Annotated in this window: 58 protein-coding genes and 2 pseudogenes (1 of these 60 running past the window's edge); 45 read left to right on the forward strand and 15 right to left on the reverse strand. The window is 37.4% G+C overall.

The genetic code is table 11. The features are described 5' to 3' along the window. Positions 1 to 353, forward strand: a 353-nt coding sequence (locus F4V44_RS19120; protein WP_317978346.1) for a DapH/DapD/GlmU-related protein, incomplete at its 5' end; no start/stop codon positions are given. A gap of 298 nt (positions 354 to 651) precedes the next feature. On the opposite strand, the gene F4V44_RS19125 is transcribed toward F4V44_RS19120, so the two are convergent. After that, positions 652 to 1,170 (reverse strand): GNAT family N-acetyltransferase, encoded by a 519-nt coding sequence (locus F4V44_RS19125; protein WP_150441625.1) that lies wholly within the window; start codon positions 1,168 to 1,170, stop codon positions 652 to 654. Between the two features lie 16 nt (positions 1,171 to 1,186). Continuing rightward, on the reverse strand, positions 1,187 to 1,639 hold the full coding sequence (locus F4V44_RS19130; RefSeq protein WP_150441626.1) for a MarR family winged helix-turn-helix transcriptional regulator: 453 nt from the start codon (positions 1,637 to 1,639) through the stop codon (positions 1,187 to 1,189). 130 nt (positions 1,640 to 1,769) lie between these two features. Between F4V44_RS19130 and F4V44_RS19135 the strand changes: the two genes are divergently transcribed. The 4 genes from F4V44_RS19135 (at position 1,770) to F4V44_RS19150 (ending at position 5,108) form a co-directional block, all read left to right on the forward strand. Continuing rightward, the gene (locus F4V44_RS19135) at positions 1,770 to 2,213 is read left to right on the forward strand and encodes a GNAT family N-acetyltransferase (protein WP_150441627.1); all 444 of its coding nucleotides are present in this window, start codon (positions 1,770 to 1,772) and stop codon (positions 2,211 to 2,213) included. A 1-nt stretch (position 2,214) separates the two neighbouring features. Beyond that, complete coding sequence (locus tag F4V44_RS19140) at positions 2,215 to 2,853, forward strand: YczE/YyaS/YitT family protein (RefSeq protein WP_150441628.1); 639 nt, start codon at positions 2,215 to 2,217, stop codon at positions 2,851 to 2,853. Between the two features lie 260 nt (positions 2,854 to 3,113). Then, positions 3,114 to 4,448: an NfeD family protein gene (locus F4V44_RS19145; protein ID WP_223881969.1), complete on the forward strand. Its 1,335-nt coding sequence runs from the start codon at positions 3,114 to 3,116 to the stop codon at positions 4,446 to 4,448. A gap of 213 nt (positions 4,449 to 4,661) precedes the next feature. Next, on the forward strand, positions 4,662 to 5,108 hold the full coding sequence (locus tag F4V44_RS19150) for a CBO0543 family protein (RefSeq protein WP_150441629.1): 447 nt from the start codon (positions 4,662 to 4,664) through the stop codon (positions 5,106 to 5,108). Positions 5,109 to 5,193: 85 nt separating this feature from the next. On the opposite strand, the pseudogene F4V44_RS27965 reads toward F4V44_RS19150, so the two are convergent. Further along, positions 5,194 to 5,307: pseudogene (locus F4V44_RS27965) on the reverse strand (integrase); the annotation flags it as partial. 168 nt (positions 5,308 to 5,475) lie between these two features. Here F4V44_RS27965 and F4V44_RS19160 point away from each other — a divergent pair. The 19 genes from F4V44_RS19160 (at position 5,476) to F4V44_RS19250 (ending at position 25,939) form a co-directional block, all read left to right on the forward strand. Then, positions 5,476 to 6,456 carry an ABC transporter ATP-binding protein gene (locus tag F4V44_RS19160; RefSeq protein ID WP_150441630.1) on the forward strand — a complete coding sequence of 327 codons (981 nt, stop codon included), beginning with the start codon at positions 5,476 to 5,478 and terminating at the stop codon, positions 6,454 to 6,456. Then, positions 6,446 to 7,219, forward strand: a complete 774-nt coding sequence (locus tag F4V44_RS19165) for an ABC transporter permease (RefSeq protein WP_150441631.1) — start codon at positions 6,446 to 6,448, stop codon at positions 7,217 to 7,219. Before F4V44_RS19160 ends, F4V44_RS19165 begins: the two co-directional genes overlap by 11 nt. A 1-nt stretch (position 7,220) precedes the next feature. Then, a complete protein-coding gene (locus F4V44_RS19170; RefSeq protein WP_150441632.1) occupies positions 7,221 to 8,009 on the forward strand; it encodes an ABC transporter permease in 789 nt (262 codons plus the stop codon). A 198-nt stretch (positions 8,010 to 8,207) separates the two neighbouring features. Next, entirely contained in the window at positions 8,208 to 9,179 is a 972-nt protein-coding gene (locus F4V44_RS19175) for an NAD(P)-dependent alcohol dehydrogenase (protein WP_150441633.1), read from the forward strand. A gap of 391 nt (positions 9,180 to 9,570) precedes the next feature. After that, positions 9,571 to 11,910, forward strand: coding sequence for an RNA polymerase recycling motor HelD (gene helD / locus F4V44_RS19180; RefSeq protein ID WP_150441634.1), 2,340 nt, complete (start codon positions 9,571 to 9,573; stop codon positions 11,908 to 11,910). 181 nt (positions 11,911 to 12,091) lie between these two features. Continuing rightward, positions 12,092 to 12,229 carry a hypothetical protein gene (locus tag F4V44_RS27525; protein WP_191090776.1) on the forward strand — a complete coding sequence of 46 codons (138 nt, stop codon included), beginning with the start codon at positions 12,092 to 12,094 and terminating at the stop codon, positions 12,227 to 12,229. Positions 12,230 to 12,324: 95 nt separating this feature from the next. Next, entirely contained in the window at positions 12,325 to 12,561 is a 237-nt protein-coding gene (locus F4V44_RS28435; RefSeq protein WP_150441711.1) for a GyrI-like domain-containing protein, read from the forward strand. A 643-nt stretch (positions 12,562 to 13,204) separates the two neighbouring features. Continuing rightward, on the forward strand, positions 13,205 to 13,564 hold the full coding sequence (locus tag F4V44_RS19195; protein WP_150441635.1) for a hypothetical protein: 360 nt from the start codon (positions 13,205 to 13,207) through the stop codon (positions 13,562 to 13,564). 239 nt (positions 13,565 to 13,803) lie between these two features. After that, complete coding sequence (locus F4V44_RS19200) at positions 13,804 to 14,181, forward strand: GntR family transcriptional regulator (protein ID WP_150441636.1); 378 nt, start codon at positions 13,804 to 13,806, stop codon at positions 14,179 to 14,181. Continuing rightward, positions 14,178 to 15,080: an ATP-binding cassette domain-containing protein gene (locus F4V44_RS19205; RefSeq protein WP_150441637.1), complete on the forward strand. Its 903-nt coding sequence runs from the start codon at positions 14,178 to 14,180 to the stop codon at positions 15,078 to 15,080. The genes F4V44_RS19200 and F4V44_RS19205 overlap by 4 nt, the downstream gene beginning before the upstream one ends. Continuing rightward, the gene (locus F4V44_RS19210) at positions 15,061 to 15,810 is read left to right on the forward strand and encodes a hypothetical protein (RefSeq protein ID WP_150441638.1); all 750 of its coding nucleotides are present in this window, start codon (positions 15,061 to 15,063) and stop codon (positions 15,808 to 15,810) included. Before F4V44_RS19205 ends, F4V44_RS19210 begins: the two co-directional genes overlap by 20 nt. Next, a complete protein-coding gene (locus F4V44_RS19215) occupies positions 15,807 to 16,502 on the forward strand; it encodes a hypothetical protein (RefSeq protein WP_150441639.1) in 696 nt (231 codons plus the stop codon). Before F4V44_RS19210 ends, F4V44_RS19215 begins: the two co-directional genes overlap by 4 nt. Positions 16,503 to 16,786: 284 nt before the next feature. Continuing rightward, complete coding sequence (locus F4V44_RS19220; RefSeq protein ID WP_150441640.1) at positions 16,787 to 17,503, forward strand: MOSC domain-containing protein; 717 nt, start codon at positions 16,787 to 16,789, stop codon at positions 17,501 to 17,503. Positions 17,504 to 17,737: 234 nt separating this feature from the next. Next, a complete protein-coding gene (locus tag F4V44_RS19225; RefSeq protein ID WP_223881976.1) occupies positions 17,738 to 20,239 on the forward strand; it encodes an EAL domain-containing protein in 2,502 nt (833 codons plus the stop codon). Between the two features lie 193 nt (positions 20,240 to 20,432). Next, a complete protein-coding gene (locus tag F4V44_RS19230) occupies positions 20,433 to 21,698 on the forward strand; it encodes an MFS transporter (protein ID WP_150441642.1) in 1,266 nt (421 codons plus the stop codon). A 61-nt stretch (positions 21,699 to 21,759) separates the two neighbouring features. After that, the gene (locus F4V44_RS19235; RefSeq protein WP_150441643.1) at positions 21,760 to 22,485 is read left to right on the forward strand and encodes a 3-ketoacyl-ACP reductase; all 726 of its coding nucleotides are present in this window, start codon (positions 21,760 to 21,762) and stop codon (positions 22,483 to 22,485) included. 205 nt (positions 22,486 to 22,690) lie between these two features. Next, positions 22,691 to 24,046 (forward strand): sugar phosphate nucleotidyltransferase, encoded by a 1,356-nt coding sequence (locus F4V44_RS19240; RefSeq protein ID WP_150441644.1) that lies wholly within the window; start codon positions 22,691 to 22,693, stop codon positions 24,044 to 24,046. Positions 24,047 to 24,059: 13 nt separating this feature from the next. Continuing rightward, positions 24,060 to 24,764, forward strand: coding sequence for a glycosyltransferase (locus F4V44_RS19245; RefSeq protein ID WP_191090777.1), 705 nt, complete (start codon positions 24,060 to 24,062; stop codon positions 24,762 to 24,764). Positions 24,765 to 24,775: 11 nt separating this feature from the next. Continuing rightward, on the forward strand, positions 24,776 to 25,939 hold the full coding sequence (locus F4V44_RS19250; RefSeq protein WP_150441646.1) for a glycosyltransferase: 1,164 nt from the start codon (positions 24,776 to 24,778) through the stop codon (positions 25,937 to 25,939). Here F4V44_RS19250 and F4V44_RS19255 read toward each other — a convergent pair. Both F4V44_RS19255 and F4V44_RS19260 read right to left on the reverse strand, forming a co-directional pair. Next, complete coding sequence (locus tag F4V44_RS19255; RefSeq protein ID WP_150441647.1) at positions 25,920 to 27,077, reverse strand: glycosyltransferase family 4 protein; 1,158 nt, start codon at positions 27,075 to 27,077, stop codon at positions 25,920 to 25,922. The genes F4V44_RS19250 and F4V44_RS19255 overlap by 20 nt on opposite strands. Then, positions 27,074 to 28,198, reverse strand: a complete 1,125-nt coding sequence (locus F4V44_RS19260; RefSeq protein WP_150441648.1) for a glycosyltransferase family 4 protein — start codon at positions 28,196 to 28,198, stop codon at positions 27,074 to 27,076. Before F4V44_RS19260 ends, F4V44_RS19255 begins: the two co-directional genes overlap by 4 nt. A gap of 157 nt (positions 28,199 to 28,355) precedes the next feature. Here F4V44_RS19260 and F4V44_RS19265 point away from each other — a divergent pair, with 157 nt between their 5' ends. Next, positions 28,356 to 28,937: a hypothetical protein gene (locus F4V44_RS19265; RefSeq protein WP_150441649.1), complete on the forward strand. Its 582-nt coding sequence runs from the start codon at positions 28,356 to 28,358 to the stop codon at positions 28,935 to 28,937. A gap of 131 nt (positions 28,938 to 29,068) precedes the next feature. Here the strand turns inward: F4V44_RS19265 and F4V44_RS19270 are convergent, their stop codons facing one another. Next, positions 29,069 to 29,773 carry a glycosyltransferase family 2 protein gene (locus F4V44_RS19270; protein ID WP_150441650.1) on the reverse strand — a complete coding sequence of 235 codons (705 nt, stop codon included), beginning with the start codon at positions 29,771 to 29,773 and terminating at the stop codon, positions 29,069 to 29,071. 164 nt (positions 29,774 to 29,937) lie between these two features. Between F4V44_RS19270 and F4V44_RS19275 the strand changes: the two genes are divergently transcribed. Both F4V44_RS19275 and F4V44_RS19280 read left to right on the forward strand, forming a co-directional pair. Next, positions 29,938 to 30,633 carry a galactosyltransferase-related protein gene (locus tag F4V44_RS19275; protein WP_150441651.1) on the forward strand — a complete coding sequence of 232 codons (696 nt, stop codon included), beginning with the start codon at positions 29,938 to 29,940 and terminating at the stop codon, positions 30,631 to 30,633. Between the two features lie 11 nt (positions 30,634 to 30,644). Then, positions 30,645 to 30,740 (forward strand): annotated as a pseudogene (locus F4V44_RS19280) (hemin ABC transporter ATP-binding protein); the annotation flags it as partial. Between the two features lie 297 nt (positions 30,741 to 31,037). Here F4V44_RS19280 and F4V44_RS19285 read toward each other — a convergent pair. Further along, positions 31,038 to 32,963 carry a TRAP transporter permease gene (locus tag F4V44_RS19285; RefSeq protein ID WP_150441652.1) on the reverse strand — a complete coding sequence of 642 codons (1,926 nt, stop codon included), beginning with the start codon at positions 32,961 to 32,963 and terminating at the stop codon, positions 31,038 to 31,040. Positions 32,964 to 33,025: 62 nt separating this feature from the next. Next, positions 33,026 to 34,033: a TAXI family TRAP transporter solute-binding subunit gene (locus F4V44_RS19290; RefSeq protein ID WP_191090778.1), complete on the reverse strand. Its 1,008-nt coding sequence runs from the start codon at positions 34,031 to 34,033 to the stop codon at positions 33,026 to 33,028. Between the two features lie 282 nt (positions 34,034 to 34,315). Between F4V44_RS19290 and F4V44_RS19295 the strand changes: the two genes are divergently transcribed. The 18 genes from F4V44_RS19295 (at position 34,316) to F4V44_RS19375 (ending at position 51,274) form a co-directional block, all read left to right on the forward strand. Continuing rightward, positions 34,316 to 34,864, forward strand: coding sequence for a transcription repressor NadR (locus F4V44_RS19295; protein WP_150441654.1), 549 nt, complete (start codon positions 34,316 to 34,318; stop codon positions 34,862 to 34,864). A gap of 274 nt (positions 34,865 to 35,138) precedes the next feature. After that, positions 35,139 to 36,065: an AEC family transporter gene (locus F4V44_RS19300; RefSeq protein ID WP_150441655.1), complete on the forward strand. Its 927-nt coding sequence runs from the start codon at positions 35,139 to 35,141 to the stop codon at positions 36,063 to 36,065. A 217-nt stretch (positions 36,066 to 36,282) separates the two neighbouring features. After that, positions 36,283 to 37,593: a CitMHS family transporter gene (locus F4V44_RS19305; protein WP_150441656.1), complete on the forward strand. Its 1,311-nt coding sequence runs from the start codon at positions 36,283 to 36,285 to the stop codon at positions 37,591 to 37,593. A gap of 226 nt (positions 37,594 to 37,819) precedes the next feature. Beyond that, positions 37,820 to 39,433: a sensor histidine kinase gene (locus F4V44_RS19310; RefSeq protein WP_150441657.1), complete on the forward strand. Its 1,614-nt coding sequence runs from the start codon at positions 37,820 to 37,822 to the stop codon at positions 39,431 to 39,433. Then, a complete protein-coding gene (locus tag F4V44_RS19315; protein WP_150441658.1) occupies positions 39,427 to 40,113 on the forward strand; it encodes a response regulator in 687 nt (228 codons plus the stop codon). Before F4V44_RS19310 ends, F4V44_RS19315 begins: the two co-directional genes overlap by 7 nt. A 17-nt stretch (positions 40,114 to 40,130) precedes the next feature. Continuing rightward, on the forward strand, positions 40,131 to 41,102 hold the full coding sequence (locus F4V44_RS19320) for a tripartite tricarboxylate transporter substrate binding protein (RefSeq protein WP_150441713.1): 972 nt from the start codon (positions 40,131 to 40,133) through the stop codon (positions 41,100 to 41,102). 164 nt (positions 41,103 to 41,266) lie between these two features. Further along, positions 41,267 to 41,425: a hypothetical protein gene (locus F4V44_RS27530; protein WP_191090779.1), complete on the forward strand. Its 159-nt coding sequence runs from the start codon at positions 41,267 to 41,269 to the stop codon at positions 41,423 to 41,425. Positions 41,426 to 41,862: 437 nt separating this feature from the next. Beyond that, positions 41,863 to 42,237: a GntR family transcriptional regulator gene (locus F4V44_RS19325; RefSeq protein ID WP_150441659.1), complete on the forward strand. Its 375-nt coding sequence runs from the start codon at positions 41,863 to 41,865 to the stop codon at positions 42,235 to 42,237. A gap of 11 nt (positions 42,238 to 42,248) precedes the next feature. Next, entirely contained in the window at positions 42,249 to 42,938 is a 690-nt protein-coding gene (locus tag F4V44_RS19330) for an ABC transporter ATP-binding protein (protein WP_150441660.1), read from the forward strand. Next, entirely contained in the window at positions 42,935 to 43,765 is an 831-nt protein-coding gene (locus F4V44_RS19335) for a hypothetical protein (RefSeq protein ID WP_150441661.1), read from the forward strand. Before F4V44_RS19330 ends, F4V44_RS19335 begins: the two co-directional genes overlap by 4 nt. Positions 43,766 to 43,780: 15 nt before the next feature. Then, positions 43,781 to 45,007 (forward strand): hypothetical protein, encoded by a 1,227-nt coding sequence (locus F4V44_RS19340; protein WP_150441662.1) that lies wholly within the window; start codon positions 43,781 to 43,783, stop codon positions 45,005 to 45,007. A gap of 166 nt (positions 45,008 to 45,173) precedes the next feature. Beyond that, the gene (locus F4V44_RS19345) at positions 45,174 to 45,758 is read left to right on the forward strand and encodes a nucleotidyltransferase family protein (RefSeq protein WP_150441663.1); all 585 of its coding nucleotides are present in this window, start codon (positions 45,174 to 45,176) and stop codon (positions 45,756 to 45,758) included. Between the two features lie 135 nt (positions 45,759 to 45,893). Beyond that, positions 45,894 to 48,053, forward strand: coding sequence for a xanthine dehydrogenase family protein molybdopterin-binding subunit (locus F4V44_RS19350; protein ID WP_150441664.1), 2,160 nt, complete (start codon positions 45,894 to 45,896; stop codon positions 48,051 to 48,053). Then, positions 48,050 to 48,526: a (2Fe-2S)-binding protein gene (locus F4V44_RS19355; RefSeq protein WP_150441665.1), complete on the forward strand. Its 477-nt coding sequence runs from the start codon at positions 48,050 to 48,052 to the stop codon at positions 48,524 to 48,526. The genes F4V44_RS19350 and F4V44_RS19355 overlap by 4 nt, the downstream gene beginning before the upstream one ends. Beyond that, positions 48,511 to 49,380 carry an FAD binding domain-containing protein gene (locus F4V44_RS19360; protein WP_150441666.1) on the forward strand — a complete coding sequence of 290 codons (870 nt, stop codon included), beginning with the start codon at positions 48,511 to 48,513 and terminating at the stop codon, positions 49,378 to 49,380. The genes F4V44_RS19355 and F4V44_RS19360 overlap by 16 nt, the downstream gene beginning before the upstream one ends. A gap of 27 nt (positions 49,381 to 49,407) precedes the next feature. Then, positions 49,408 to 50,235 (forward strand): XdhC family protein, encoded by an 828-nt coding sequence (locus tag F4V44_RS19365; RefSeq protein ID WP_150441667.1) that lies wholly within the window; start codon positions 49,408 to 49,410, stop codon positions 50,233 to 50,235. 429 nt (positions 50,236 to 50,664) lie between these two features. Continuing rightward, the gene (locus F4V44_RS19370) at positions 50,665 to 51,120 is read left to right on the forward strand and encodes an RrF2 family transcriptional regulator (protein ID WP_150441668.1); all 456 of its coding nucleotides are present in this window, start codon (positions 50,665 to 50,667) and stop codon (positions 51,118 to 51,120) included. Beyond that, positions 51,098 to 51,274 carry a YezD family protein gene (locus F4V44_RS19375; RefSeq protein ID WP_150441669.1) on the forward strand — a complete coding sequence of 59 codons (177 nt, stop codon included), beginning with the start codon at positions 51,098 to 51,100 and terminating at the stop codon, positions 51,272 to 51,274. Before F4V44_RS19370 ends, F4V44_RS19375 begins: the two co-directional genes overlap by 23 nt. 209 nt (positions 51,275 to 51,483) lie before the next feature. Here the strand turns inward: F4V44_RS19375 and F4V44_RS19380 are convergent, their stop codons facing one another. The 7 genes from F4V44_RS19380 to F4V44_RS19410 form a co-directional block, all read right to left on the reverse strand. Next, entirely contained in the window at positions 51,484 to 52,203 is a 720-nt protein-coding gene (locus F4V44_RS19380; protein ID WP_150441670.1) for a TerC family protein, read from the reverse strand. Between the two features lie 331 nt (positions 52,204 to 52,534). Continuing rightward, positions 52,535 to 52,729: an H-type small acid-soluble spore protein gene (locus F4V44_RS19385; protein ID WP_150441671.1), complete on the reverse strand. Its 195-nt coding sequence runs from the start codon at positions 52,727 to 52,729 to the stop codon at positions 52,535 to 52,537. Positions 52,730 to 52,967: 238 nt separating this feature from the next. Beyond that, positions 52,968 to 54,464, reverse strand: coding sequence for an aldehyde dehydrogenase family protein (locus F4V44_RS19390; protein ID WP_223881970.1), 1,497 nt, complete (start codon positions 54,462 to 54,464; stop codon positions 52,968 to 52,970). 71 nt (positions 54,465 to 54,535) lie between these two features. Further along, a complete protein-coding gene (locus F4V44_RS19395; RefSeq protein WP_150441672.1) occupies positions 54,536 to 55,510 on the reverse strand; it encodes a PDR/VanB family oxidoreductase in 975 nt (324 codons plus the stop codon). Between the two features lie 58 nt (positions 55,511 to 55,568). After that, positions 55,569 to 56,087 carry a dimethylamine monooxygenase subunit DmmA family protein gene (locus F4V44_RS19400; RefSeq protein WP_150441673.1) on the reverse strand — a complete coding sequence of 173 codons (519 nt, stop codon included), beginning with the start codon at positions 56,085 to 56,087 and terminating at the stop codon, positions 55,569 to 55,571. 19 nt (positions 56,088 to 56,106) lie between these two features. Continuing rightward, positions 56,107 to 57,093, reverse strand: a complete 987-nt coding sequence (locus F4V44_RS19405) for a heme-dependent oxidative N-demethylase family protein (RefSeq protein ID WP_150441674.1) — start codon at positions 57,091 to 57,093, stop codon at positions 56,107 to 56,109. A gap of 146 nt (positions 57,094 to 57,239) precedes the next feature. Next, a protein-coding gene (locus F4V44_RS19410) for a purine-cytosine permease family protein (protein ID WP_150441675.1) crosses the window boundary here: on the reverse strand, positions 57,240 to 57,671 show its 3' end. 999 nt of this gene lie beyond the right edge of the window; the window shows 432 of its 1,431 coding nt (coding positions 1,000-1,431); its start codon lies beyond the right edge, outside the window; its stop codon occupies positions 57,240 to 57,242.

Consider the following 57,671-nt stretch of genomic DNA (forward strand, 5'->3'; position numbering starts at 1 on the left):
AAGAAACCCCCTCCTCAAACCGAATGGTTAGGTGGGGGAGGTTCATCACAGGTTGTTCATTTCAAGATCGAGGTGGAATTACGATCGGAGACGGTACAATGATTGGGATGAATGTTACAATAGCAACACTTAATCATGGGTTATCCATCAAAACAAGAAACACCACATATCCCTCTCCAGTTATAATCAGAGAAAATGTATGGATTGGGTCAAACGCAACCATATTACCTGGCGCGACGATTGGGGACAATTCTGTTGTTGCCGCAGGGGCAGTTGTCACTAAGGATGTCCCAGAGAATACGGTTGTTGCAGGAGTGCTAGCAAAAGTTGTAAAAGAAATTAGTAATAATTAAGAGTAATTTTAGTCTTTTTGGTTAAAAAAACAAGTAGTCGAGGAGAGACAAGCGATTTAACAATGGTACCATTTTTTCGGGTAACAAAGGGACGGGTCAGTCCTTCCTCTTTTAAAGAAATTACGTGGACTTCTGTTGAGAAACAAGAATCCGATTATCTACATATAGTAGGCTGTCGGATTCTTTTTACTTTCAATGGGCTTTTTCTCCGGTCCATAAATGAAGAATGAGCTCTAATAAAAAGAAACAGCAGATCAGTCTCCGTATATATCGTGCCATAGTTCAAAAAAAGTAAAAGTTATAGGAGAGTTTTGGTCATAATAAAATCTATTTGTTCTTCATCACCCATATAAAAAGAGTGGGCTCCGGTTTGGATAAATCCCATTTTCTCATAAAAAGCAATTGCGTTATCATTCTTTTCCCAAACACCTAGCCAGATTTTCTTTTTCTTACGTTCCATCGCAATTTCTATCGCTTTATTGAGCAGATATCTACCAAGCCCGTGTTTTTGGAAGGGGTTCTTTATATAAATCCTTTCAATTTCAAGTGATTCATTCCCAAATTCTTCGGACTGAGCATCATTGGTATTAAGCTTTAAGTAGCCAGCGATTTCATGATGAAAATAAACAAAATAGAATTCAGAAGAAATAGTGGATAATTCTTTTTCTAATTGTTTTAAGTTAAAGGCCCTTTCCAAATAGGCAGTCATATTTTCAAGTGAATTTTGCTCCTTAAATGTCTCATAAAATGTTTCATAACTCATAGCTTGAAGTGTGTGTAAATCTTCAAGGGTGCATTTTTTTATCTTCATAGTCATTTAAATATCTTGCTCCTTAATAATTTCTTTTGTTTCCCTTTTTGACCAATTCCCAGTCTTTTTCTATATTTTTTCTTACTCTTTGGAGAAGGTTGAAAATCGTTTCTACTTCGGTTTCAGAAAATCCCTCTAATGCAACCTGATTGGAATAATCATTTTCTCTTTTAATAAATGGATAAACCTTTTTTCCTTTTTCTGTTGCAAAGAGCTTTTTTATTTTTTTATTATGAGGATCATCTTTCTTTTCAATAAAACCATTCATTTCAAGCTTTTTTATCGCACGAGCGGCTGTTGTTCTATCGACTTTTATCATCTCAGCCAACTTTTCTTGAATGATACCTGGGTTTTCACATATTCGGACAAGGTACAAGTATTGTCCTTTTGTAAGGTCATATTCTTTAAATTCTATGTTACTAATAGAATCTAACGCCCTAGCAGTCATGCCAATTTCACGCAAAATTTCCTTCATCAGAGACTCCTTAACACGCATTTTTTTGTTGTATTTACTATAAAATTGATTTAAATTAAATGTAATCTAACTTTGTTGCATTTGCAACAAAAATAACGACAGACTATTTAAATTAAAAGGATTGATAACAATGAATGCAAAAAGAGTAACGACGGACGAAGATTTAAAGGCAGCATTTGCAATGAGGAAAGAAGTATTTGTGAAGGAACAAGGCGTACCACTAGAAGACGAATTTGATCAATTTGATACACTGGATGGAATTTGCGAACATATTTTAGTCCATTACAATGAACAACCAGTCGGAACGGGAAGGATAAGGTTTATCGATGGAGTAGGTAAATTGGAAAGAATCTGCATTCTCGAGCCTTACCGTAAATGTGGTCTTGGAAAAGTGATTATAAATGCGTTAGAAGAAATTGCGGAAGAACAGGGGGCTTCACAGGTTAAATTACATGGCCAGACACAGGCAGAAGGCTTTTATAAAAAGCTTGGTTATCGTACTGCATCAGATATCTTTATGGAGGATGGGATTCCGCATATTCTAATGCTAAAAGAATTGGTAAAGGTCGAGTAAAGTGAAATATGTTTTTTATGTGGTAGGTATTTTATTACTAACTCTTGGCGTTACTTTCACCATACAATCAGATCTTGGAACATCGCCTTTTGATGCACTTTTGGTTGGACTGTCTAGAAACGTAGGGCTTACTATAGGTGGCTGGGAAATCCTAATAGCTTTATTATTAATCGGTTGTAATTCAATATTAAAAAGACAAAGACCAGAAGTTTTGGGGTTATTAACAGCATTAATAACGGGTGTTGGGATTGATATGTGGCTTTTTTTATTGCAGAATGTGATAACGCCCGAGCTAGTTATAAGTAAAGTGGTTTGGTTTGGAATCGGCTTAGTGATTATAGGATTAGGAACAGCCATATATTTACACACCCATTTGGCACCGAATCCAATTGACCGTTTAACTTTAATTATACAAGAGTTAACTAGAACCAATATATTTTTATCGAGAACATCCATTTACGTCATATTTTTGACAATGGCTATGATTGTCGATGGACCCATTGGCGTGGGAACTTTATTAACCGTTTGTTTAGGTGGGGTTATACTGAATTACTTTATGCCCATAACCGGGAAAACATTAGACCGTATTCTCACACACTCTAGTACATCAACAAATGATAATCAAAAGCATTCAATATAGGATGCTTTTTATTTTGGTAGAACCGTCTCTATATATCTAAGTAGCTATCGACAAACAGGAGCTTTTCTTTAAGACGAAAAGCATTTATGCTTAATTTATGAAACCCTTTTTTAAAAGAAACGTAAATATGTAAGATGTTAATATCGTTTGGGGTAATGTGAATAAGAGAGATATAAAAGAACTATTTTTGATTGAGGAAATTTATCTTTGTTTTTTCCGTATGTAAATCCATTAAAAATAAAGAAGGGAGGGAAAGGGGAGTGAATCGAATTCGGGTGTTTTCCATTCTATCCTTGTTATTGGGTTTTTTACTTATGATGCTTCCTACAGACAGCTCTGCTAAAGGAGAAGTTGTTTATGTTGTACCGATTGAAGAAACAGTGGAAAAGGGATTGTACGCCTTTTTGAAAAGAGCTGTTGAAACGGCTGAACATGAAAATGCAGACGCCATTATATTTGAAATTCATACACCTGGTGGAGCAGTTGATGCGGCTGCGGATATTGGCAAGCTGTTAACTTCCACCGATATCAAGACCGTTGCTTTTATTAATACCCAAGCGCTATCCGCTGGGGCCTATATTTCCTTAAATATGGATGAAATCTATATGGTGAAAGGAGGGACGATGGGAGCGGCTGCCATTATTGATCAGCAAGGGAATACAGCTGGAAAGAAAGCCGAATCCTATTGGTTTGCCGAAATGAAAAATGCAGCCAAGCATGCTGACCGAGATCCCATTTATGCACTGGCGATGGCGGATGAAAGTGTCGATTTACCAGAGTACGGAGCCGAAAAGGGGAAATTATTAACACTAACCTCCGAGCAGGCTTTAGAAGTTAAATATGCTGAAGGAATTGTTAACAATTTTGATGAATTGCTCGTTCAACTTGGTTATTCCGAAGCAGAAATACGTCCACTTGAGGAAAGCTTTGCAGAAAAAATTGCCCGCTTTATCACGAATCCGTTTGTTTATTCAATTTTATTGACGATTGGCAGCCTGGGTCTTGTTATGGAGCTGTATTCACCTGGTTTCGGTGTTCCGGGATTTATGGGTTTGTCAGCACTGTTACTATTTTTTTATGGACATCTCGTCGCGGGGCTTACGGGATTTGAATCCCTTATTTTATTTATTATCGGGCTCGGCCTCATATTATTAGAGTTTTTTATCTCGGGAGGCATTGCGGGGATTCTCGGTTTTGTAGCCGTTATTTCTAGTTTGTTTTTGGCCTCTGACAATGTAATTCATATGGGAATATCTCTTCTCATTGCCATTACCGCTTCCATCGTACTATCGATTTTATTAATAAAGGTGTTTGGTAAAAGGATGCGACTGTTTCAAAAAATCATGTTAACCGATTCGACGAATACAGAAAGCGGTTATATCTCTAATAAAAGCCGTTTAGAATTAATCGGATTGGAAGGCTATACGCTAACAGTCATGCGCCCATCTGGAACCATACTCATTGAAGACGAACGGATCGATGCGGTAAGTGAAGGTGCTTTTATTGGTAAAGGAGCCAAAATAAGAGTGGTAAGGGCAGAAGGTGCGCGAATTATTGTAAGAGAAATATCGAATTTGGATAAAAAAGAAATATAGAAGGAAATAGACATTCCCGCCATTCTATGATTGGCGGGTTTATTTATAGATTTGTAGCATGCAGCAGAGGCTCTTTTTCAAATTAACAAACGTGGCAGGTTAGTAAAATAAGAGGTAGGTCTTAATAAGGGAATAAATTCGATTATTAACATAATCAAATAATTGTAAGTGCATAATAGAAAAAAAACACATCTTTAAAAATAGGAGATGTATATGTTTTATTTACTAATTTCAGTATTTGTTTTTAATTTAGTAGCGTTTTTAGTACCCAAATACATAAAGAAGCAAGAAATCTATGCTACTGCTTTATTTTCTTTAGCATTAGGACTTATCTCAGATATTACTCTTGACTTAAAGTATAATCTATATGGTTACTTTGAAAAAGGGCTCCAATTAAAAGGTTTCCTCCCAATAGTTGGGTTATTTCCTGCCTCTGGCATACTTTTTCTTAACTTTTATCCAAAAGAAAAATCTTTATTTAAAAAAATAATTTATATATTTTTTTGGGTTATGTTTAGCTTATTTTATGAATGGACAGCCATTAAAAGTGGCTTCTTTTATCACAACAAGTGGCTTTTTTTGTATTCAGCCTTAATATATCCTGTTCTTTTATGGATGCATTTACTTCACTTATCTTTGTTCAGACACATAGAAGAATAGTTTTTCTTATTGAAGTAACGGGGAAGGATTTTCGAAGAATGAATTGTCAAAATAAATTCTTGTGGTCTCGCTTTTTTCGTGACCTAAATTCAAATAATGCCTTTTCCATTGGAGTAAAACAGGATTCCCTCAGATGTTCAATTTCTCTCTCTGATAGAAACTTTAGAATCAGTTTTCCTTGTTTAGGTTCTTTTATTTTTTGTATATTTTTTACTTTTTTATTCGGAAAATAGATTACCACAAACTGCATACCTTGATTTCCAAATAGAGTTGATAACAGATGCCGGTAATCAAAGATTTATAATTGACTTCTTCTATATTTTTAATAAACTACTAAAGTAAATATCATTTCATAGCTGGAGGTAACATGTCCATTCAAATTCAAAATTTAAATAAATCATTCCGTGTCCATGTCCGGCGAGAAGGATGGATGGAGTCGCTGCGCAGTTTGTTCAAACGGGAATACCAAACGGTTCATGCAGTGAAGGATGTGTCCTTTACCATTGATACTGGGGAGATTGTTGGGTTTTTAGGGCCTAATGGAGCGGGAAAAACAACCACGATTAAGATGTTGGCAGGTCTCTTGCATCCCACTTCTGGAAATATTAATGTGAGCGGCTTTAAACCGCAGGAACAGAAGAATGAGTTCAAAAAAATCATGAGTCTCGTTATGGGGCAAAAAAGTCAATTGATTTGGGATATTCCGCCGATGGAAACCTTTCTCGTGAATAAAAGCGTGTATGAAATAGAAGAGAAAGTATTCCGGCAAACTTTAGATGAATTGGTTGAACTCTTAGAGCTGGAGCCATTACTGGGTAAGCCGGTCCGAAATCTTAGTCTCGGTCAACGGATGAAATGTGAGCTAGCCGCTTCGTTATTACATCGTCCATCTATACTTTTTTTAGATGAACCGACCATTGGATTGGATGTACATACGCAGGAAAAAGTACGCCAATTCATTGCGAAGTATAATCGGGAACATAAAACAACGATTCTCTTAACCTCTCATTATATGGGGGATGTGACGGCCCTTTGTGATCGGGTATTAATTATTAATCATGGGAAACTTCTTTATGATGGAGGATTACAGGTTTTAACAGAGAGATTAACACCCTATAAATTATTAGAAGTTCGTCTTTCTTCTATTGCTGATATTGCTTGGGAATCCTTTGGAGAAGTGGTTTCTTTTGAGGATGGAAAATTGACGCTTCGAGTGGCAAGGGATCGGGTGCCGATGGTCTCCTCTGAATTGTTGGCTAATTTTGACATCCATGACCTCAATATACAGGAACCGCCAATGGAGGAAGTCATTACGTTAGCCTTCCAGGAGGAGTCCCATGTTAGCTAAATATCGGGCGATTTTGCGAATGAAATATGTAGAGATGTTTTCATATCAGCTCTCTACAATGGTCTGGATGTTTGGCACGATGGTCCAGCCTTTAATTACGATGATGGTGTGGATGAATATTTATCCAGACCAAGGAGATGCGTTTATCTTGTATTTTATCTCCTTGATTATGGTCGAGAGACTGACAAGTGCATGGGACGTATGGGAAATGGATCGTCAAATTCGTGAAGGAACGTTCTCTTATCAAATCGTAAGGCCGTTTCATCCGGTTCATTGGGCGATTGCTGAAAATATTGTGTATAAAGTCTTGTTTCTAGTAATCCTTGTTCCATGCTGGATTGTCCTGTCCATCTTTCTACCTTCTTTACAGCTGCAGCTGTCGGCAGGGCAATGGGGACTATTTTTAGCCGCATTATTACTTGGAGCAATTATCCGATTTTCTGTTAGCTTTTTATTTGGGATTTTGGGTTTTTGGATGACAAAGGTGACCGCGCTCTATGCGATGTTTGAGACAGTTTCATTATTTATTTCAGGAAGGATTGCGCCGTTTTCACTCTTGCCGCCCGTTGTGAAGCAAATCAGCATTTTCCTGCCTTATCGCTATATGATTGGATTCCCATTAGAAATTCTAACAGGTGCCTATGATACTCATACTCTTATTGTGGGTTTTACAGGATCGTTCATTTGGGCTGTTATTCTGATCGGATCCATAGGCTGGTTATGGAAGGCCGGATTAAAGAAAAACCAGGCGGTGGGAGGATAACATGAGGCGATATTGGCGTATTTTTAAAGAATTTTTCCGTACTTGCCTGGTAGAGGAGCTTGAATATCGCAGCGAATTTATTGGAAATCTTTTGACAAGTCTTTTTGGCATTATTGTTTCGATTTTAATGGTACAAATCTTTTTCTATCAAACGGACCAATTGGGCGGCTGGGCCTATGCCGATGTTCTGATTCTTCTCGGAATTTACAACACATTGCAAGGTCTGATTGATTTCGCACTTCGGCCGAATATGCCGAGACTCCTTTTGCATATTCGAATGGGAACGCTTGATTATGTATTGACAAAACCGGTTGATAGTATGTTTTTCGTGAGCCTGCGGCATCTTAACTTCTGGCGTTTAATTGATGTTTTATTAGGGTTTGGATTAACCGTCTATGGTCTGGTAGAAAAGCATTTCTTTCCGTCTTTCCTTGATGTGGTCTTCTTTTTCATTACCATCCTTTCTGCTTTATTGATTATCTATTCGCTATGGATGCTGTTGATGACCACTGCTTTTTGGGTGATACGGATGGATGATTTGTCTTTTTTATTCAATTCCTTTTTTGAAACCACTCGATTTCCCATCACGATGTATAAAGGATGGATGCGCATGGCTTTAACATATCTATTGCCTGCCGCGTTTCTTACCTTTACTCCGGCAAGTTCTTTGATTGGGAGATGGGATGTTCAAACCACTATTACTTCGGGTTTTGTAGCAATGATTTTCTTTTGGCTGGCACGAAGATTTTGGAAGTTCGCGCTTGCGAATTACACTAGTGCCAGCAGTTGAGGGACACAAGATCTCTTTGTTCCTCAACAGAAGCTCACTGATTTAGAAACACTTCTTACAAATTTGTAAGGAGTGTTTTTGTTATTAGAATGTTCACTTTCAGGAAGGTGAAAAACGGTATTAGAACGGAGCCCATTGGTCTATTTATTCGTCCTATTCGTATGATAATAATATATATGACGAATGAGAGGTGGATCTATGAAAGCAATCGTATATAAAAAATACGGTCCTCCCGACGTATTGCAACTGAAAGAAATTGAAAAACCTTTTCCTAAAGAGAATGAAATATTGGTAAAAGTAAAAGCAACAACCGTAACAGCAGCAGATATTCGGTCAAGAAGTTTTACTGTCCCACTCGTTTTTTGGCTGCCTGCCCGAATAACACTTGGTATTAGACAACCAAAAAAAGTGATATTAGGAATGGAGTTAGCTGGAGAAATTGAATCAGTTGGAAAAAAGGTTACAAAGTTTAAGGAAGGTGACCAGGTTTTTGCAGCATCTCTGTCGGGTTTTGGTGCGTATGCCCAATACAAGTGTTTACCGGAAGACGGTCCTGTATCGATTAAACCCTCCAATATCAGTTATACAGAAGCTGCTGCCATCCCAATTGGAGCACGTACAGCATTATATTTTTTAAGAAAAGCTAATATTCAGAAGGGGCAAAAGGTTCTAGTGTATGGCGCGTCAGGAAGTGTAGGAAGTTATGCAGTTCAGCTTGCCAAGTATTTCGGAGCAAATGTTACTGGTGTATGCAGTACCAACAATTTAGAATTGGTAAAATCACTGGGAGCAGAAAAGGTAATTGATTATACTGCAGAAGATTTTTCTAGGACAAACGATACTTATGATGTGGTCTTTGAGGCGGTAAACAAGAGTCCCTTTACTGCTTGTATGAAAGTATTAAAGAAGGGCGGCACCTATATTAATATCACGGAACCTTTACCAAAAGTGCAAATGTTATGGACTCAATTGACAAGCAACAAGAAGTTAATATGGAGTCGAAATTCACCTGACACTCCTGAAGCACTAAACTTCCTTAAAGAACTTGTTGAGATGGGGAAGTTAACAGTGGTTATTGACAGATGCTATAGATTCGATGAAATTATTGAAGCTCATCGATATGTCGAGGAAGGACACAAGAGGGGAAATGTTGTCATACATGTGGATTAACAACAAATTGTAATTAGGATGCACTAAATGAACGTACCATAAGTGAATGATAGAATACTGTAAACTATCATAAAAATTAAATGTAAATTTCAACAATGCTAAGGATTGTCTCACTGAGCATTGTGTTTGGTAAACTTTCTTGTTTTTAAGATCATTTGCTCTTTATGAATAGATAAAAAGAGTAGTATTTACGTTGAAACACGTTAAATACTACTCTTTTTTATCTTAAAAGAATTCAAATACATTGAAAAAAATGAAATCTTGTGGTAAATTTATATAGATATACGTTATTTATCTAAAATTATGTATAATATTTCTATCTTAATTATACAACATAATCTTTTCATTAGTCAACCCCATATATTTATTTTTTTTTCAAGGAGTGATTGCCGTGAATTCAGAGTTTCAGCGGGAGAAAAATCGATTAGAAAGTGTAATGGAAATCATTCAGGAGCGAGTTAGCCTATTGGAGGAAGAAACGCTCCACCGTCGGAACGAAGTGGTTCATATCCGCAAACACTTTGGGGAGGAAATCAAAGTGAATATGGATTCCTTCGACGATTTTCTTGAAACAATCATCGGGTTGAGACAAGAGACTCAAGCACTGTCCGTAAGCCAAAGCACCCATAGACATGCATCTAAGAGATTATCAACGCTTCGCCGAATGCAGGAAGTTCCATATTTCGGACGAATTGATTTCATTGAAGAAGGAACTTCAACTCAGGAACATGTCTATATTGGAATCTCTACGTTGACAGATGAAACTGGAGACCATTTCCTTATCTACGACTGGAGGGCGCCGGTATCGAGTGTCTACTATGATTACCAGCCCGGCCCGGCTATGTATTCAACACCGGGAGGCACCGTCCAAGGAAAATTGGAGAAGAAGTGGCAGTACCTTATCCGAGGCGGTGTTCTTCAATCCATGTTCGATACGAGTCTCACCATTGGAGACGAGATTTTACAGCAAGTACTAGGCAAAGGTACTGACAAACATATGCACAATATCGTAGCAACCATTCAACAGGAGCAAAATCAGATTATCCGCCATGATTGCAGAAGACTGCTCATTGTTCACGGTGCAGCTGGCAGCGGCAAAACATCGGCTGCCTTGCAGCGGATTGCTTATTTACTTTACAAATATCGTGATAGACTGAAGGCTGATCAAATTATTCTATTTTCTCCTAATTCTATGTTTAACAATTACGTGTCCAATGTGCTCCCGGAACTTGGCGAAGAAAATATGCAGCAGGTTACATTTCAAGAATACTTGGACCACCGCTTAAGTAAAGAGTTTCAAGTAGAACATCCCTACGAGCAATTGGAATATGTATTAACTGAGGCAAATACCCCATCGTACAGGGCAAGGGTTGCAGGCATCCGTTTCAAAGCGTCCATCCGTTTTTTTGAGGCGATGGAATCCTACAGGAAGTCACTGGAGTTATCAGGAATGCTATTTAAGGACATAATCTTCCGAGGGATGCCGCTTATTACTTCGAAGCAAATAGCAGAGAGGTTTTATAACAGTGACACTTCACTTAGCTTCTATAACAGACTTGAAAAATTGAAGGATTGGCTGATAAAGGAATTAAATGAAGTCGAAAAGGTTGAACGGACAAAGCCCTGGGTGCAGGAGGCAATGGAGCTGCTTAGTAATGAGGAATACCATCAGGCACATACTTACTTAGCGAAAAAGCGAGGATTTAAAAGAGAAGAGATTGCCGATTATGAAATCGAGCCAGAGTTGCTTGCACGATTAATTGTTCATCGGAAATGGAAGCCATTACGAAAAAGAGTCCGAGATTTTGATTTCATTGACATGAAAAGGATATATAAGCAGCTTTTTACTAACCCGCATCAGATAAAACAGTGGATGGAGGGGGAAACACCCGCGGAGTGGGCGGAGATTTGCCAAGCGACGCTTGATTTTCTAGATGACGGCAAACTATCTTACGAAGATGCTACTCCATTTTTGCTTATGAAAGAGCTGATTCAAGGCTTTCAGACGAGCGGTTCAATCAAGCACATACTAGTGGACGAGGCGCAGGATTATTCTCCGTTTCAATTTGAATTTTTAAAGCGTTTATTTCCTTCTGCAAAAATGACTGTGCTTGGTGATTTTAATCAGGCAATATTTGCCCATGCCGGTGAAATGGATGATTTTCACACACTTATGAGCTTATATGGACCGGATAAAACGGAAATAATCAACATGACACGAAGCTATCGTTCAACAAAACCGATTATTGAATTTACACGAAGACTCGTATCAAACGGGGATCGGATTATTCCTTTCGAACGCGACGGTGAGCAACCTCTGCTGACGCAATTCCCTGATTATGAAGAACTGCACCGCTCTATCCTATCCAAAGTCACAGCTTTGCGTAGTCATTATAATAGCATTGCTATCATCTGCAAATCGGCTGAGGAGAGTCAGCTTGCATATGAAGCCTTATCCAACATCGATGATATTAAGCTCATAATGAAAGGAACTCTTGAATATGAACAAGGCGTTGTGGTTATCCCTTCGTATTTGTCTAAAGGCATCGAATTCGATGCTGTCATTATTTATAACGCATCGGAGCATGTATACAATGATGAGAGCCTTCGCAGAATGTTCTACACTGCCTGCACGAGAGCGATGCATGATTTACACCTTTACAGTGTAGGTGAACCGACGTCATTATTGCAACATGCCTTGCGGGAAGGATTTATCCAGACAGGACTTTAACTGAATTGTAAAGATATAAAATGATTAAATAATAGGGGCTTCACACCGCGTATAAGTCGGATAGATACATTCAGTTTAATAGACTACAACATGTACTTTTAAATAATTAAGCTATATTGCCAGTTCTTATTTTACTATACTAAAACATGAATAGACAGGTATTATGGAAGGAGTGAAAAGAATGAATTATCAGATTGTAGAGAAAAATACTTTTCAAATGGTTGGCACCAAAAGGGTGTGCCTATGTGAAGGGAACACGGCTATTCCTGAATTTTGGGCCGAGGTAAATCAAAATGGAATGGTCGAAACGTTGTCTTAATTCATAAATGGTGAACTAAAGGGTTTTTTACTAGGTGTTACTGATAATTACGATAAAGTAAATCATACGATTGATTATTGGATTGAGTAGATTATATCGGTGAAGTAGCAGATGGTTTACAGATCCTTGATTTCCCAAAATCCAAATGGGTTGTATTTGATGTTCATGGTTCTGCTCCTACCGCAATGCCTGAAGCTTGGAAACACATTTTTTCGAAGTGGGTTCCAACAAGTGGGTATGAACTGGCTGGCATACCAGCTATAGAAGCTTATATTGATCCTGACCCGTATCATATAGATGCATTAAATCAAATATGGCTTGCTATTATATAGTAGTACTTGTCTAGGTACGGCAAAAAATCATTTTACTTCACTAGATTTTCACCATAGAGATCCCAGAAAACCCTTCAGTTCGTAGGAATACGGACTAAGCAATAAGAGGATATTCTGTTCATCATTTGAGCAAATATCCTCTATATTATTTTATCCCGATAAATTCCGTACAATAAATATCGAGTGAGTCATAAATTTTGATGATGATTACTTGGAGGAAAAAGGATAATTTACACATATGATTGGTTTTGCAACGACAAAAGAAAATCCATTCGATGATTTAGAGCAAATTTCTATTGAAGAAAGTTTATGGCCATTTTCCCTAATCAAGGACCATTTCCTTCTATGCTTCAAGAAACTACTGCAAATATACCTGGAATTTCTTTTACCAAATACAATGGTACATCAGAAAATGTATATAGTGAAATTTGGCTGCCTATAAAGAAAAAAGCTAACTAAAGTAAGATAAAAATCCTGAACAGTTCAGGGTTTTTTCTTTTTAATTAAAGAAGAAAGGAGAGAACAGATTTCTCAGTAGCAGTCACTAAATTCAGAACATTTAAATTTATAAGAGCATATTTGTTGCAGACTTTCTATACTTAAATGTATATTTTTAGTAAAAATACATTGGGGTGACAAGGATTTGGATAATCAAAATCAAACATTAGATGAAATCGTAATGAAAATAAGAAAACATACTACATTACAGCTTCAGGAAATCTCAGTCGCTTCACTACTAGAGCCTTTTAAAGGTCAACAATTTTTTATTGAAGTTCTAACAGAGGATATTGAGCAGGAGAATAATCAATATAAATTAACAGGATATGTTAAATTACAGGGAATTACGAAGATTCATGCTTATTTTCCATTGATAGAAAAAGAACAGCTTTTAAAAATAGATGTACATGATAACGTGGTTATGACAGGATTCTTATCTAGAGCAGAAGATACACGAACCTATATTTTTGAAAACTGTATGGTCATCAACAGTAATAAGAAATAAAAAAAATTAACTGAACGCCGAAAGAGAGAAAAAGGGACAGGTAACTTGGATTATTTACGAATTAATCCAAGTTACCTGTCCCTTTATAAATTCAGTCGTACTTTCAACCAAAAAAAGCTTGCGGAAGATAGGACTCTGCAGGCCTTTTTATTTACTTTTCATTTAACACCTTGAAATATCTACCAGCATATAGTATAGTGCATTACAACAGTAATGTACTATGTCAGGAGGCGGTGACAATGCTTAATACAGATGGTACAAAGCCAATTTATGTGCAAATCGCCGACTGGCTGGAAACGGAAATTATGAACGGACATTTTCAGCCAGATGAAAAGGTGTACTCCCAATACCAATTAGCCGATATGTACACGATTAATCCAGCAACCGCCGCAAAGGGACTTAATCTGCTCGTAGATGAAAATATCCTTTATAAAAAAAGGGGGCTTGGCATGTTTGTTACCAAAAATGCGAAAGAACGAATCATCCAGAAGCGAAAAAGCCAAACATTAAAACGGCTGATAGAGGAAGTTGTCCTTGAGGCGAGACGTCTGCAAATTGATGAAACGGAATTAATGGACATGATTAAGACTGTACAATCTGAGGGGGGAGAGTCATGAAGGTCATTGAATGTACAGATTTGACCAAATTCTATTTTAGAAAAAGAGTATTAAATCAGCTCACTTTTTCCATTGAAGAAAACAAAATTACCGGTTTAATTGGCAGAAATGGGGCTGGGAAAACAACCTTGTTAAAAATTATTGCCGGTTATATAAAACAAACATCAGGAGAAATGAGAGTTTTTTCACAGAAACCATTTAATAGTTTACTAGTATCTGCTCATTCCATTTTTGTAGATGATCAGATGAGCTTTCCTTCACCATTACAGCTTCATGAAATCCTCGATGCTGCTGGAAATTTTTATCCAAATTGGAATATGCCTCTTGCTAAACGGCTGTTTGATTACTTTTCCTTTGATTCAAAGCATTATCATAACCGACTTTCGAAGGGGAAAACGAGTACATTTAATAGCATCATTGGCTTGGCATCCCGTTCACCATTGACGATTTTTGACGAACCCACAACAGGTATGGATGCGGCAGTTCGAAAGGATTTTTATCGTGCCTTACTCAAAGACTATTTGGCACATCCGCGTACAATCATCATTTCAAGTCATCATTTAGAAGAAATAGAAGATCTCTTGGAGGATGTTCTGCTGCTTAAGGATGGAAAAAACCATCTGCATGTATCAATGGAAGAGTTGAAAGAATGGGCAGTAGGGTTTAAAGGGGCAGAGGAAGCCGTTACGAAATGGACGAAGGATATTGAAGTTTACTATAAACATCAGATTGGAACGAACACGATGTATGTAGTGGTAAAAAATGATTTTTCCGAACAGGAGCTGCAGCAGGCAAAAGCGGAAAACATAGAAATCACATCTATTCGCCCAAGTGATTTATGTGTCTATTTAACTAGTGAAACAAATGGAGGGATTGATAATGTCTTTGTTGACCGTTAATACGGTAGAAATTGTAAAGAAGCAGTTCCTTTTTAAGTTAAAGGCTAATATTGACGCTTTCAGTTCACTTGTTTGGATTCAGCTGTTAGCCATGCTTTTTTCATTAGGAGGTGTTGCGACACAAGGCTTCCATAGCGATGGTCTTTCCATCTCAATCAAATATTTTTCTTCTGATATGGTAATCGTCTTTACGATGATTTGGGGACTTGTGACAGCCATTACGATTACAACGAAGCCGTACAGGTATTTTGATTTTAGCTTCGTGACAAATCGAGCAACGAGCAGTCTCGCTAATATCATCTATTTATTTGCCGCAAGTGTCATCGGTGGGGTAACGGCGATGCTGGCAAAAGGTCTTCTAATCATTATCGGTTATTTCTTTCTGGACTTTCAGCTTTTGGATTTTTACAGTCAGCCCGTTCATGTTCGTGATTTTATGATAGGTATCGTTGCTGCCGTATTGTACATTTTCTTTATCAGCTCGATTGGCTATTTCATTGGAACACTTGTCCAAGTAAGCAAACTCTTCATTGTAGGAATACCGGTTCTATTTATTGGTTCTATGTTTCTAGACGGTATGATGCAGCGAGAACCGATTGCAATGAAAACTCTCCAATTTTACTTTGTAGAGACTTCCTTATTCCTTTTTACTATAAAGATATTGATTTCAACTGCTTTGTTTTTCGCCGCTTCGATTAGTATTCTTAATCGAATGGAGGTAAGGAAATGATGTTATCTATTCTCCCAGTAGCGATTGTTGTTTTCATAGTTGTTATCATCATTGCTATCATCATGAAGGGAAAGAAATTTGTTACGATAAAATTTACCTATTGGCTTCTTCTCATTTATATTGGTGTTCTAATCATCTCATTGGTTGCTGCCTCCTTTGTCATGGGTGATTCTACAAAGGTACGAGAAATCGTGCTTGAAAAAGACATCAGAGAAAATAGGTTGGAGCTTGAGAAGCAATTAAGCTCTGGCAGTTTTGAGCAAATTGATGCTAATTATTTGCTCAAACAAAGCAGCTTTGAGTATCACCAGCCTAGTATGAAAATGATGATAAATGGTCATTTTGCACCAAGAATTTTCATTGAAAAAAAAGAACAAGATGATGGAGTGATTGATGCATATGCTTTCTCAAGCGGCCTATATATTGATGGTGTAAATTTTACAGAAAGAATAACACTGCCAACCTTTTCTTTAAATAACAATCAATTTGAAATTTCTCTTCCTGACAATCATGAGGGGATAAACATCTCCATGATAAAAAACGAATTTACAATTACGCAGTTTATAGGAGGAGCTGCATCATTTTTTAATCCAATTGAACATAACGAATCGATTATATATTTAAGGTTACCGAAAAGTCTTACCATCCAAACTGAACAGAATAGCTATTTTTTGGAATATGTTAATGAATGATTTACTAATAAGAAAAACTTTTAGAATATACACAAAGTTATATTTTGAAAGTTTTATGGTTATCAATTTAAATAAGAAATGAACAAGTTAATTGAACGCCTGAAATCGAGAAAAAGGGACAGGTATTTTGGACTGCATGAGCTAATCCAAGATACCTGTCCTTTTTTATATTTAAGCTTTGTTTATAAACGTTGTTGATTTCTGACTCATTAACATGGTTCGCTAACTTTTTTGTAAAATAAGAGTTGAAGAATAGGGATTATTACAGATAAGGAGGATATAAGATGCAAAAACCATATATAGAAAAACTGTTTGCTGGAAAAGTGAAGAAACTAGGATCACTGCATGCAGCTACTCTTATGGAACGAGAATGGGAAACCGGGATGTTTAAAGAAAGAATGATTGGAGAAATATGGCTTGAAAAAACAGGATTAATTGGTGATGAAGTAGCTGATACGAAAAACCATGGGGGAGTGGAGAAAGCTCTTTTTGCTTATCCAATCAAACATTATGATGACTGGCGGAAGGAACCAAAGTTAGAAACCATTGAGGTTGGTGCTATGGGAGAAAACCTGGCAGTTAGTCAAATGGAGGAAAGCTCTGTCTGTGTTGGTGACACTTACCAATTTGGTGATGCCGTTATCCAAGTATCTCAGCCACGTCAACCTTGTTGGAAGCCTGCACGACGTTTTCGTTTGATTGATTTTGCCATACAGATCCAACAATCAGGAAGAACAGGTTGGTATTTTCGTGTGTTAAAGGAAGCTTTTGTCCATGATAAACAGGAGCTGGTATTACTAGATCGGCCATATCCACAATGGACAATTTCCAAATGTAATGAGGTCATGCATATGAAAAAAGATGACATAAGACTTGCTAAGAAGTTAGCCTCCTGCGAGCTATTAGCCCTAAACTGGAAGCAAACCTTACAGAAGCGGGCAACTGGAGAGATATCTCCCGTTGATAAACGCGTATTTGGTCCAAATAAAGTTTCATTTTAACAATCGCTTCCGACAAAGAGATTTTGCAGGCAATGAATGCTGCAGATCTTTCTATTTTCATGCTTATGTATTATTAGTCATATTTTTTTCACAAATATAGCAATATAAAGATAAAAAAGGAAAAAAACCCGAATTTTTCGTGTCATTGTTCATGTATCTATTGTACTATTTAATTAAAGGTAGTAATTTAAAAAGTATGAGCAATTAGACAATCAAGGGGAGAGTCTTTTGAGAATGTCCATACGCACAAAATTAATTATCATGTCTCTAATTTTTCTTGCTATACCGAGCCTGCTAATTGGAATCATTGGCTATAAATCTTCCTTACGCAGTTTAAATAATCTTGGAGCGGATGGTCTGCAAACTGATGTGCGATTAACGATTGAAATGATTGGTGCATTGGATAAGCAAGTAAAAGCTGGAAATGTTTCGTTGGAGGAAGCACAAGAAGAAGTCAAGGTGGCGATATTAGGGGAAAAAGATTCAAACGGGAAACGCCCTATTAATCCACGCCTGAACTTAGGTGAACACGGTTTTATATTTATTACAAATTCTGCTGGTGATGAACTTGCACATCCTAACTTTGAAGGGCAGAATGTGTGGAATATACAGACAACAGATGGTGTTTATTCTACACAAGAAATTGTGAAAGCTGCCAACAATGGTGGAGGGTTTGTCACCTATGAATGGCCATTGCCTAGTAATCCCGACGTGCATGTGCCTAAAATAACTTATGCAGAAAAGGATCCCTATTGGAATTGGATTGTATGTGCCGGGACCTATTTACCCGATTTTAATGCAGGAGCGAATCGTCTGCTTTACCTTTTGTTAATTACACTAGGGATTTCTCTTTTTGCTGGTGTGATTGTCATTTTATGGTTTTCAAAGAAATTAACGAAACCCATCCTGCAAGTAGCGGATCAGGCAAAGTTGATTGCCTGTGGTGACTACTCACACGAAGCGATTGAAACCACAAGCAAGGATGAAATCGGTGAACTCGTGATGAACTTTAATATCATGAAAGAGAACCAAAAAAAGGCAGAAAATCAGATTCGGCAAAGTGAAGCATTTCTTCAGTCGGTAACCTCTTATATGGGAGAAGGAATGGTTGTCACGGATACAGAAGGCAAATTGACATTTATGAATCCTGAAGCAGAACAATTACTTGGATGGCTTGAGGAGGAGTGTCTAAATCAAAATCTTCATGACCTCGTTCATCGCAGGGAGAATGGGAGTTCTTTTCCGTATGCAGAATGTCTAAACACTAAAAGCCTGGAAAAGGGAGAGGTAACTAGAACAACGGAAGATTGGTTCATGAGAAAGAACGGCAGTCTATTTCCTGTTTCTTATGTGTCAAGCCCTATATTTGAAAACGATGTCGTGACAGGTTTAATTATTGTCTTTCGCGATATTTCCAAACAGAAAGAGGATCAAGAAAGAATGGAATATATGGCATTCCATGATGATCTAACAAAGTTACCTAATTTGCGCTACTTAACAGATAAACTGGAACAAGATATGAATAAACATAAGTCATTGGCTCTGCTCATCATTGATATCAATCGCTTTAAACACATTAATGAAGCACTTGGTCATACTTTTGGTGATTTAATTCTGCAATTAGTTGCCAGCAGATTAAGAGAACTGTTCCCGTCAAATGTATTTGTTGGACGATTAACAGGAGATGAATTTGCCATCGTCTACCCCTATTTAAATCAAGAAGACTTAGCTGCGGTTTGTAAACAGATTCACGATCAAATCTGCGAGCCTATGCAAGTCAAACATCTTCTCTTAAATGTGTCGGTAACGATTGGTGTCTCATTGTATCCTGATGACGGAGATGAGGTAGATGTGCTATTGAAGCACGCGAACATGGCACTTATAGAAGCCACGCAACAGCATGATTCTTTTCTAATGTATAAGCCTTCAATGGAGGGGATTGCATTTGATCGTCTCGTTTTGGAGAACGATTTGTATTATGCTTTGCAAAAAAATGAGCTTTATCTAGTCTATCAGCCGCAGGTTAATATTGTAACTGGCCAAATTCAAGGATTGGAAGCACTAGTACGTTGGAATCATCCAAAATATGGTTCTATTTCACCGGCGCAATTTATTCCAATGGCCGAGAATACTGGGCTTATTATCCCTATCGGTGAATGGGTGCTTCGTACTGCTTGCAGTCAATTAAAAGAGTGGCATCATAACGGTCTTCCATCCCTAAGCATGGCTGTAAATCTGTCCTCCCGTCAATTTTATTCGCAGGACTTAATCGATACGGTGAAAGCTATTCTGCTTGAGACGGGTTTACCTCCTGGGGATTTGGAACTTGAAATCACAGAAAGTATGATGATGAATATAGAATATGCATCAGAAACCATGCAAGGCCTCAAACAATTAGGTTGCAAAATTGCTATTGATGATTTTGGAACGGGATATTCTTCTCTAAATTATTTAAAACACCTGCCGATAGACCGTTTGAAAATTGATCAATCTTTTATCAGGGATCTCACAGAAAATGAGCAGGATGATACCATTGTATCCACCATCATTTCGATGGCACAGCATTTAAAGCTAGATGTCATTGCAGAAGGAGTAGAAACACAGGAGCAGAAGAATGCTTTGCGTAAGAAGCAGTGTTTTAACGTTCAGGGGTATCTCTATAGTCCACCGTTATCACCAGAGAATTTCTCTCAACAATGGGAGCAACTGCAGCAAAAAGCAAAAAAATTTGCTTAGCATGACATGGAAATATTAATAAATGAGCCTAAATATACAAGGATTCCCAAAAAACTGTATATTTAGGCTCATTTATTTTATTCTTAGGTTTAATTAGTTAACATATTAGCACTTAAAATACTTTTCAAAATGGGTTTCTCCCGTGACAAAATCCCATATACATAAGAGTAAAAGCTAACAGGGGTAGAGATAATTGGACAAACAAAATAGCCGATTTCGATGGGTTGTATTCTCTTCTGTCTTATTTACTTATTTATTGATGTCGAGCCAGCGGACTGCTCCGGGATTGATTACCGATCAAATAATGAGTGATTTTCATGTAACAGCAGCAACCATTGGGCTTTTGACAAGTATGCAATTTTTTGTTTATACCGGGTTGCAAATTCCAATGGGGCTGTTGGCCGATCGTTTTGGGCCTAATTTCTTCCTCATTATTGGAGCCATCCTTACCGGCTTTGGTACAATGATATACAGTTTGAGTACGCATGAATCTGTCTTGTTTTTTGCGAGGATTCTGACAGGAATAGGGGATGCAACGATTTGGGTTAATATGGTGTTAATGTTAAGTTTATGGTTTTCGGCAAAGGAATTTACACAATTAATCGGAGTGGTGGCCATGACAGGAAGCCTTGGTTTTCTCGTGGCAACTGTCCCATTCGCTGCATGGATTGACTTTCTTGGCTGGCGGACAGTATTTTTATCGACGGGAATCTTATTATGCCTATGTGGCATTCTTTTATATTTTGTCCTTGTAAAAATACCAAAACAATCCATTTTGGAACAAACTGAAACAGAGCGTGAAAAAACAGGGGTCTTACTGCGAAGAATCTTTTCGAACCGGCAGGCATGGGCTTTATTTTTTTGTCATTTTGGTATTGTTGGAACATATATAGGATTTATTGGATCATGGGCAGTGCCTTATGGGATGAATATATATGGATTGTCACGTTTAGAGGCGAGTCAACTCCTTTTAATTGGATTGATTGGGGCCCTCATTGGTGCACCCTTAGCCAGTTGGATTTCAAGCCGCTTAGAGATGATTAAACGCCCTTATGTTATTGTCCATATCATTCTTTTGTTATGTTGGTCTAGCTTTCTATTATTGAATGGGAAACCGCCACTGTTCTTACTCACAATCCTTTTCTTTGTGATGGGGCTTGCATATGGGGCAAATGCCTTAACATTTGCCTCTGTTCGTCAATCTTTTCCAATTATCGAATCTGGTATTGCTTCAGGGTTTGCAAATACGGGTGGATTCTTAAGTGCTGTTTTACTGCCAAGCATTTTTGGAAAGGTATTGGATTATTTTCAGTTTGCATCAGGAAGTGTAAGTGCTGGATATTACTACGGTTTTATCATTCCCGTGATTTTCTCCATGATTGGTTTAGTGGGCGTGATTTCCATTAAGGAAAAGCGTCAGTTACGGAAGGTCAAACCCCTTCCCACTCATCTTAAATAAAGCATAAAGTTAGAGGGATTCTTCCACAATAAGATAGATAACGTGGAAGGAGTTGTAAAAAATGAGTCAAACATTAAAAGGTAAAACAGCCATTGTCACTGGTGCAGGAAAAGGGATAGGCAAGGCCATTGCACTTGCTTTAGCAAAGGAAGGGGTAAATATTGGTTTATTAGCACGAACGGAGACAGACTTAAAAGAAGTTGTCAGTAAGGTTGCAGGTTCAGGGGTAAAAGCCGCTTATACAGCCGTTGATATTTCATCTAGAGAAGACGTAGAACGTGCAATTCAAGAAGTAACGAACGAGCTAGGGTCAGCTGACATTCTTATTAATAATGCGGGAATAGGAAAATTTGCCACGCTATTGGAAATGGATCCAGAAGAATGGAAAAGGATTATTGATGTTAATTTATTAGGACTCTATTATGTCACTCGTTCGGTTCTGCCTCAATTAATTGAAAAAAATCGAGGAGATATTATCAATATTTCCTCAACAAATGGGTTAAACGGTGCAGCAACTTCTAGTGCCTACAGCGCTTCAAAATTTGGCGTCATCGGGCTGACGGAATCATTAGCGCAAGAAGTTAGAAGGAATAATATCCGCGTGACAGCTTTAACTCCAAGTACAGTGGCCACAGAACTTGCTATTAATACAAACTTAATCGCAGAAAATAATGATGAAAAATATATGCAGCCGGAGGACATTGCTGAATTTGTTATATCGCAATTGAAATTACATCCGCGTATTTATGTGAAGCAAGCAAGTCTATTGGCAACCAATCCGTTCTAAATGCGGGGGAAAGAGAAAGGCGCTATGGACCAGTCTTTACTAGTTCATGGTGCCTTTCCTTCCTCTTATACCATTTTAAATGTATGATTTGAATTTTTCGAATATTGGCTCTATATATTTTTATACAAAATCTGATGGTATTAACTACATCAAATAGCAGCAGTGAATCATAAAATAATCCAATGAATCTTTTTAGGAGGCAGCTATGAAAATACTATTGCTGGCTGGAGGAGTAGGGAAAAGACTTTGGCCACTATCCAATCATGTAAGATCGAAGCAGTTTCTTAAACTGTTAAGAAATGACCATGATCAACTTGAGTCAACCATTCAGCGGATTTGCCGGCAATTGGATTCACTTGGATTGCTTGCTTCTACTTCTATTATCACATGTCAGGACCAAGTGGAGATCATACGAAATCAGATTGGGGACGATGTTCAGCTAATCTGTGAACCATATCAAAGAGGCACGTTTGCTTCTATCGCATTAGCCAGTACATTTCTCCATTCAAAGCTTTTGATAGAGCCGGATGAAACAATTTGTGTGCTGCCTGCAGACTGTTTTGCTGATGCATCTTTTTTTCAATTAATAAACCTATTCCCGAAATGTCTGCGTCTTTCCTGTGCCAAGATATTGCTCATCGGTGTTCCTCCGTCATTTCCGTCTAATCAGTTTGGCTATATTGTGCCAAACATGAACCATCCTGCGCAGTATTATCCTATCGAACAATTTATTGAAAAGCCCGACCCCATCCTTGCCCAAACATTAATAAACAAACAGGCTTTATGGAATTGCGGTGTTTTTGCCTTTCCATTAACATTCATGCTTCAATATTTGAAGGATAAAGGGCTGCCTGCCGATTATCAGCAGTTCCTGGCAAGTTATCAGCAGCTTCCAACCATTAGCTTCGATCATGAAGTGGTTGAGAAAGCGTCTGACACAATTGTTATTCCCTTTCATGGGTTGTGGAAAGACTTAGGATCTTGGTCATCTATCACGGAACAATTGGACCTTAACATCGTAGGAAAGGGTAATCTATCAACAGATTCCACCAACGCCCATATTGTTAATGAGCTTTCCTTGCCCATACATGTGATTGGTCTTTCGAACAGCATCATCGCTGCCAGTCCTGATGGCATTCTAATTGCTGATAAAAAGCAGTCCCATAGAATTAAAGAGATGATTAAAGACGAGCGCCCTATGTATGTGGAAAAAAGGTGGGGAAGCTATCAGATTTTACACCAAAAAGGAACGGGGCAGGGAGAAGAAAGTCTAACGAAATTAATCAAAGTTGAATCTGGCAGAAATATGAGCTACCAAAGTCATCGTTGGCGGAAAGAAATTTGGACGGTCCTGTCAGGATGTGGTGAATTTATTTTAGATGATCAACTTTTTTCAATCCATTCCGGAGATGTACTAAAAATACCTGTTGGTGTAAAACATGGCGTGAAAGCCATCACGCCTCTCGAATTGATTGAAGTTCAAATTGGCAGCAACATAGATGAGAACGATATCATTTGCTACACAGATTCCTGGGAAGAAGCTAGGAAAAGATGTAGGTGAGAGGGGGGATTTTGTGGTTTCAATCATTTGTTGTACCATCCGACAAAATTATTTGGAAAATGTATTTCAAAACTTTGAAAGTCAAGATTGGAAAGAAAAAGAATTGATTATTGTTTTAAATAAAGATGACATGGATAAAAGCAAATGGGAAAACCGAGCAAAATTATCTTCAAATGCTACTGTCTATCAATTACCGGAAAAAAATACTTTGGGAGAATGTCTAAATTTTGCGATTGCTAAAGCAAAGTATTCTATTATAGCCAAATTTGATGATGACGATTATTATGCACCTCAATATGTAAGACGTTCAATGGAGACGTTAAGTGAAACAAAAGCAGACGTGGTAGGCAAAAGAACCGTTTATATGTATTTTGAAGATGAGAAAATACTTGCGGTCCATAAACCGGGAAGAGAAAATAAATTTGTTAAACAAGGACTTAAGGGAGCTACACTCTTTTTTAAGAAAGAACTCTGTCGAAAGATAATCTTTCCTAAGTTGAATCTAGGTGAAGATACTTATTTTTTGCGTGAATGTGTGAGGAACGGTTATAAATTATTTTCAGCAGATAAAAACGATTATGTCGTTATAAGAACATCAAAACTAGGTCACCATACCTGGAATTTAAGTAATCAAACGCTTCTGAAAAAATCTTCCATCATAGGAATAATGGAAAACTTTAAACCACTCATTCAAAGTGAGAGATTCGAGAAAGATTAAGGAGATCAAAAATGGAAAACTATCAGGTCATTTGGAGAGGTCCAGTTCTCGATTCAACTGGATATGGAGCGGCAAGCAGAGAATATGCTTTATCATTGCATCGACAAGGACTTGACATCAAAATTGAAACCTATACGTGGGGATACCCGTCCAAATCGATTGAAAAGGATAAAAGAGAACAGTTGTTAATCTTAATGAATAAACCAATCGCCATAGACAAGCAAAAACTGCTCATTCTGCACAGCCCCCCTGGGAATATTGATCTTGAGGAGGATAGACAGAAATTTAGTCGAACCATTTTGTATACTGCATGGGAAACGACAAAGATTCCAAAGCCGATGATTCCAGCTATCCAATCCTTTGATGCCGTATGTGTACCCTCTTTTCAAAATATAGAAACCTTGATTAATAGCGGTGTTGATATACCGCTGTATCACGTACCACATGGAGCAGATACTAAGATGTTTACTCCTGGAAATAAGAAATCAAGTCTTAATAACGCAAATGGAAGGTTTGTCTTTGTTTCAATCTTTGATTTTATTCACCGAAAAAATCCTGAAACATTATTAAGAGCTTATTGGGAGGAGTTTTCATCAAATGATCCTGTGCTGCTTTTAATTAAGACTTATGGAGACTCACGAAAAAAAATTATTTCTAAAGTTAATCAGTATAAAAGATTGCTCGGATATGGAAATGAAACAGCTCCACTAGTGATTATCACAGGAATCATTGGAGAAGAAGAATTAAAAGGAATCTATACACTAGGAAATGTATTTGTACTTCCAACAAGGGGAGAAGGGGCGGGGCTGCCATTCATGGAGGCTTTATCGAGTGGACTTCCCGTTATTTCAACTGGATGGGGAGGGCAAATGGATTTTATTCATGAACAAAATTCATTTTTAGTCGATTACGAGCTAAGTCCAATTAAAAATCGAATGAACAATGAACATGCAATCGCACCCTTTAAAAATGAGTTAGTAGAAAATGAAAAAGAATGGTGGGCCGAGGCAAATGTAACCGACTTAAAAAAACAAATGAGATATGCCTATAAGAATCCCGAGCTGTGCAAACAAAAAGGGGAAAGAGGAAGAAGAGACATGTTAAAGATGACATGGGATCAAGCTGGTGAGACATTAAAACATGTCATCATAGATGTCATTGGCTCGAGGGCTTAAATTTCTCTATTTCATCATATATGCCCTGTGCAATCGATTTCCATGAATAATGCTCATTAATATATTCCTGTCCATTTGATGATAGTTCTTCTAATAATTTATCCTCTGTGTAATATTGATTTAATGCAGCTGCAAACTGATCTTTTTCAACCTGAATATAATGTTTAAAATCTGTAAGATTCAACCCTCTAACTCCACATTTCGTTGAGAATAATGGAATTCCTGCTGATAAGAACTCTAATGTTTTAAGACTAACGCCTGTACCTGTAAACATGGGATTGATGGCCATATTGGCAGAAGCAAATAGTTTTAATTTTTGCTTCTGTGAAATTCGACCTGATATTTGGACGTTCGTTTTTTTATGATTAGAAAAAGAAATTCCGCAGCCGCCAGCAATAACAAATTCAATTTCGGGACAGTGATGGGCTAATTCGTGAATGATAAATTGAACAGCCTCTATGTTAGGAGGGAATTCTGATCCAATAAAAATAGCCTTGGGTTTAGAATTGAATGTTTTCGTCGAGTTGCGCCAAGTGTGGGGATAAATTCCATTTGGTGCTATTTTTACTTGATTGGGATTTTTTTTATACATCGAAATAAAGCTTTCTCTTTCCATTTTCGATGTGGCAAACACTACATCCGCATGTTCAACGATTCTTTTTTCAAGTTCATAAACGGTAGGGAGAAATTTCCTGGCTTTTTCATCATTCCAAACAAGCTGGGCTAAGCGGTATTCATGATTATGGCTGTTATAGATTCTCAGTTTATTGTCTCTCCCTACATACGAGTCAACCTCAAGCAGATACGGAGATTCATGGACAATGATTTCATTCGTTTTATATAGTTTTTCAAAGTATTCCTTATAATTTGTTATTTGACGGGAACGTTCCATATGGTCAATTAACATGAATTCATAAGAAAAACGAGGCTTATTCCATTTAGGATCCAAACCTACTTTATACTCCTTGAATGTGGGTGAATAGCGATATAGGCCGCTTTTGTGACCGGTGTTCTGAGATAAGAGCGTGATATCATAATACATGCTGAGTTCATGGTAAAGATGAAAATACCTCAACGTACCACCGCTTGATGGGGGAATAACAGTCGGAAAATGATTAAGGACTAATACCTTTTTCATGATTTTTCTCCCTTTCTACTAACACTTTGAAAAACAGTTAATGTTTCTTGAACTGTTTTTGTCCATGAGAATGCTTTTCCTCGTTCATTGCCTTTTTCAATAAGCTCCAGCCTTGTCTGAGGATGAAGCACTTTCAGAATAGATTGAGCGATCTCTTCAGGACTTTCAGGGTTAAATTGAAGAGCAGCATCTCTGACAATTTCAGGTATACTTCCTCGGTTCGAACATATTATCGGGCATTGAGATTTCATCGCTTCCACTAAAGGGATACCAAAACCTTCATAAAGGGAAGGGAAAATTAAAAAGCTCGCATTTTTATATAGGCTGGGCATTTCATCTGGAGGTAAAAAACCTAACAGCCTTACTTGATTTTCCAAATGATGTTCTTTTATGAATTTGATTACATCCTGGAAAATGATATTTCCTTTGTAAGAAAAGCCTGTTAGAACAAGAGAAATTTTCTTATGATACTGATGATTAAGATGTAGTATGGCTTTTAGTAGGTTTAGATGATTTTTGTGAGGCTGATAGCTTGCTGGATAAAGGGCATAATCATCAGGCAAGTCATATTTTTTCTTTATGTTTACGCTTTTTAGGTCATTCGTTGTTTTATTAAAAAATAACGGTGCATCATGATAAATCACATAGATTTTTTCTTCCGAGAGTTTAAGATGCTGTATAATAGCCGCTTTTGAAAAGTTGGAAACGGTGATAATTCCGTCAAATGAGGGAGCAAATGCTTGATAATATTGATTATTCTCTTCTAATTGACCGGGAACAAATTGAGGATAGGATACATGCAGCAGATCATGTATGGTCACAACTGTTGGTAATTGTATATTGGGAAGATAGGACCGATGCAGAGGAGAAAACCATAGGTCTAATTGAAGTTTGTGAATATCCTCATGAATTTTATCCAGATTCTTTATATCCTTTAAGATTATTATCTTTATTTTTTCATGATGCTGTGGAAAAATGTCCCGATAAGACCTAGTCAAAAATAAAAATAGCTCCACGTTTTCCGGGCTATTTGCTAGATGCCAAATCAAATTTTTTACGTATTGTTCCGCACCGCCAAATCTGTCTGTTGAAAGAGTAATAAGATTTATGCCAATCCTCATATTTTTGAACCTCCAATTTCATTCCGGATGATGGACAAGGACATATTTTAACGAATCATCCGTTTTTAGCCCTTTCGTAAAAATATTTTTTTCATTTAATACAGTAGGGGAAGATAGAAATCCTCCGAAGTTAGTAACTCTGAAAGGGGTGTATTGAATGGGAAACGATCATAAACATCAAAAAGTAAAAATAACCACCGGTCCATTTCTGATTACGGAAGAGGTAGGTCCTGATATACAAATTGGCAGGAATCTTGACAGATTGGTCATTATCCTGAAAAACCCAACTAAAAAGAAATTGAAAGCAAAGATTACTCTCGGTGTATGTCTTCAACCCGTATTAGATCCACAGCCTGGTTGGGGCAAACGTTCATATAGAGTATACGATGATATTCCTGAGCAGGATTTCTTTTTAGGGAATCATGAATTAAAACCGCATACTTGCACAAGAATTGAACGTGATATTCCTACTGATCTATTTGGATATGAGACTAGTACCGATGAAAGAAATGCTGTTTATCGCGTCACAGCCACAGGAGATTTCAACATTTGCAATCAAACATGTGATCCAATATGCGGTCTGTTGGAAATTTCTGTAGTAGCTGGAAGCGTGGCTTTGTTTGATGAAGCAGGACTTGAACAGGCTGATCCAGCAACATTCTTCCGTTATAAAGATTTTGTCTTTTGTGAAGACCATGACGAGGACCACAACGATGATGATAGCGACGACGATGATTAATTTTCCAATCCTATCTATTATTCCTTGTCTCTGTAAAGTAACAGAAGAAATTGAACTGCTGGTAGACTCAGCAGTTTTTTGTATATTCCGTCCTCATTATGTCTGAATAATAGATTTATTTTCCAAGGATTTTATCTCCTATTCATGAATTCACTTTTAAAATCCGATAACAATTTTTTATTCAAATCATGAATAGGATGAAACCTTACCCCATAATCAATGGTATTCTTTCCATCACAATTATAACCAATGAGTCCAATATGCTGGAAATAGCTATCATTGGACACAAGAATCGGTACACCTTTTTGACGTAATAATCCACTCCATGCCCAATCAAATGAATCACTTGGAGGCAATTGATTAACAATTTCCTGTATGACCTTTCTTGACAGGATGGAGCCAGCAGCTCCTATATGGTTTTTTTCTAAAAATACTTCTCCATTCATGATGATTTTTCTCGTTGGTTTATGACGTTTGGAGTTATACAAACTCAAGACTCCGCTGGTATCGTCAAAATGTTTCTTCGTAAAATTCAACCAATCCGGCCGGCAAATGAGATCTGAATCCATCGTTACAAGAATATCATCATCAGATGAAAGAAAATCCACATACATTTGTCGTAAATTTCGGTCAGGACCGATATTTTGCTTTCTTTGAATGATCTCAATCGCATTTGGAAACCATTTTTTTAACTCTGTGATGCTGAATTCCGTACTGCAGTCGTCGTAAATCCGTATATGACAAGCGTCTAGATTTTCCGTCAATGCAAGCGACTGCTGAAATCTCATGATGTATTTTTTTCGATTAAACGTTGTGATGCCAATGGTGGTCTTCAATTTGTCACCTCATTCTTTTCTTGCCTGAATAGAGTATTTCACTGTTAAATAAACTGAGAACGTTAATGAAATAGAATTTATTTATAGCTTATGAGAGTCTAATTAATTGTGACTAATAAATTGGATCGCTTTTAATCGTAAAAGCAAAGTACAGGAGAAATAATATGTTTGAACAAATTTCCATTCTCATTCCGTTTAAAGAAGATAATGGGATAAGAAGTGAAACACTGCAGTGGGTCATTCGTTTTTATCAGAATGTCATCCCTGAAGCAGAAATCTGTATCGGCGAAAACGATGACAAGATTTTCAATCGATGTAAAGCCATTAATGCGGCTGCCGAAAAAGCCTCTCGAAATGTTTTTGTCCTCGCTGACGCCGATGTGATCTATGATCCCGATCTTCTTGTTGAATCCGTTCTTTCCCTTCAAAAAGCACCATGGGTGATTCCTTTTAACCGAATATTAGATATATCACAGAAAAAGACAGAGGAAATTTTAAAGATTGAGCCCAGTTGGCCATTATCACTTACTAATGAAAATTACAGCGAATTTAAAATTGACAAACTGTTTGCCGGTAAATTAAATGTCCTATCCAGAGAAGCATTCGAAAAAGTAGGGGGATATGATGAACAATTTCTCGGGTGGGGCTGCGAGGATGATGCATTCCTACTTGCCATGAATACGCTATCCGGCCAGTTTATCAATATGAATAGACCGATTTACCATTTCTGGCATCCTTTTGTGGGAGCAGATAATAATCCATATTATAGAAAAAACCTCAAACGACTATCCCGTTATCAGCAGGCAAACGGAAATCCTATAAGAATGCAAAAGTTAATTCGAAATAATAGAACAAGATAATAAGGAGGAAGGAACATCGGAAAAATATTTACCCTTCCTCCTTATCGGGTGGAGAAAAGCAGCGGGTTGTCATTGCCCATACTATTATTCACAAACCATTTCTACTAATATTGAATATATTTATAATTTTGTAAAGCTAGGATTGAAAGTAACAATATTATTGTCCATATAAATCCTGATTTTGATTGTTTTGCTTCTGTTTATTTGGCGAAATATTATATTCAGCATAGAAAATTCCCAAAGCATTATCAAAAAATCGGCGAATATGCAGAAAATTTTAAAGACTAGAATGGGATAGGGAACAGAGGAAGTGGACAGAACTTGTTCCAAAGAAAAATCTGAGTCATATGTTATATAAAACATAAAAAAACTCGTCAAAGTGACGAGTTTTTTACAATTCATGCTCAGGATGGTGTACTCAGTTCCACTGTCCGGCTCCGTTTTGTCTGAACAACAAATACTAGAATAACTAACCCTATACCAATTGCGCTATATAGAATATGAGGATAGATGAGTAATAGACCACTTGTGATTAATAATAGGCGATCTATAATCGTGGTTTTAGTTTTAAGCCATCCAATGACACCCGCACCAAATGTAACCACTCCTAATAAAGCTGTAAGGAATGAAATCATGATCTGCGTTAGAGAGCCTTCTAATAATAAGGCTGGTTCCAAAACAAACATAAACGGAACAATAAAACCGACTAAACCTAACCGAACGGCCTCTAAGCCAACCTGGTTTGGATTGCTTTCCGCAATACCCGCTGCTGCATAGGCTGCCACTGCAACGGGAGGAGTGATAGCTGAGAAGATAGAAAAATAGACAATAAACAAGTGAGCAGACATGAGGGAAACACCTAATTCCATTAGAGCTGGTGCTGCTAACATCGCTGTTAAAATATAAGCAGCTGCAACAGGCATTCCCATCCCTAGAACGATGCAAATAAGCATAACTAATAGTAAGGTTGGAAGAAGCAGCCCTTCTGTTAATCCAAGCACAATGCTTGTTAACTTTCCGCCAAGACCTGTAGACATAATGCCAGCTATCACTAAACCTGCTGCTGCACATGCTGTCGTGACAGGTATGGAAGACTTTGCCCCATCAACCATTGCCACGAAAATTTCTTTAACACCCATACGTGTCTGTTTCCGAAACCAGCTGACAACAACAATCGCTAAAATTCCGAATAAACCAGTCATCGATGCACTATAGCCCCTTAAGAGTAAAAGGATTAATACAATTAATGGAATAAAATAATACCATCCTTCTTTTAATACCTGTGATGCTTTTGGAATCTCTTCCTTTTTCGCTGTTGGTAAATTTAGACGTACAGCCTCGAAATGAACCATTGCAAGTAAAGAAAGATAGTAAAGAATACTAGGAATGATAGCTGCCATGGCAATCGATATATAAGGCAGCTGTGTGATAGCAGCCATTAAAAAAGCAGAAGAGCCCATAATCGGCGGCAAAATACTGCCGCCAGTAGAAGCAGCAGCCTCAACTGCCGCCGCAAAGGATGGTTTGTAACCAGACTTTTTACTGACAGGAATGGTGAAGGTGCCAGTCGTAACAACATTTGCTGTCGGGCTTCCAGATATCGTTCCAAAAAACGCACTGGCTAAAACGGCTACCTTTGCAGCTCCTCCTCGAGATCTTCCAGCTAATGCAGTTGAAAGCTGAAAGAAAAACTCTCCCGCACCTGCTTTCTGTAAAAAAGATCCGAACAACAAAAACATATAAACGAATGATGCGGCAACCGCAATAGGTGAACCCCAAAGTCCATTAAAGCTATAAGCTAAATCCTCTACCACTTCAGGGAAGGAAAACTTTCTATGCCAAAGCAGACTATCTAGATGATGACCCCATAACGCGTAGCTAATTCCCATCAACACAATGATAACAATCGGAACACCAATAGTTCTACGGGCTGCTTCGATACTTAAGATGACAAACAAGAATCCAAAAAAGATATCCAAGGTAGATAATGAATCAATAATAGGGATTCTTACCGCAATCCGATCGGCATGAATGGTAAAATAAACTCCCGCCCCCAAAGCGAAAAAGGAACAAATCCAATCCATCTTTGTTGGAATATGACGAGAGTCTGTTTTTTTAGAAAAACTATATAATAAAAAGGTTAATACTAGAATGAAAGTTAAATGAGTCGCCATCAGTTGGATAGGGGCCAGTTTCCCCCAAACAACAGACCAAACTTGAAATAAAGATAAAAGGAAGGCAAAATACACAAATAATTTCAAGTGGAGCCCTGATAACTGACGCCTTTCTCCTTCTGTTAACCATGCTGTTAAACGATTTTTTAAGTTCATTCTGTCTCAGGAACTCCCTTCTTTAGATGTGGTATTTTCAATTATGCAAGGGTTTTCATCCATCATTGGAGAAGTCCTTGTTCTTTGAAAAATTTCTCCGCTCCTGGATGCAGGGGAACTTTTCCCACGTTTGTTATATTAAAATCAGATAAATTATTAAATTCCTTATGAACCGTTGCTAGATAGTCAAAGTTATCGTAAATGGACTCTGTCACACGGTACACTTCTTCTGCTGATACATCCTTGTGAACAATTAAAATAGCAGGGGTATAGATAGTATTCATATCCTGTTTTAAAAATTTGTAGCTGTTTGCCGGGATTGTTCCTGCCTCCATTCCTAAATGTTCTGACACTTCTTTAATCACGCCTTGATCTAGCGATAAAAACTTCAAATCATTTGTTACGGATGCCTCTAAAATATCACTAGAAGGGACAGATACCGCGTCACCTGTTACATTTATTCGATTATCAGCCATTAATTCAAAGGTTTTCGAACCATCTAAATGGTCTACAGACCCACCCCAGGAAGCGATATCTTCGTATGTGACACCATATTCTTGTAAAATAGTCCGTGTAATGATTTCGCCTGCTGAGCCCTTCTGGTCAACAGCCAGACGGATAGGAGCTTTATTTTCGATTACTTCACTTAATGTTTGATATTTCACATCTGCTCGTGCAATAAATTGATAGTAGTTTGCTGGAATCACAACACTAACTGCACGAATATCTTTATAAGCTTCCTTATATGGTTCGGTTCCACTGAATGCTGCATAAGCAGTCATTGCATACGTCAATCCATAAGGTACAGTATTCGTCCCGACACTCGCGGGATTTTCAACAATCCCACCTGGCTCTACTGTAATAATAGAATTTTTATTTTCCCGTCGAATGGATTCGGCTATTCCTTCAGTGAAGACAGACCATGCACCTCCTGTACGACCTCCTATAATTGTCGTTTTAATTGGGTCAGTAGAGTCTTCTGAAGCGGCTCCTGCTTCGTTCCTACAACCCACTAGAAGGAACAACGAACTCATTAATACTAGAAATAAAGTACCGTTTCGTTTAGTCATTTTTCTTACCCCTCCAATCATGTGCTCAAGTTTTAACAATGTATTGAAATCCTTCATGAATATTTAAAATACATTCACTTATCATAAACGATTTTTTATTTTGCTAAATATCCTCATTTCGTTAATAGGATTACAGGTGTCTTGACATCTATATTTACACAATAATAATATAATATCAATATTATTTTTATCTAGAAGATAGATAGACTATAAAATTTGATAGAAATGTCGTTCTAGTAGAATGGAGTTAGGTAACTTGACGGTAGAGGAGGTGCCATTATTATGAAGGTAGAAGCGAAGATGTCTTCAACCAAACGGCAGCAGCTGATTATAGACAAATTAGAGAACACAAATACCCCGATTACTGGTTCTGAATTTGCAAAAATGGCCAATGTGAGCAGGCAGGTCATTGTACAAGATATCTCTTTGCTTAAAGCGAAAAATATACCTATTATGTCGACAAGCCAAGGCTATATACTAAATAATAATAAAGAAAAGGAACATAATTACGAAGCTGTCATTATCTGCAATCATTCCCTCAATCAAATTGAGGAAGAGTTATTCATACTAGTTGGCCATGGAGTAACCGTTAAAGATATTATGATAAAACATGCCGTTTATGGTGAATTAAAAGCTTCCGTTATGGTGAGCAATCAATCTGAGGTAGAGCAGTTTATGAAAAGAATAAAGGATGCCAATGCGGTTTCCTTATCAAGTCTAACAGACGGAATCCATTATCATACATTAGAAGCAGATTCAAAAGAAAAAATCGAGGCTGCTTTCAGGGAACTGAAAAAAGCAGGAATCCTTGTGAATTATTTAAACCAGTAAAATGAATAGGTTTTCCCCAAAAATCCAGTCCGTCGTCCTGGATTTTTCTTTTTTTACAAGATAATAGTTTGCTTATAGTCCGAAAGTATGTGATCCATGATTTAGTTGACAGATGACAATCCAGAAGTCTTTACAGATATTTTTATAAAAATATAATATTTTACGCGGAATCATAAAATAATCTTAAAAAAATAAAATGCTAGATTTTTTACATTATTTGTGATTTAGTAAATTCTATAAAAATATCAAAAACCAAGTAAAGAAGGGTGTTCACATGCAGCTGTTACTAACAATTATATTAGATATCATTACACCAGTATTTATTCTCATTGCACTCGGAGTTATTTTACACAGGAAATTTATCCTTGATTTAAGTACTCTATCAAAGCTGACTACTTATTTGCTTCTTCCTGTTATTGGATTCGTTAACATTTATGAAAGCCGAATTGGTGCAGAAATGCTTTTATTGATTTTTGTATTTTGGTTATGTCAAAGCCTAGTACTCATATCAATGGTTGAGGTATCTTCAAAGGTTTTTAAGTTTGATAAAAAGCTTGCATCCACCTACAAAAATAGTATTGTTCTCAATAACTCCGGAAATTTTGGCCTCCCGGTCAGCCAGCTTGTATTTGCGGGTAATTCATTTGGACAATCGATCCAAATTCTCATGATGGTCCTGCAAAATCTCCTAACCTATACTTACGGACTTGTGAATTCCATTTCTGCCAGTACTACAGGAATGAAGGAGGTCATGAAACAATTCTTGAAAATTCCAATCCTCTATGCGTTATTGCTTGGGTTGATTTTTAATTCCTTTTCCGTCCAAGTTCCTTCTTTTGTTTGGCAGCCGATTGAAAATATTACAAATGCTTTCATAGCAGTTGCCCTTATCACTTTAGGTGCCCAAAGTGCTTATATAAAAGTTCAGAAGCCGTCCCTTCCTTTAGTTTTGAGTTTAATTGGCAGGTTATTGATTTCACCAGCAGCGGCACTTGTTATTATTTATCTTTTACAATTGGAAGGGACGATTGCCCAAGGTTTATTTATTGCTAGTGCTTTCCCTTCCTCACGAAACAGCGCATCATTTGCGTTAGAATATAATAATTATCCTGAATATGCGGCACAAACCGTATTGTTATCAACGATTTTAAGTAGTATTACCGTCACGATTGTCGTATTTTTATCAACGATTTTATTTTAAGTCAGGACATGCGCCTGGCTTTTTTTTTTCATGAATTTAATGTACAAAATAGATTTATTAGATTTAATGTTTATTTTAAACTTTAAATCTTTTATGCATTATACTTTCTAAATATTTACCCTAGTAATATATTATTTTAACATTAAATCAATATTAAGAATTGTCTAATAATATTAGTAAAATTTGGAAGCGTTTTAAACGAAGGAGGGTGATTGTTTTGTTAGCGATTTTAGGCTATGCAATGGTTTTAACGTTTATGTTTTTAATTATGACTGGCAGACTATCCGCATTAATTGCACTAATACTGATACCATCTATTTTTGCAATCGCAGGCGGCTTTGCTCCAGAACTTGGACCGATGATTCTTGAAGGAATTGGTCAGTTGGCTCCTACAGGGGTTATGCTGATGTTTGCAATTCTATATTTTGGAATTATGATTGATGCCGGTTTATTTGATCCGGTGGTAGGGAAAATCTTGGCATTTGTTAAAGGGGATCCTGTAAAAATTGTTATTGGTACTGCGGTACTGGCACTAGTGGTATCACTTGATGGAGATGGAACGACTACCTATATGATAACCATTTCTGCTATGCTTCCGTTATACCAGCGGTTAAAAATGAATCCATTGATTCTGCCGGCCATCGCGATTATCGCTGTTGGGGTTACAAACCTTACTCCTTGGGGAGGACCGACAGCAAGAGCTGTAAGTGCCCTCAGTGTAGATATGTCAGAAGTTTTTGTTCCCATGATTCCAGCTATGCTGGGAGGTGCGGCTTTTGTCATTCTCGCTGCATATATTCTTGGAACTAGAGAACGTAAGCGTGTTGGAGTACTAGAATTACCTGATTTGCGCCAACAACAAACCTTAGCTATACAAGAAACAGCAGCTACTTTAGACGCACCTAATTTTAAACGGCCAAAATTATTATGGGTAAACTTTGGTTTAACTGTTATTCTTTTAGTTTTACTCGTCATGGGCGTTATGCCGCTCCAAGTATTATTCATGCTGGCATTTGCGATTGCAATTATTATTAATTATCCAAACCTAAAGGATCAAAAAGATCGCATTCAACATCATGCAGGTAATGTGCTTGCAGTAGTATCCCTTGTATTTGCAGCAGGTGCCTTTACAGGAATTCTATCAGGGACAGGGATGGTTGATGCTATGGCGAATAGTCTTGTAACCATCATTCCAGATGCAATGGGACCTTATTTACCAATTATTACAGCCATCATTAGTATGCCATTTACCTTTTTCATGTCTAACGACGCGTTTTATTTTGGAATGCTTCCCATTATTGCCGAAGCGGCTACAGTGTATGGCATCGATCCGAGTGAAATTGCTCGTGCCTCTTTAATAGGCCAGCCTGTACATCTATTAAGCCCGCTAGTTGCTTCTACCTATCTACTGGTTGGAATGTCAAAAGTAGATTTTGGAGAGTTCCAAAGATACACATTATTATGGGCAGTAGGAACTTGTATGGCCATGCTGGTTGTTGCCATTCTAATTGGAGTCATTTCCATATAGAGAAATGTTTTGGACCAGAGTATACAAGCTCTGGTTTTCCTCATTTGCACTTATTAAATTTCACATTGTACACTTAAAATATTGGCTTTGTTAAATAATATCGTTGATTTTTGACTCCATCTAAGATGAAATGTTTATTTCATACAGATGAGACAAAAATCCGGCTTATCTACATAGTTCTTTAACACAGCTAAGACATTAAATTGCTTCTATATAAAGGATGCGTATGAACAGAAAGACGAAAATATCATTGCAAACAAAAATTCTAACCTTAATTAGCTCATTAATTCTACTAGTTATTGTCCTTCTTGCTGCTATTTTTTCTTATTTACAGGCGCTTGAGACGAAAAGACATGTTGAACAGTTGTCATTACAGGCTGCAAAGTCAGTTGCGTTAATGCCAGCCGTTATCTCAGCATTAGATACTGAAAATCCCTATGAACATATTAGTCCAATTGCCTTAAAGGTAAAAGATGAGATTCAAGCGGCAGATATTATTATCGAAAACAGAAACACAATTGTATATTCTTCTTCTAAAGAACTAATAGGGGGCCAGTTGAATACTAAATCTAATTTTCGTGCTCTCATCTTTGGAGGAACATATATATATGAAGATTTCGATTCAGAGGAGCCCGCTTTATTTGGTACCGTTCCTATAACCGAAGGTTTTGGAAAATATGACAAAGTGACAGGGACGGTAACGGTAAAGTTTTTAAAAAAGGATGTTTATAAAAATTTATTTAATCAAATTAAGACCATTATTGTTTTTTCCATTATGGTTTTGATTATTGGAATCATTGGCGGCATCTTTCTAGCTAGAAGTATAAGAAAAGATACGCTTGGATTAGAGCCCCATGAAATTGCTTCATTATATAGGGAAAGAAATGCGATGTTGTTATCTATACATGAAGGTGTCATTGCTATTGATGAGAAGGGAATGGTTTCAATGATTAATCATTCTGCTTATGAAATGCTCCATCTCCATGATGGAAGTATAGGACTTAGCATTGAACAGCTCATTCCTGATCAACCTATCATTGATGCGATTCTATCGGGCAAAGAAATAACAAATGCTGAGATTCATATCATTGATAAAATTTTTATCTTTAATATTACCCCTATTGTGGAAGATGGGAAAAGACTAGGAGTTGTAGCAAGTTTTCGAGATAAAACGGAATTAAAAAATTTAATGGACACGATTAGCGAAGTTCGGAGTTATTCAGAAGGATTACGTGCACAAACACATGAATTTTCAAACAAATTATATCTGTTATCTGGCTTACTTCAGCTAGGTAGATATAATGAAGCGATTGATTTTATTCAAAAAGAATCTAAGATTCATCAAACACAAAATCAAATCCTATTTTCACAAATCAAAGATCCAAATGTGCAGGCTATTCTTCTAGGAAAACTAGGAAAGGCTTCCGAAAAGAAGGTTCAACTTGAAATTGATCCAAATAGTTCAACAAGTATTCTTCCGTCACATATTGAATTGTCTCATTTAGTAATCATTATTGGAAATTTGGTGGATAATGCCTTCGATGCGGTTAAAGATCAAGTAGAAAAATGGGTATCTTTTTCTATTACCGATATAGGAAATGATATCATAATAGAAGTGATTGATAACGGTAGAGGAATAGATGATTCTCAGATTGAGCTATTGTTTTCCAAAGGATTTTCTTCAAAAGGAGAAAACAGAGGATATGGTCTTTATAATGTCAAAGTAGTCTTGGATTTTTTAAAAGGATCGATTGAAATCAGTCAAAATCAAGGTGGCGGTGCCATCTTTACTGTTTACCTGCCAAAGAATGATGAAAAACGAGGGAGTAATATATGTTAAAGGTACTTATTGCAGAAGATGACTTTCGTATTGCGCAAGTAGAGGAGCAGTTTTTGAGGAAGGTTACCGATGTTACGCTAGCGGGGAAAGTCCTCAATGCCAAGGAAACGATGGAATTTCTAAGTAAAAATGAAGTTGATTTATTATTATTAGATATTTACATGCCAGATGAATTAGGGACAGAACTCTTACCTAAAATTAAATCCCACTATCCAAAGCTAGATATCATCATGGTTACGGCAGCGACTGAAGTAGAAATGCTGCAAACAGCCCTTCAATACGGAATAACCAACTATTTATTAAAGCCGGTGACAATGGAAAAGTTTATTGAAGCGATTGAGCAATATAAAAGGAAGAAAACTCTGATAAAAAACTATAAAGAAGTTGATCAGTCTATAGTGGATTTGTATTTCGGAAATGGGATGAAGCTAGAAAATGAACAAAAGACCTTGCCTTCTGGTATTGATCAAATAACATTACAAAAAGTTAAAAGCATTTTAGAAGAATGTACGGATGGGATTTCAATAGAAGAAATGGGCGGGAAAATGGGGGCCTCCCGAACAACGGCAAGAAGATATCTAGAATATCTTGTGTCCATTAATATTTGTCAAGCTGAACAAGAGTATGGCATTGTAGGACGTCCAGAAAGAAGATATTATCTAAAAAATAATAAAAAGTAATGAGGAAATTTATGCAGATTAAATGGCTAGGCATACTATGTCTTCTGCTAGTTTTTATTGCAGGATGTACAAAAGATATTTTTAATGAGAAAGAAGTAGCGGAAGAGGAACAGATTACCATTGTTGTACCTAGTTCTAAAGGGGGCGGCTGGGATATTACAGCCCGTGCCATGCAGAGTATATTGACAAATAAGAAGATTATTAACCAGCCTATTGAAGTAATAAACATTATTGGGGAAGGTGGAGAGCAAGGCTGGAAATACGTCAGCAGTCAAAAGGGACATGTACTGGCGATGAATTCTAGTTTGATTATTACCAATCATTTACTTGGTAAAAGCCAATTAACTTACAAGGATTTTACTCCCCTTGCGACATTGGCTTCAGAATGGGAAGTTGTGATTGTAGCTAAGGATTCAGAATTTGAAAATGCTCGGAACTTAATGGCTCATTTGAGGAATCATATCCGCGGATATGAAGTAGGGGTTTCTCCGAGACTCGGAAATAATGATCAGCTTTCATTTGTATTGGCGGCTAAGATAGCAGGGTTACACCCAAAAGAGCTAGATTTTTATGTATATGAAAATAGTGCTGAGGTAGTCGACGCCCTTCTCCGGAAGGAAATTGATGTTGCGACCATGTCCTTATCTGAAGCGAAGAAATATTATGATTTTAATCAAATTAATATCCTTGCCATTTCATCTAATAAACGTTTGGAGGAATTTCCCGAGATTCCAACATGGAAGGAACAAGGGTTTAATGTTGTTCTTCAGCATTGGCGTGGTGTGATGGGATCGCCAGGAATGAAAGAAAGTGAAGTAGCTTATTGGGATGAGGCATTATCAAAGATGACAGAAACAGTAGAGTGGGAAAGGACGCTTAAAAAATATAACTGGACTTCTTTTTATAATGATAGTGAACAGACTAACCTCTTCTTAAAAGAACAAAGCCGGTATTATGAAGAATTAATGGATCCTTTTCTGAGCCAATAGAATGAAAGAATTCCCCCATAAACTTAATGAACGAAATGTCTATATTAATTTTAATACATTAATTTTTCAAATTATTTACTAGTTATTTGAAAAGTTCTACAATAACGATTGACTGATATAAATATTATTACTGTCTATAAAAAGATTGGGGGATTTGTATTTACATGTGGATTTTAACTTCTTATTCTGATAATGAGATTACTATGTTTGAATTTGAGGACGAAACAGAAGCGAAGGAATCATATAATCGCATGAAAGGGACGAAAATTCTTTCTCAAGTTATTTATTATAACGATGATATTTTTGCCGCGGCTTCCGTTTAATTCATTCGTATAGTTTGCCGATTACAAAACAAATAGAAAAATGCATTCTTTACGAATCTTTTCGTATACAAGGTTTTGGCTGTCCATGTTGACAGCCTTTTTTTAAAATAAAACCATACGAAGATTGACAGGTATAGTGTATTAAGGATATAATACATGGCATAAGGTGTATTATATCCTTAATACATTTAGAGGGTTCGTATGAGAATCTCTATCGTGCCGTTAATGTATTAATCCTTTAGTACACATTGTTGACTCATTTTTTTATCGCAAGTGTATGATAGGGTTAATACAGTTGCCGCATTTAAAGAAAGTGATTTATCTTTGAGTTTTTTTAAAATGTAAAAAACTACAGATGCTTGGTCAGCGAAAGCAATTTTTTTGCCCTTACTGTATTAACCACTTAATACAAAGATGAACATTTAGGAGTTGGGTTTATGGAGGCGAAGTTTAACAATCGGGATCCGGTTTACGTACAAGTTATTCGGCATTTTAAAGAACAAATTGCCAAAGGGTACTTTGAACCGGGGCAGGAAATTCCGTCAAGAAGGGAACTAGCGAATAAGCTGAAGATTAATCCAAATACGGCGCAGCGGGCGTACAAAGAAATGGAGGAACAAGGGTTGATTTTTACAGAGGGGAATTTACCAAGCCGCATCACAAAGGATGACAAGCTTCTAAAAAGAGTACGAGAGGAATTGATTTTAGAAGCAGTTGATACATTTGTTCACTCTGTTCGGTCCATTAATGTACCGCTTTCGGAGGTCTTGAATCTAGTGAAGGATCAGTATGAAAAAGAAATTAAGGAATAGGGGGGAATCTGGTGATTGAAGTAAAAAATGTGACAAAGAAGTTTGGCAAGAAGAATGTGTTAAAGGGAGTTTCTTTTACTGCTGAAAAAGGAGAGATTACTTGTCTAATCGGAATAAACGGGGTGGGTAAGACCACCATTATGAAAGCCATCATGGCTTTAACACCGATAGACGGCGGAGACATTTTGATTGATAGTGAAAAAATTCGTAAAGAAAGTTATGAAAAGATCACCTTTATCCCTGATACGATCACAATGCCTCCTTCTATGAAAATAAAAGATGCCTTTATGTTTATGGCTGACTTTTATGGAGGCTGGAATCAGTTGAGGGCCAATGAATTACTCCAATTTTTCCGGTTGAATGAGAATGACCGTATTTCCGAACTGTCGAAGGGGAATACCGCAAAGGTAAACCTGCTGCTAGGACTTTCACTTGATGTCGATTATATCTTAATGGATGAACCGTTTTCAGGAATTGATATTTTTAGCCGTGAGCAAATTGCAGAAGTCTTTACTAGTCATTTAATAGAAGATCGCGGTGTAATCATCACTACTCATGAAATCAATGATATTGAACATCTAATAGATAAAGCGGTATTGATTGATAATGGTGTTGTTTTAAGGGAGTTCAATACCGAAGAAGTTCGAGAACAGGAAGGAAAATCGGTGATCGATGTTATGAGAGAGGTGTATAAAGGATGAATCGGTTTTTAAAATTAGTTCATTTTGAGTTTCAGCGATTTATAAAGCTGTACCTCGTGTTAATGGGAGTCATTATTCTTTTACAATTCATTGGCGTAATGGTTGAGTCACAAAACTATTTGAAGCAAGTGAATGAACATATACATAAGGGCTTAATGCCAAAGGAACAGTTTATCGAGCAATTTGGGACCTTTTCTTTTTTGCAGATTGCCCATTCCTTTTGGTTTATGGGGCCGATTGCCCTTTGTATAACCGCATTAATGATTTACGTTTTTTTTATATGGTACCGTGATTGGTTAGGGAAAAATACCTTTATTTATCGTCTGTTCATGCTGCCGACATCACGCTTGAATGTTTACTTTGCAAAGGCGGCAGTGATTTTGCTTTTTATTTTTGGACTTTTGGCCATCCAACTGCTATTAATGCCGATTGAAAACAGAGTATTACAGTGGATGGTTCCAAATGAGTATTTTAACATGCTCTCAATTAATGAAATAATAAATATTGATTATTTAAGTATCATATATCCACCCACCTTTATTGAATTTATTCTTTATTATGGGGGTGGAATGATTGCGGTTTTCATTGTGTTTACAGCAATTTTGTTTGAACGTTCCTTCCGTCTCAAAGGGATTATATATGGCATTCTATATACTGGTTTATCCAGTGTCATTTTTTTAGCTCCTATATTAGTCAATCAATTATTGCTTGAAGACTACTTTTTCCCATTGGAAATATTTTTCATGGAAGTAGTTATGGGTCTCATTGTTTTAGCAGGTGCCATATGGACTGCTCGTTTTTTATTAAAAAATAAAATAAGAGTGTGATAGGAGTTGGTAAAAATGAAGCGATATTGGAAAATTACCTTTCTTTGTTTCCTATCAATCATCGTCATTGCAACTTTTTATATTCAATCCAGCTTAGCTGGACAAAATCATATACGAGTTGAACTGGAGAAAGTAAAGGGCAGCGAGAAAGAAGTAACGGATCTCATTTTATACGGAGATTACGTCGTCGGTAACATATACCAAGGATTACAAATCACAAGTGAGGAAACCATTCAGCTGAATAATCAATCGTTCTTACAAAGATTGTCAATCAATCGATTTGCCCCTATGTTTAGAGAGCTAATGAAGGATTACAAAGACTTCATGCGCAGCAAAGAATTAAACTATAATAGCTTTTATGAAGATAAAAATCTATTAGCTTATGCGAATGTGAAGGGAGATTTTAATGAATATCCAGAAAGTGAAATCACCTTTGATATTGAGGTTTTCAATAAAAAGCCAGAAGAAAAGAAATCCTTTGAGGTTGAAGTACCAGAAAAGGAAAAGTATAGCTGGATGCATGTGGAAGATGTTCTTGTTGTAGATGAAGTATTAAAAGTATTGGTCCGCGGATTTGAAAAAAATGGAGGAGAGAAATTACGGGTCTATACCTTTCAGGTGAATGAGAAAAAACTAACAGGAAATGAAACGATTGTGTCCTCTCAATCGGGTGAAAACAGCTGGACAGAAATAAGTTTGAACATTGATTATAACTCTATTCAACCACAAGACTATCACCACCTTATAATCAAGAATACATTTGAAGCTCAAGAGGTGCAAGAGAATGGTGAGGTGTTGTCTTATAATGGTGAACCAACATTAGTTTCCAATGAGATGTTTATTTACGATTTAGGAAATAGTCAATTAAAAAAGCTAACAGTCCCTGAGAAAGTGTTGAAATCAGTCAATTCGAGTATTTTTCATTCTACCCTTTTTGTTTATACGACATCAGCGACTGGTGTAGAAGTCCAATCATATGATATCGAAAAGGATGAATGGGGTGAAAAACGGACATTTGATTTACCTCAAGTGAAGGATAGTAAAGAGCATCCATTTATAAAATTAATGCATGGAAAAATATATATGATTCAATCAACGCAATTAGGACATACCTTATTGATAGGGGATTTAAAAACAGGAGAATCTTTATATGAAGGAAAACTAAATGTTATTAAACAAAGTGAAAATCACGAAGAATATCGGATGTATTTTAATGAAATAGAGATTCTATCAAAAAAGTAAATTGTTACATTCAATGAAATGATTTAAATAAGGAGAAGAAAATAACAGCCTAGTTGCTTCTATTTTCTTCTCCTTTATTTTTTGTCTTTTATATTATAGGAATGATTGCATTTCTTAAAAAGTATATTTAAAAGAACAATAGAAGAAGTATAGCGGGTGATAAAAAATGGAAGCCATTATCCTTGCGGCTGGATATTCCAGCCGGGCAAATGCCTATAAAATGACTTTGCCATTAGGAAAATCAACTGTATTAGAGCAAACCATCTCTAAATTTGAAGGATACTGCGGCAGAATCCTGGTTGTAGCTGGATTTCAAGCAGAAATCGTTGAAGAGGAAATAGCCAAAATCAACCGAAAAGATGCTTATTCCTTTCAGATAAAACTTGTTTATAATGAACATTTTAACAAGGGAATGTTCAGTTCCATTCAAAAGGGCTGCAGCGTTGTAAATGCTCCAACCTTCTTCCTCACACCCGGAGATTGCCCGCTTGTTAAAAAAGAAACCATTCAGCTTGTGGCTAAACATAAAGGGAGCATCGTCATTCCTAGTTTTAACCACAAAGGGGGACATCCCATCAAACTATCAAGTGAAGTAAAAAAGAAAATCCACGAAACCGATCCCGAAAGTAATTTGCGTGAGGTCCTAAACGGTTTTGAAAAGGAATATCTAAATGTACATGATCCAGGAGTATTAATGGATATTGATACGCCGGAGGATTACCAAAAAGCCATAGACTATTCGTATAAATAAGTAAAGTTTCCCGAAAAACAACGAAATTCTTGAGTGAAAAGTATTCATAAAATTTTAGTTGCATTTATAGAATCGAAGAAAGAGATTTCTATTATTATATATCCCTTTAAAAAAAGAGTCGAAGGGTGTTGTTGAATGAGTCTGAAAGATATTAGCACGTCCGTGCCGAAAAAGGACCATAAAGGAAAAGTATCAGGTCAGTTGCCCTATATTAGTGATGAGAAAGTGGAAAATATGGTTTATGGTGTTTTGTATCGTTCACCTATTGCGTATGGGAAAATTCTATCCATCCAATTACCAAACCTTCCGGAAGGGTATGAAGCGGTTGGAGCAGAGGATATTCCCGGACCTAATTATGTCAAGATTATCAAAGAAGATCAGCCCATATTTGCCAATGAGTGGGTTAATTATATTGGGGAGCCCATTTTTATGCTCGTTGGAAAAGATCTGGATATCCTATACCGATTAATAGAGGAAGTGAGAGTAGAATTTGAAGAACATCAGGCCATCTATACATTGGACGAAGCAATAGAGCAAAACTCAGGCTCTGTCTGTTTAGCAAATTATGAATTTGGTGAGGACAAAGAAATCATTTCTTCTATCGAACAGGGAGCCTATCAAATTATCGAAGAAGAATATAAGACAGGATATCAAGAGCATGTCTATCTTGAGCCGCAGGGGATGCTCGCAATTTATCAGGATGATGAAATCATCGTCAAGGGATCGATGCAATGTCTCTATTATATAAAAAATGCATTGCTTAATGCTTTAGCATGTGGGGATGAAGATGTCAGAGTGGTTCAAAGTCCTACCGGCGGAGGTTTTGGCGGCAAAGAAGAATTTCCTTCCATGATGGCATGTCACGTAGCAGTTGCTGCGAAAGCCGTTAAGAAATCGATCATGCTCGTGTTCGACCGTTCGGAGGATATGGTCGTTACGACAAAAAGGCACCCAGCCAAGCTCAAATATCGTACGGCTCTTGACCAGGAAGGAAATATTTTAAGCATGTGTGTGGACATTTATCTTGATGGCGGAGCAAATGCTGGCTTGAGCTCTGTCGTACTGCAGCGCGCCTTAATCAATAGTGCGGGTGTATATAACATTCCACATTTCCATGCAAAAGGTTATGTTCTAAAAACAAATACTGTACCGAATGGAGCTTTCAGAGGCTTTGGAGCGCCACAAAGCTTTGCGGGAATCGAAAGTCATATCGGACATCTTAGTAAGCGGGCAAACATTGATCCGCTTGAATATAAACGAAAATACCTCGTCCAACAAGGAGACCCCACAATCACAAAAGGAAAATTCCATGACCCAATATTAATGAGAGAAATGATTGAAGATTTACTCTATACGTCAGATTATAGAAAGAAAAAAAGGGAGTTTCAGCTCTTCAATCAACACAATCACCGCTATAAAAAAGGCATCGGAACTTCACTGTTTCTCCATGGGTGCGGTTTTACTGGCAGTGGCGAAAGAGATCATATTAAAGCCACTGTAAAGCTGAATAAATCAAAGGATGACAAGGTATCGCTTAAAATCTCAAATTCTGATATGGGACAAGGCATTTTAACGACGCTGTGTAAAATTGTTGCCAAGGAACTAGACCTCCCGTACGAAGAAATTTTATTTCCTTATCCCGATACAAAAGAGGTTCCCGACTCTGGTCCAACAGTTGCCTCTAGAACAACCATGATTGTCGGGAAATTGCTCGAACGTGCTGCAAAAAAACTAAAGGTTCAATGGCAAACAGGTGTCGAACAGGAAGTGATTGAAAACTATGTTCACCGTGAGTTGATTCCTTGGGACGAGAAAACCTTTACTGGAGATGCCTACCCGGCTTATTCATGGGGGGTGAATATTGTTGAAGTAGAAGTGGATACGTTAACAGGAAATGTGAGACTAGAAAAAGTATATGCCAATTACGAGGTAGGGAAGGTTATCGATAATCGAGTGTTAAAAGGCCAAATTGACGGGGGATTAGCTCAAGGATTAGCCTACGGTTACCTAGAACACATGACGTCAAAACAAGGCAAAATCCAACAAAAAAGCATTTCTGATTATGGACCACCAACTTCATTGGATATCGTTCCAATCCAAAGCAAGGTATTTGATAATCCTTATGCGGATGGACCTTACGGGGCGAAGGGGGCAGGTGAATTGACATTAATCGGCGGTGCTCCGGCCATTCAAGCAGCGATTGAGGATGCATTGCAAACGGTCTTTTGGCAACTTCCAATCACACCGGAAGTGATTATAGAAAGTCTTTGGAGGAAAGAAGGGAACGAAGGTTGATTACATTTACGCTTAATGGAAGAACAGTAGAAACGGATGCCCCAGCCACTGTAAGATTACTGGATTTAATTCGAGAGGAGTTTAATTTAATCGGAACAAAGGAGGGCTGCGGGGAAGGAGAGTGCGGAGCCTGCAGTGTTTTTGTGAATAATCTCCTGCAAAACAGCTGCCTAATTCCCATTGGCTCGATTGCTGGTGCGAATATCCAAACGATAGAAGGCATACTTGAAACAGAACCATTTAAGCTTTTAGATGAGAGCTATTCTGCTGCAGGGGCCGTTCAATGCGGCTATTGCATTCCGGGCATGATTATGGCAAGTGCGGCTTTACTGTCAAAAAATCCTCATCCTTCAAAGGCCGAAATTCGTGAAGGCATTTCCGGAAATCTATGCCGCTGTACAGGCTACAATATGATTGTTGATGCGATCCACCTTGCAGCAAAAAAAGGGGATGGATTATGGAAGAAAAAGTAACATCATACCGCTTTGATAGTTTAGACCAAACACTGAGTCAATTGAATCGGGAAGACTGTGCTATTATAGCTGGCGGTACGGATATCATGGTTCTAAATAAAAGTCGCAGGGGCGTACCTCCAAAAATTTCCAAACCGATTGTTTTTATTGACCATCTTTCCGAGTTAAAGCAGGTATATCGACATAATCAGGACCTCCATATCGGAGCCTGCTGTACCTATAGTGAATTACTTGAAAATCCACTCATTCCGAATGTCTTAAAGAATGCAATCAAAACAATCGCTGCTCCGCCCATTAGAAATAGAGGAACATTAGGAGGCAATATTTGTAATGCTTCTCCAGCCGGTGATACGCTTCCCTTATTATATCTATACAATGCCAAGCTCCTCTTGCGCTCGGCCACTAGTGAAAAAGTGGTTTCCATTAGCGATTTTATTCAAGGCCCAAGGCGAGTTCAACGTCTTCCAAACGAACTGCTAACAGAGATTATTCTACCGTCTGTAATGGAAGAGGATGGTCATGTTGTGTTTGAGAAAGTCGGCAACCGGAACGCTGATGCCATTGCTAAAGTATCGTTTGCTGGTCTCATTCGAATAAAAAATGATCGAATCCATAACATTCGCTTTGCCTTTGGAGCAGTTGGACCTACGATGATTCGCTCGAAGGATATCGAAAAGAAGCTGCTTGGAAAACCATTCCCATTAACTGATAAGGACATCACAAATGTTGTCGCTGCCTTCGATAAGATGATAAAGCCAATCGATGATCATCGTTCCACTGCTTTTTACAGAAAAACGGTTGCTTTAAACCTATTACGCTATTTTCTAAGCTTAAAGAGGTATCAACCAAATTAATCTTTTTGAAAAAGGGGGGAGCTGTTCATGCTGTTGATGGAGAAAGTAGGCATACTGACACGCCAAAATGAAACATTTGCTTTAGCCATGATTATTGAATCAAGAGGCTCGACTCCCAGGCATGTTGGAAAAATGATTGTATACAAGGATGGCTCGATTGAAGGAACGGTTGGCGGCGGCTTGGCGGAATATTATATCATCGAAGAAAGTGTAAAAGCCATCCAAAAAGGAAAATCCAAAATCGTTGAATATAAATTGAATAAGCATGCAAAAGATGGAATTCAAATGAATTGCGGAGGTACTCTTAGAGTCTTTATTGAAGTCTATACAAGCAGACCTGAACTGATATTGGTTGGGGCCGGTCATTTGGGTGTTGCCATGGCCAAGCTCGCGGATTCTCTTGAATATCCCTATTGTATTGTCGATGATCGGATTGATTATTGTACGAGGGAACGCTTTCCTCATGCTACAAATCTTTATATACAAGAGGATATTGGGGTGGCCTTACTCGAAGCCAATTTAAATGAAAAGTCGTATGTTGCTGTCTTTCCAAAAAATCAGGATGATATAGTTTTAAAAACAGCCTTGCAATTTCCATGCGCTTATATTGGTATGGTAGCCAGTAAACGGAAAGCCATTACTATATTTGAAAAATTAAAAAGCGAAGGCATCACAGAAGAACAGCTCAAGCGGATATATTCTCCTATTGGATTAGATATCGGATCAGAAACAACTGCCGAAATCGCCATCAGTATAATGGGAGAAATCATCAAAGTAAGCAAGGAAATCAAGTCCGAAAAAACAGCCAAAGAAGAGACGAGACTAAATAAAGGTGAGAGAACGACGATAAAATGAAATCTTTAGATTAAAAAGGGGCAACTGATCTGTTGCCCCTTTATTTTTCATACTTGTTGATGAAAAGGAGATACATATTTAAGTATGATTAACAATTCTCTAACCACAAAAAATTTAAATTATTTTAAATTCCTAGTTTACAAATAGGGGTAATGTGTAATATATTAAATTAACAAAATTAAGAATTTTAATTATATTAGTTCAAGTAACAATGATTGGTTGCCTTATTAATCTAAAAAACAAAGCAAAAAAGCTTTAAATGGTAATCCATCATTTACCCTCTACAAGAGTTCATCATCGTCCGCATGCATGTGTTAAAGTTGACTAAATCACTCAACAATGGCATTTTTTTCGAAAAAATGTTGACTAGAATAATCAACATTAGAGGGAATTTAATTGATGGTATATTAACAAAAAGGGGGACTGACATTGAAGGTATCAAGTAAGGGGGAATATGCACTGAGAGCCCTGCTCGTTCTTGGAGAAAACCAGGGAAAAATCGTATCTATTCAAGAAATTTCAGAAAAGACTTTGGTTACGGTTAGTTATTTAGAGCAAATCCTATTAAGGTTAAAAAAATTAGGTTATTTAGAAAGTAAAAGAGGGACTAATGGGGGATATCTCCTCAATAGAGACACAAGTGAGATAAATATCGGCGAGGTCATACGAGTGTTAGAGGGGCCGCTTTCTCCTATGGGGTGCGCGTCCATTACAAAATACGAACCCTGTCAATTAGAGCCTGCTTGTCAGCTCAAGCCGCTTTGGTCACTAGTGAGAGACACAATTGCATATGTCCTTGATCAAACGACCCTGGAGGACCTTTTGGAAAATCGATTAACTTTCATGAAAGGGGAAGATTTACTTGCCTTCAAAAAGACCAATTGAACAGCATATACTTGAGAAAGTAAAGGAATTAATAGAAAGCCTTGAATATGGAACGGTCCAAATCACGGTTCATGATTCACAGGTAACGCAAATTGACAAATTAGAGAAACACCGTCTGCCATTGCAAAAAAGCTCCCACCATAAAAGAACATAAATGATGAAACATATGAATACGCCGATCGGTCCACCGAAGGCCCCTGTTAGTATCTGTTCGTAAAATGTCAGCTGCTAAAGGGGGTTTTTTACCTTGTGAAATTCTGCATTAGCAAAATGGGGGTCATATTCAAAATCTGGAGATGATTATGAATGGTCAAAAATGAAATAAAAAAGGGAAAGAGTATCATTTCACTCTTTCCCTAATCATTATGCTGTTTGTTTTCCTTCTGCCGCTTTTGAATGGCTGTGATTTTTTAAATAACCAGCTGTAAGTACTAGGGCTGTTATGACAGCTAGAATAACATACGCCATTGCGCCATGTGGAATTTCAACTAAATTATTTAGGTTTTTATCTTTTAGAATCATTTCTCCTGCCGTCCAAGAAAGAATTCCTGCACCGGCATAGCCAATCCAAGAATATTTTTCCATCATTTTAACAATAAATTTTGAACCAAAAATCATAATAGGAATACTAATAATGACACCAAGAGCAATCATCCCAATATGACCATGAGCAGCTCCAGCAACAGCGACTACGTTATCCAAGCTCATAACAGCATCTGCAATAATGATTGTTTGTATGGCTTTTGATAGACTATTATGTGACGTAATATTTGTATCCTCTTCCCCTTCTACCAATACCTTATAGGCAATCCAGAGAAGAAGGGCACCACCGATAAGGTTTACATAGGGAATTTGAAGTAGATAAACAATAATGGCTGCAAAAGCAATTCGTAAAATAACGGCTCCTGCTGTTCCCCAGAAAATGGCTTTATTTTGTAATTCTTTTGGCAGATTTTTCGTTGCCATGGCAATGACAATGGCATTATCACCGGATAGGATGATATCAATCATGATGATTTTCAATAATGCGATTAGTGCTCCTGATGACACAGCAACACCCAGTGCGAGAAGTAAGTTTTCCATCTTTATTAATTTCCCCTTTTTAAATATTTGGTATGCAGTATACATTATACCATAGTTTTCAGAAATTTCAAATAACACATAGGAAGAATAGTAGTTTTAATAGACTGAAGGTTTGATAGGGCGATGTTGGTATTTTATACTATCTATCCCTTATTGAAAATACCATATTTTATTTATTATTTAGGGGAATTCTATATATTTTTAATGAAAAGCAATTAAATAAGAGAAGGAATTCCATTATTCTAGTGAATAATAGGTTATGTAGGAGAAAGGAACTTGCGTATTGCTATAGCTAACTAAAATGACGAACAAAGCCTGTTCGTCATTTTAGTTACGTAAAATACTTGCCCGTTTCATCTAAAGAATCAATGGATACCAGCTGTTTGTGATCATGGGCTCCTCGTTCGGAAACCACTGCCATACTTGCTGTTGGATCAATACTTTCAATCCAAACAGGAATGCCATGATAGTGGACAGCTATTTCTTGATCAGAAGACAAAATTTCTTTGACACGATCTAAATGCATGTTCTCACCTCACTTATATCGTTTGCGAATACAATAGAAAACATGCAGGATACCTAAAATTTTGCTATAAAGTTCTGTTCCGAGGGGACAGGCACAAGAAATAATAAAAGCGGAACAGGGACGGAGGGCCCGATATGACGTTCTAAAGAAAAATCATGTAACAGATAAAAAACTCGTCACTTCTGACGAGTTTTTTATGTAATTTATTCCTTTATAGGGACAAAGTTTCTCTATTCACTTATTTATTGTCAGAAAACCATCCAGTAGGTGCTACTGCTAAGTTCATGTTAATTTGCTTTACTTCTTGGAATTCGTCTAATCCAAATGTTCCAAGGCTGGAACCGATGCCGCTTTGTTTATATCCGTGCCATGGTGCTTCGTTATAGGTAGGGCCATATGTGTTAATCCAAGTGATACCAGCACGTACTTCTTTAATCACACGCATCGCTTTTGCTCCGTCTGAAGTGAAGACACCGCCGGCAAGACCATAGATAGTGTCATTTGCTAGTTTAATGGCTTCTTCTTCATTTTTGAATTTTTGAATCACGGCAACAGGTCCGAAGATTTCTTCTTTTACGATGCTCATCTCCGGCATTACATTAGTGAAAACGGTTGGTTCAATAAAGAACCCTTTATCTAAACCATTTTCTGTCAAACGATTCCCGCCGCATGCCAATGTTGCGCCTTCCTTTTTACCAATTTCAATATAGTCTAGAATCGTATGAAGCTGGGCTTCACTGACAATGGCGCCCATTTCGGAGCCTTCTTCTAACCCAGGACCTACTTTAATATTTTTGGCGCGTCTGACGAACTCAGAAACGAATCGATCATAAATGCTTTCTTCCACAATAATCCGGCTTCCTGCAGAACATACTTGGCCAGAACCATAGAAGATACCAACTAATGCGTTATCAACAGCCGCTTCAAAATCAGCATCCGCAAAGATAATGTTTGGTGACTTTCCGCCTAGTTCAAGCGAGATTTTCTTCAAATTGCCTGCTGCACTGCGCATAATGCTTCTTCCTACTTCCGTGCTGCCGGTAAAAGAAACCATATCTACATCATGGCTGGCTGCAATGACGTCGCCAACGACGGAGCCTTTTCCTAACACCAAATTGACAACACCTTTAGGGATACCGACTTCTTCTATAATTTCAACTAATTTCGTCGCTGTTACAGGAGTCACTTCTGCCGGTTTATATACAATGGTATTTCCAGCTGCTAAGGCAGGAGCAAATTTCCAAACACTCATGAGGAATGGGAAATTCCACGGAACAATTAAGCCTGTAACGCCAACTGGTTCACGCACAACCATAGCTTGCATCGGATCCGCTACATGATAGGTTTGTCCATCTGGCGTTCTAATCAAACCTGCGTAATAGCGGAAGCAGGAGGCTGCATCAGATATATCAATATCAGCCTCAGCTCTGATTTTTCCATTATCTTTGACTTCAAGTTCTACGAGTACATCATGTTTTTCATCAATTTTATCAGCAATTTTCAAGAGAAAATCGGAGCGTTCCTGCGCGCTTAATTTAGACCAAATACCGCTTTCAAAGGCTTCTTTTGCCGCTTTAATCGCTTCTTCTGTTTCTTCAACAGTTGCTCTTGGAGCGATAGCAATTAATTCACCATTTGCCGGATTAATAACCTTATTGCAATCAGGATTATTTGAAAGTCTCCATTCACCATTAATATACATCTTTAATTCTAGTACTTGAGTAGTTGTTGTCATTTTCATTGCCTCCTAATATTTATAAATTTATAACATTGTACTAATCAAATAGGATAGAGTAGAAGAGCTTATTACAGGTCCAACACAAGCTCTTTTTCAGTTTCCTTTGCTCTAGAGCAGCATGTTAAAATAACTTTCTTCTCCTGTCTTTCGTCTTCTTTATAGAAGTGGTCGCGGTGATCAACCTGACCGTCAACGAGCTGTACTTCACAGCTTCCACATCCGCCAACCTTGCAAGAGTAAGGGGCTTCAACTCCAGCCTTTAATAGGGCATCTAGTAATGTTTCTTCTTCCGTTACTTCTACTTGTTTGCCGCTGTTCGCTAATGTCACTACAAAAGGGTTTTTCGGGCCTTCATCGTTAGCCGCAAATAATTCAAAATGAATCGAATGACTTGGATAACCGTAGCTTTCTGCTGCTTCTCTAAATTCTTTCACCATGGAAACGGGTCCGCAGAAATACACATGTGAACCAATCCGATGTTCAGCCATTGTTTCAGGTTTCATTCTAGCTGTATTTTCCATTCTTGAAAAATAAAAGTGACATTTACCAGGATATTTTGCCTTCAAAACATCATAAAAAGCACATTCTTCTTTCGTTTTTGCCGCGTAATGTAATTCAAAGGATTTTCCTTCGGCAGTCAAATCCTCCATCATGGTTATAAAAGGGGTAATGCCAATACCTGCTGCATAAAACACATGATGTTTAGCGGCTTTGAAGGCAAGCGGGAAATGATTTTTCGGCCAACTGATTTCTACATAATCTCCAACTCTAATCTGATCATGCCAATAAACAGATCCACCCCTTGAATGGTCATCCTTACGAACGGCAATTGCATATTGACTGCGGTCGCTCGGGTGGCTGACAAGTGAGTAATTTCTTTCGATTATCTCTTCGCCATTTTTCACAAAGGTGGCAATATGTGAACCGCCGGTAAAAGCAGGCAGTAATTCCCGGTCAACCGCATATAAATGGAAGCGTTTAACAAAATTTGTTTCCTGAATGATTTTTCCAACATAGACTTGAATATTTCCGAATCCACTCATCCTTATCACTCCAATCCAATCGTTTTGTCTGTTTGATAAAATAAATCTCACACAGCTGTTAATTTGGTGTTACAAATGCAGGATTATATGGATAGCCAATATATCCTTTTCTTTCCCTTGAGAAGAAAGGGCCAATTTCTAAGCTGATTTGACAATGATGACAAATGGTATCTGTTTCTTCTGCTTCCACTTCTTGGAGGTGAAAGCATTTGATACAATACACATTCCGTTTCTTTCCACCAGAAATAAGCGTTTGAATTTCGTCCTCTGAAAAACCAGCCTCAATGGCTGCTGTGAAAATGGTTACGGCATCATCCCAATGGGCTGAAATATAAAGCTGGGTTCCCATTTTTTGACGGTCAACGATTTCACTCACGTACTCTAACTGTGCAGGATTGTGGATTTCTATGAGTTCATATTCCTTTTGGCCATTTATTTCTTTAATAAATGGCTGGATTTTTGCTGTTTCATTCGGTGCAGCAGAAATAATTAAATATTTTCTTCTATCCTGTCGTACTGTGAATGCTCCAACAATGCTAACAGATTGATCAAATAATACGGGGCTGTTGTAGACCACTTTACATGCCTCCCAATTCTTATTTTGTTTGTAAATTTAATTGCTCCACTTGGTTTTTTAAATATTCTACGGTTGGTTCAATGAATGGAGTAAACCCTTTGTAATCTGCCATTGGTTTCGGAATATCAGAAAGAATAGAATACGTTTGTTTTAACCATTCTGGTCTTTGCTTTAAATCTTTCATGGCAAGGAATTGAGTGTTTAAAACGAATAGAACGGCATTGCTTCTAGGCATACGATAGAAAAATTGTTCTTCTACACGAAGTCTCACAAGTTCACCGGCATTTTCAGAGTTCACTAGATAGCGGGTTGGACCCCAGGTATCAAAGGTTTCATAGTTAACATCCCAACGGTTCGCCATCAAGTTCCAGTTAATTCTTGTCCAAGGTTCACCTGGCAGCACATTACGAATTAAGAAATCGCGAACTCTTTGTGCCAACGGGACACCTGTACGTGACACAAACGGAACAGGTCCGTGAATTTCATCAAAGGACATTCCTTTATTCCAATGCGGGGAGAACAGAGCAGCATAGGATTCCTGGGCCACTTCAAGATAAAGGTTGTCATCTCTATTAACCATTAAGACAAAGTCTGTAGTGAAATGACGGCCGATTAAATCTAAGGGCTCAAGCTCGATGCTTGGTGCATTACCAAAAATGAAGGATTCGGTTTCATTTAGGATGTTATTATGAAACGTCCAATGATTTCCGTTCTTTTCTAATTGGAAGTGCTCAGGGTATTTATCAACCGCCAAATTCATCAGCATTTCGGCAACTTCCCATTGCATTTCCATTGTATGAGGATAGGATTGAAACCTTACTTCAGGCTGTTCACGAAGTAATTCTCGTTTTCTTTTGATTTGCTTTTTATATTCAGGTGTAATGACAACACAATTCTGGTGATTCTTATCCAATTTTCTTAAGTCATTTGAATAACGATAGTTGTTTCCTTCTTTAATTGTGTGAAAAGGGTATGGGAACAGTTCTAGATTAGTAGATTCAAACATGAAAACTCCTCCTTTATTTAAAAAACATTTCTTTACTAGTATTTAAGCAATAAGTATGCCAATTTTAAATACGGTATTTTTTAAGCTTTAAATATATTTTATATTCTGAATATTTCATTTATAAAATTTTTATTCACAATTGAAATCTATACCAAATCCACTTGTTCTTGTATCGGCTCAGTTGCTTTTTTACTTGCTTCTTTATCTACGCTGTAAGCAAAGATATATCTGGCTGAAATATAGTAAGTAATAAGAGAAGCAAAATAGGCAGGAATACCAGCCGAGATATATTCGAATAGACCGCTTGCTTTATCTAATAGAGGGTTATACAGCCCCCAATAAACGACTGTTCCAATGATGATACTCGTGATGGCAGATGGATTGATGCCATGCCAATACTTATACTTTCCATTTGTATTATAAAGATCATATAAGGAAATCTTTTGTTTTTTGACAAAGAAAAAATCTGCAATTACAATACCGCCGGCAATGGACATAATATAAGCAATGACAGTGATAAAAGAGTTAAAGGCATTGTAGAAGGTGGAACTTAATAATAGAAATACAGAAGGGATGGT

This window comes from Niallia endozanthoxylica (genome assembly GCF_008710145.1).
GTDB classification, from domain to species: domain Bacteria; phylum Bacillota; class Bacilli; order Bacillales; family Cytobacillaceae; genus Bacillus_BD; species Bacillus_BD endozanthoxylica.

Coding starts and splice junctions, on each gene's coding strand:
- F4V44_RS19125 (WP_150441625.1), bottom strand. CDS start 1,170: ATGACTATGAAGATAAAAAAATGCACCCTTGAAGATTTACACACACTT.
- F4V44_RS19130 (WP_150441626.1), bottom strand. CDS start 1,639: ATGAAGGAAATTTTGCGTGAAATTGGCATGACTGCTAGGGCGTTAGAT.
- F4V44_RS19135 (WP_150441627.1), top strand. CDS start 1,770: ATGAATGCAAAAAGAGTAACGACGGACGAAGATTTAAAGGCAGCATTT.
- F4V44_RS19150 (WP_150441629.1), top strand. CDS start 4,662: ATGTTTTATTTACTAATTTCAGTATTTGTTTTTAATTTAGTAGCGTTT.
- F4V44_RS19160 (WP_150441630.1), top strand. CDS start 5,476: ATGTCCATTCAAATTCAAAATTTAAATAAATCATTCCGTGTCCATGTC.
- F4V44_RS19165 (WP_150441631.1), top strand. CDS start 6,446: ATGTTAGCTAAATATCGGGCGATTTTGCGAATGAAATATGTAGAGATG.
- F4V44_RS19170 (WP_150441632.1), top strand. CDS start 7,221: ATGAGGCGATATTGGCGTATTTTTAAAGAATTTTTCCGTACTTGCCTG.
- F4V44_RS19175 (WP_150441633.1), top strand. CDS start 8,208: ATGAAAGCAATCGTATATAAAAAATACGGTCCTCCCGACGTATTGCAA.
- F4V44_RS27525 (WP_191090776.1), top strand. CDS start 12,092: ATGAATTATCAGATTGTAGAGAAAAATACTTTTCAAATGGTTGGCACC.
- F4V44_RS19200 (WP_150441636.1), top strand. CDS start 13,804: ATGCTTAATACAGATGGTACAAAGCCAATTTATGTGCAAATCGCCGAC.
- F4V44_RS19205 (WP_150441637.1), top strand. CDS start 14,178: ATGAAGGTCATTGAATGTACAGATTTGACCAAATTCTATTTTAGAAAA.
- F4V44_RS19210 (WP_150441638.1), top strand. CDS start 15,061: ATGTCTTTGTTGACCGTTAATACGGTAGAAATTGTAAAGAAGCAGTTC.
- F4V44_RS19215 (WP_150441639.1), top strand. CDS start 15,807: ATGATGTTATCTATTCTCCCAGTAGCGATTGTTGTTTTCATAGTTGTT.
- F4V44_RS19220 (WP_150441640.1), top strand. CDS start 16,787: ATGCAAAAACCATATATAGAAAAACTGTTTGCTGGAAAAGTGAAGAAA.
- F4V44_RS19225 (WP_223881976.1), top strand. CDS start 17,738: ATGTCCATACGCACAAAATTAATTATCATGTCTCTAATTTTTCTTGCT.
- F4V44_RS19235 (WP_150441643.1), top strand. CDS start 21,760: ATGAGTCAAACATTAAAAGGTAAAACAGCCATTGTCACTGGTGCAGGA.
- F4V44_RS19240 (WP_150441644.1), top strand. CDS start 22,691: ATGAAAATACTATTGCTGGCTGGAGGAGTAGGGAAAAGACTTTGGCCA.
- F4V44_RS19250 (WP_150441646.1), top strand. CDS start 24,776: ATGGAAAACTATCAGGTCATTTGGAGAGGTCCAGTTCTCGATTCAACT.
- F4V44_RS19255 (WP_150441647.1), bottom strand. CDS start 27,077: ATGAAAAAGGTATTAGTCCTTAATCATTTTCCGACTGTTATTCCCCCA.
- F4V44_RS19260 (WP_150441648.1), bottom strand. CDS start 28,198: ATGAGGATTGGCATAAATCTTATTACTCTTTCAACAGACAGATTTGGC.
- F4V44_RS19265 (WP_150441649.1), top strand. CDS start 28,356: ATGGGAAACGATCATAAACATCAAAAAGTAAAAATAACCACCGGTCCA.
- F4V44_RS19275 (WP_150441651.1), top strand. CDS start 29,938: ATGTTTGAACAAATTTCCATTCTCATTCCGTTTAAAGAAGATAATGGG.
- F4V44_RS19285 (WP_150441652.1), bottom strand. CDS start 32,963: ATGAACTTAAAAAATCGTTTAACAGCATGGTTAACAGAAGGAGAAAGG.
- F4V44_RS19290 (WP_191090778.1), bottom strand. CDS start 34,033: ATGACTAAACGAAACGGTACTTTATTTCTAGTATTAATGAGTTCGTTG.
- F4V44_RS19295 (WP_150441654.1), top strand. CDS start 34,316: ATGAAGGTAGAAGCGAAGATGTCTTCAACCAAACGGCAGCAGCTGATT.
- F4V44_RS19300 (WP_150441655.1), top strand. CDS start 35,139: ATGCAGCTGTTACTAACAATTATATTAGATATCATTACACCAGTATTT.
- F4V44_RS19310 (WP_150441657.1), top strand. CDS start 37,820: ATGAACAGAAAGACGAAAATATCATTGCAAACAAAAATTCTAACCTTA.
- F4V44_RS19315 (WP_150441658.1), top strand. CDS start 39,427: ATGTTAAAGGTACTTATTGCAGAAGATGACTTTCGTATTGCGCAAGTA.
- F4V44_RS27530 (WP_191090779.1), top strand. CDS start 41,267: ATGTGGATTTTAACTTCTTATTCTGATAATGAGATTACTATGTTTGAA.
- F4V44_RS19325 (WP_150441659.1), top strand. CDS start 41,863: ATGGAGGCGAAGTTTAACAATCGGGATCCGGTTTACGTACAAGTTATT.
- F4V44_RS19335 (WP_150441661.1), top strand. CDS start 42,935: ATGAATCGGTTTTTAAAATTAGTTCATTTTGAGTTTCAGCGATTTATA.
- F4V44_RS19340 (WP_150441662.1), top strand. CDS start 43,781: ATGAAGCGATATTGGAAAATTACCTTTCTTTGTTTCCTATCAATCATC.
- F4V44_RS19345 (WP_150441663.1), top strand. CDS start 45,174: ATGGAAGCCATTATCCTTGCGGCTGGATATTCCAGCCGGGCAAATGCC.
- F4V44_RS19350 (WP_150441664.1), top strand. CDS start 45,894: ATGAGTCTGAAAGATATTAGCACGTCCGTGCCGAAAAAGGACCATAAA.
- F4V44_RS19360 (WP_150441666.1), top strand. CDS start 48,511: ATGGAAGAAAAAGTAACATCATACCGCTTTGATAGTTTAGACCAAACA.
- F4V44_RS19365 (WP_150441667.1), top strand. CDS start 49,408: ATGCTGTTGATGGAGAAAGTAGGCATACTGACACGCCAAAATGAAACA.
- F4V44_RS19380 (WP_150441670.1), bottom strand. CDS start 52,203: ATGGAAAACTTACTTCTCGCACTGGGTGTTGCTGTGTCATCAGGAGCA.
- F4V44_RS19385 (WP_150441671.1), bottom strand. CDS start 52,729: ATGCATTTAGATCGTGTCAAAGAAATTTTGTCTTCTGATCAAGAAATA.
- F4V44_RS19390 (WP_223881970.1), bottom strand. CDS start 54,464: ATGACAACAACTACTCAAGTACTAGAATTAAAGATGTATATTAATGGT.
- F4V44_RS19395 (WP_150441672.1), bottom strand. CDS start 55,510: ATGAGTGGATTCGGAAATATTCAAGTCTATGTTGGAAAAATCATTCAG.
- F4V44_RS19405 (WP_150441674.1), bottom strand. CDS start 57,093: ATGTTTGAATCTACTAATCTAGAACTGTTCCCATACCCTTTTCACACA.